A 54,743-nucleotide genomic window follows, 5' to 3' on the forward strand; every position below is an offset into this window, starting at 1 on the left:
CGTGGGAGGTGCGTCGACCGACGTCCGGCCGGGGGAGCGTGGTGCTTGGCACCCGAACGTCGTCCGGACCGCCAGCGGCGGCGCGCTCCTCGTCCAGGGCGTCTCGCCGACCGAGTTCGTCCTGTCCAACTCGTCGGACGGCGTCCGGTCGTGGTCGGCCGCGGTGCCGCTGTTCCGGGACCCGGACAAGTTCAACGCCTACCCGACCGTGGTCGGGACCGGTGCGGACCCAGCAGTCGTCGGCAACGAGTTCTACGTCTATTACCTGCAGTGGAACACCATGAACCAGGACTGGACGACCGCGCAGATGATGCGTCGGCTGGTCAGCTGCACCGGTGGATCGGAGCAGGGCGTCACCGCGCTGGTCCGCTCGGACAACGGCAGCAGGCATCGCGTCACCACCGCGCCGGTGACCGAACGTGGCTTCTACCCGACTCGCACCTGGCTGCTCGAGTCCGGCGCCAAACCCGGCACAGTCCCGGTCTACAGCTGCCGCAGCGGCGCGCAGGATCAGTTCGTCTCCACCAACGCGGACTGCGAAGGTACGAGCTTCCTGGAGACACTCGGCTGGATCTACAGCGCACCGCCGTCCGCGCCTTCGGTCGCTCTGTATCGCTGTCACGTGGCTGGCCTCGACGACCACTACCTCTCGACCGACAGCGGATGTGAGAACAGCAAGGCGATCAACGAGTCCCGGGTCGGTTACGCGCTCAGTACGACGCGGGTCGCGTTCTCGCGGTTCTCCAACGGCTCAGAACGCTGGGTGACCAGTGGAGCGATCACCTCGGCCTATGCGCTGCAGAAACGCTGGTTCATCGAAGGAACTCAGCAGCCCGGCACCGCAGCGCTCTACGGCTGCTCCTACGGCACACCGAACGGCACGAACCACTTCATCTCGGTCGACTCCGGTTGCGAGGGTCAGACCCGGCTGCGGACCGAGGGGTGGATTCAGACCAGTCAGACCGGCGCAGCGACGGCTCCGCTGTACCGGTGCTACCTGCCGGCGGCCTACGACCACTTCCTCGGCGGTGCCGACTGTGACGGAGTCGGTGGTGCTCAGCGTGAAGGGCTGCTGGGATACGTCGTACCGTAGGCGGCATGACCGACCTGTCTGCGGCGATCGACCGCGTTCTGCCCAGTGTTCGTGCCGACCTCGAGGACCTCGTCCGGATTCCATCGGTCAGCTACGAGCCGGCCCGCGCGGCCGACGTCCAGCGGTCCGCCGAGGCGACCGCGGCGCTGTTCGAGGCCGAGGGGTTCGAGGTCAAGATCGTCCGGGCCGGCGAAGGCGCGCCGGCCGTGATCGCGAAGAAGGCGGCGCCGGCGGGTAAGCCGACCGTGCTGCTGTACGCGCACCACGACGTCCAGCCGACCGGCCCGGTCGAGCAGTGGACGTCGGACCCGTTCGAGCCGACCGAGCGCGGTGACCGGCTGTACGGCCGCGGCTCGGCCGACGACAAGGCCGGGATCGCGGCCCACCTGGCCGCCGTCCGGGCCTTCGGCAACGACCTGCCCGTCGGCGTGACGGTGTTCGTCGAGGGCGAGGAGGAGATTGGCTCGCCGACCCTGCTGCAGCTGCTGGACGAGTACTCCGCCGATCTGACCGCCGACGCGATCGTGATCGCCGACTCCGGCAACTGGGATGTCGGCCACCCCGCGTTGACGGTTTCGCTGCGCGGTCTGGTCGAGGCGTACGTCGAGGTCCGGACGCTCGACCACGCCGTCCACTCGGGTCTGTTCGGCGGCCCGATCCCGGACGCGCTGTCCGCGCTGTGCCGGCTGCTGGCGACTCTGCACGACGACAAGGGGGACGTCGCCGTCGACGGACTGCACGCGTCCCGCGCGGCCGATGTGGTCTACCCGGAGGACCGGCTGCGCGCCGAGTCGAGTGTCGTGGACTCCGTCCGGCTGACCGGCTCGGGCTCGCTGGTCGACCGGCTGTGGACGCGCCCGGCGATCGCCGTCCTGGGGATCGACGCGCCGTCGCTCGCCGAGGCCAGCAACACGCTGGTGCCGGTCGCGAAGGCCAAGGTGAGCCTGCGGGTCGCGCCGGGTGACGACGCGGTGAAGGCCAGCGCGGCGCTCAAGGCCCACCTGGAGAACAACGCGCCTTGGGGCGCGCAGGTCACCGTGACCGAGGGCGAGGTCGGCCAGCCGTGCAGCATCAACGCGCGCGGCGCCGGCTACGAGGCCGCGCGGTCGGCCTTCCAGACGGCGTGGGGCGTCGAGCCGATCGACATGGGGATGGGCGGCTCGATCCCGTTCATCGCCGAGTTCCAGCGGGTTTTCCCGGCGGCCTCGATCCTGGTCACCGGCGTCGAGGACCCGGACACCCGGGCGCACGGTATCGACGAAGGCCTGCATCTGGCCGAGTTCCGCAAGGTCTGCCTGGCCGAAGCGCAACTGTTGCAGAACCTCGCAGACAACGCCTGAGACACAACCTGGCGGCCGGACTTTTCGGCGACACACGGTTTGGCATAGGTTTCGGCGAGTGAAGATCGCAGTGGTACGGGAGACCAGGCCCGCCGAGCGCCGGGTCGCGCTGGTGCCGGAACAAGTCGCGAAACTGATCGAGCTCGGGTACGAGGTCGCCGTCGAGCCGGCCGCTGGTGAGCGGGCGCTGTTCTCCGACGACCAGTACCGCGAGGCCGGCGCGGACGTCGCGTGGGGAGCCGACCACGCGGCGACCATCGTGACGTCGGTCCAGCCGCTGGAGCGGGAGCGTCTGCAGCGGCTGCATGCCGGTACGGCGTTGCTGTCGTTCCTGCCGACCAACCCGCCGGACGTCGTCCGGACGGCGATGCGCGCCAAGCTGACGGCGTTCGCGATGGAGCTGATCCCGCGGATCTCCCGGGCCCAGTCGATGGATGCCCTGTCCTCGCAGGCTCTGGTCGCGGGCTACCGGGCCGCGATCGTCGCCGCCGAGCGGCTGCCGCGGTTCTTCCCGCTGAACATGACCGCCGCCGGCACGGTCCCGCCGGCGCAGGTCGTCGTCCTGGGCGCCGGTGTCGCCGGTCTGCAGGCCATCGCGACGGCCAAGCGCCTCGGCGCGGTCGTCAAGGCCTACGACGTCCGGACGGCGGCTGCCGAGGAGATCGCCTCGATGGGCGCCCAGCCGATCGAGCTCGAGCTCGGCACCCTCGACGGGCCCGGCGGTTACGCCCGCGAGATGACCGCCGAACGCGCGCAGTTGCAGCGCGAGCTGCTCACGCCGTACATCGCCGCCGCGGACGCCCTCATCACGACCGCCGCCGTACCGGGCCGGACGGCGCCGATGCTGGTGTCGCGCGCAATGGTCGAGCAGATGAAGCCCGGTTCGGTCGTCGTCGACCTCGCCTCCGAATCCGGCGGCAACGTCGAGGGCTCGGTGGCCGGTACCGAGCTGACGATCGGCAACGCGCTGGTCTGGGGCGGCGCGAACGTGCCCAGCCAGATGGCCGGGCCGGCCAGCCGCCTGTACGGCCAGAACATCGCGAACCTGATCCGCCTGATGACCCGCAACGCCGCCTTCGACCCGGACTTCGACGACGAGATCGTCCGCGGCTGCTGCGTCACCCACGACGGCGCTGTCCTGCACGAGCCCACCCGCGAACTCCTGAACGGACCCCAGTCGTGACCGAATCCATTGCGTTGCTGACGATTTTCGTCCTCGCGGCGTTCGTCGGGGTCGAGGTGATCAGCAAGGTCTCCTCGACCCTGCACACCCCGCTGATGTCCGGCGCGAACGCGATCCACGGCGTCATCCTGGTCGGCGCGATCATCGTCACCGGGCAGGCCGAATCCACGCTGGTGGTGATCGTCGGGCTGCTGGCCGTCGTCCTGGCCACGGTGAACATGGTCGGCGGGTTCGTCGTCACCGACCGGATGCTCGAGATGTTCAAGGGTCCGGCGGCGCGGAAGAAGGAGCTGCACAAGTGATCCCCACCTGGGCCCAGATCGGGTACCTGATCGCCGCGGTCTGCTTCATCGTCGCGCTCAAGGCGCTGTCGTCGCCGAAATCCGCGCGGACCGGCAACCTGCTCGGCGCGGCCGGCGCCGTCCTCGCCGTCATCATCACCTTCGTCGCCTACAAACCGGACCACCTGGCCCCGATCCTGATCGCGCTCGCGATCGGCACCGTCGGCGGCGTGGTCGGCTCGCGCCGCGTGCAGATGACCCAGATGCCGCAGCTGGTCGCGCTGTTCAACGGCGTCGGCGGCGGCGCGGCCGCGCTGGTCGCGCTGATGGAGCTCGGCGAGCTCTCCACGGACGCCGTCGTCCCGGCGATCGCCTCGGCGTTCACGATCCTGGTCGGGGCGATCAGCTTCTCCGGCTCGATCGTCACGTTCGCCAAGCTGCAGGAGCTGATGACGACCCGGCCGGTGACCTTCCCCGGGCTGCCGGTGCTGTTCATCGCCTCGATGCTCGGCGGGCTGGTGCTGGCCGGGTTCCTGGTCAACGAGCCGCGGGTGTGGGTCGGCGTCCTGCTCTGCCTGGTCGGTCTCGCGGTCGGCGTGATGCTGGTGCTGCCGGTCGGCGGCGCCGACGTCCCGATCGTCATCTCGCTGCTGAACGCCTTCACCGGTCTGACCGTGGCGGCCGGCGGTTACGTCCTGAACAACACGCTGCTGCTGGTCGCCGGCACGCTCGTCGGCGCGGCCGGCACGCTGCTGACCAAGATGATGGCCGACGCGATGGGCCGCTCGGTCTTCAACATCCTCTTCGGCGCGGTCAAGGGCGGTTCGACCCTCGGCGGCGGGACGGCGTCCGACCGGCCGGTCATCTCCGGCGGCGCCGAGGACGTCGCGATCCTGCTCGGCTACGCCAACAAGGTGATCATCGTCCCCGGCTACGGCCTCGCCGTCGCCCAGGCCCAGCACACCCTGCGCGACCTGGTCGAGGAGCTGCAGTCCCGCGGCGTCAAGGTCGACTACGCCATCCACCCGGTCGCCGGCCGGATGCCCGGCCACATGAACGTCCTGCTCGCCGAGGCCCAGGTCCCCTACGACCAGCTCCGCGAGATGGACGAGATCAACGGCGACTTCAAGACCACGGACGTCGTCCTGGTCGTCGGCGCCAACGACGTCGTCAACCCGGCCGCCCGGACGACGCCGTCCGCGCCCATCTACGGGATGCCGATCCTGAACGCCGACGAGGCGCAACGCGTCATCTTCCTCAAACGCTCCATGCGCCCCGGCTTCGCCGGCATCGAGAACGAACTCCTCTACGACCCCCGAACCACCCTCCTGTTCGGCGACGCCCGCGACTCCCTCACCAAGCTCCTCGGCGCCCTGAAAACCCTCTGACCCACCCCGATTGGACCACGGCTGCCGCTTAGCGGCAGCCGTCCGTCCGTTGTGCACGAATTCGTGCACAAATTGGTCCAGACCGCCCCTGGCCACCCCCGGCCAACGTCCCACCCCGGCCAGCCGGAACCATTGCCCCTGATTTCTCCGGGCTGTTTAACTTTCCCCACCCAGCACCTCCCCACCGGCCCCGGCGTGACATCTCCCGCCCCCCGGCCCACTCTCCTCAGGAGCCTTGCCTTGGCCTGCCCACCGAACAAAGCGACCCCCGCCCGGGCCTGGGAGTGGGGCTAATCCACCCACCCCCGCTGAGCCGCCCGCACCCCCAACTCGAACCGCCCCGAAGCCCCCACCTCGGCACTCAACTTCGCCGCCATCCGCCGTACCGTCCGCATCGAAACCCCCAACCGCCGCCCCACCTGCTCATCGGTGGCCCCCCGCACCAACAGCCGCAGGAACTCCCCCTCCTGCGCGCTCAACTCCCCCACCTCCGCCACCCGCTCGAACGCCCGGTCCCCACCCCGCCAGTACTGCTCGTACAACTCCACCGCCATCCGCACCACAGCCACACTGTGATGCACCACCGCCCCGGCGGTGTGGTCATCGGGGTCGAGGTTCATGACGGCCGTTTCACCGTCGAAGATGACCAGCTTGAACGGCACCGAGGGGACGATGCGGACCTTTCCGCCGAGATCTTGCATCATGTCGATGTAGTCACGTATTCCCCGGAGCTTGAGCTGCGTCTCAGCCATGAGGTAGCGACATTCGACGCCGCGTTCCAGAATGCGTTTGTCGGCGAAGTGCTCGGTGGGGTGGGTCGGCAATGGTGCGGGGAGCAGCAGACCCCACATCGTCTTTGTCGGGTGAAAATGCTGCATTCGCAGGTTTGCTTTGTCGACGCCTTTCAGGATCTCCACGTCCGGCGTTGAATTCTGAGTGAGAAACTTGTTGTAATCCGCGATGAACTCGCTTGCCTGGAGCCGATCCGAGTCCAGTTGCCGAGTCAGGGCGCCGATCATCGACTGGCGTTTGGCGGCGAGTTGTTCGAATGCGACGGCGGGATCCAGCGGGTACTCGTCGCCGCTGTCGTCCCAACGAAGCATCAGGAGGCCCAGCTCACGCAGCTGTCCGAGCTCTCGCTGCACTTCCTCGGTCGACAGCTCCAGCTCTGAGCTCAGGCGCGACAGGCCCGCCTTGCGGGCCAACTCCGGCTTCTGAAGCAGCAGGCGGTACAGAGCGAGGCTCTCCGGCGTCAGCCCGAGTGACTCGAACACTTAGACCCAGCCGCGTTTAGCTGCTGCGACTCCTAGTTCGAAGCGGCTGGCGGCGTCCAGGCGTTCGGAGAGGTTGGCGGTGATGCGGCGGGCGGTGCGGAGGGAGATGCCGAGGAGGCGGGCGACCTGCTCGTCCTTGGCGCCGCCGGCGAGGAGGCGGAGTACTTCGGCCTCGTGGGGAGTCAGGGGGGATTCGTTCTCGCGGTCGTCGGGCTCGAAGAGCTCGGAGGCGCGCGCCCAGTAGGAGTCGAACAAGGCCTTGGCGACGTTGACGACCGCGGGGCTGCGGTGGATGACGGCGCCGGCGCTCTGGTTGTCCGGATCCATCGGCATGATGGCGATCTCGCCGTCGAAGATGAGCAGTCGCATCGGGAGCGTAGGCGTAGCGCGGACTTCGCCGCCCAGTCGATGGATGCTCCGGGCGTACTCGCTGGCGCCCTTCGACTCCATCATGTGCTGGAGGTAGACGGCCCGCATCTTGATGCCACGCTCCAGCAGCGGCGCGTCCGGTGAGCCCTCGTCCATCGGCCGGACGACGTCTTCCAGGTGGACCGGGATGAGGGCCCAGAAGCTCGTCCGGGTCTTCAGTGCCAGCTCGTCGATTCGGCGGGACGCATTCGCCCGGCCTTTGATCACCTCGACGTCGCCGCTGCTGCGGGCGGTCAGCAGTTCGTTGTACTGCTCGGCGACGACTTCGGCGCTGGCCTCGGCCTCCCGAAGGAGTCCCAACTCCGCATTGAGCTGGGTCCGGCGGCGTTCGGCGAGGTTCGCCAGGCCGACGCGCGGGTGAACAGCGTGTTCACCCTCGGGATTCGCCCAGGTCGGTACCAGCAGCTCGAGCTTGCGGAGCCTGTTCATCAGCTCTTGTACATCGTTTACGGGGCGATCTACTAGCGCGGCAATCTGCTCCGGCGTAGCGTCCGGATGACTGAGGAGGGCGTGATAGACCGCAAAGGTGGCTTCATCCACACCGAGCGGATCGAGCACGAAAATCCTCCTCGTGAACCTGTCGGAACCGACCATATACACAGAGCGTCGACTAAGCGCCCCCAATGCGTGGTCCGGATTATTTCGAAAGGACGAGTCGTGATCAAGAAGATACTCGCAGTGATGGGTGTGAGTGCGTTCGCACTCTCCATCACGCTGACGGCCGCCGCTGCCCCGCCGCCCCCGGGCTCGGACGACCCACCCGCCTGCGGCATCGCCGGCGCGTGCTGGGACTGAGTACTCCGCATTGAACGGCCGACCCCGCCCGGTCGGCCTGAATCGGCTCGTCAGGGGCACGGCTGTCTGTCGCGTAGACTGCGGGTGTGGCTCGTGGCGATGGTCGGCTCACTCATGATCTGGACCCTCAGGACCTGGGACCGCAGGACGCTTGTGGCGTCTTCGGGGTTTGGGCGCCGGGGGAAGAGGTCGCCAAACTTACCTATTTCGGGCTCTATGCTCTGCAGCACCGGGGGCAGGAGTCGGCGGGGATCGCGGTCAGTAACGGGAGTCAGATCCTCGTTTACAAGGACATGGGGCTGGTCAGCCAGGCCTTCGACGAGGCGACGCTGGCGTCGCTGCGGGGGCATATCGCGATCGGCCACTGCCGGTACTCGACCACCGGGTCGAGTGTGTGGGCCAACGCGCAGCCGACGTTCCGGTCGACGGCGACCGGGTCGATCGCGCTCGGCCACAACGGGAACCTGACCAACACCGGTGAGCTGGCCGCCAGCCTGAGCGGCGGCGGCGACCTGGATCTCGGGCTGGACGCCGAGGCCGAGCATGCGAAGGCGAACGCGAAGCACAACGCGTCGTCCGACACCGACATCCTGACGTCGATGCTGGCCGGCTACCCGGATCTGACCGTCGAGCAGGCCGCGGCGAAGGTGCTGCCGAAGGTCAAGGGCGCTTTCAGCCTGATCTTCATGGACGAGAACACCCTGTACGCCGCTCGCGACCCGCAGGGCATTCGCCCGCTGGTGCTGGGCCGGCTGGAGCGCGGCTGGGTGATCGCGAGCGAGACCGCGGCGCTGGACATCGTCGGTGCCAGCTTCATCCGTGAGGTCGAGCCGGGTGAGATGGTCGCGATCGACGCCGAGGGCCTGCGCTCGCAGCGGTTCGCCGAGGCGGACCCGAAGGGCTGCCTGTTCGAGTTCGTCTACCTGGCCCGCCCGGACACCCAGATCTCCGGCCAGCGGATCCACTCCACCCGGGTCGAGATCGGCCGCCGGCTGGCCCGCGAGCATCCGGCGGACGCCGACCTGGTGATCGCGACCCCGGAGTCCGGCGTCCCGGGCGCGATCGGGTACGCCGAGGAGTCCGGCATCCCGTACGGATCGGGCCTGGTCAAGAACGCGTACGTCGGCCGGACGTTCATCCAGCCGAGTCAGACCATCCGCCAGCTCGGGATCCGGCTGAAGCTGAACCCGCTGCGCGAGGTGATCGAGGGGAAGCGGCTGGTCGTCGTCGACGACACGATCGTCCGCGGGAACACCCAGCGCGCGGTGATCCGGATGCTGCGCGAGGCCGGGGCGAAGGAGATCCACGTCCGGATCACCGCCCCGCCGGTGAAATGGCCGTGTTTCTACGGGATCGACTTCGCCAGCCGCGCCGAGCTGATCGCGAACGGGCTGAACACCGAGGAGATCTGCCGCTCGCTGGGCGCCGACTCGCTCGGGTACATCGGCCTGGACACGCTGGTCGCCGCGACCAACGTCCCGAAGGACCGGCTCTGCCGGGCCTGTTTCGACGGCGTGTACCCGGTCGCGCTGCCCGACCCGGAGCAGCTGGGCAAGCATCTGCTCGAGGTCCCGGAGCGCACCGACGCGGACGGCCTGGCCGCGGTCGTCGGTGGCGGCGGCGCCGCGGACGCGCTCAGCCGGCCCTGAACCTGTGACACCCGTCGGCATCGCGATCGACGTCGTACCGAGGAGAAGAACGTGAGCCAAGGCGCGAGCTACGCCGCCGCCGGAGTCGACATCGAGGCCGGTGACCGGGCCGTCGAGCTGATGAAGGAGTGGGTCGCGAAGGCGACCCGGGCCGAGGTGGTCGGCGGTCTCGGCGGGTTCGCCGGGCTGTTCGACGCGTCCGCGCTGACGTCGTACCAGCGGCCGCTGCTGGCGACGTCGACCGACGGGATCGGGACGAAGGTCCAGATCGCGCAGCGGATGGACAAACACGACACGATCGGGTTCGACCTGGTCGGGATGGTCGTCGACGACCTGGTCGTCTGCGGCGCCGAGCCGCTGTTCATGACCGACTACATCTGCACCGGCAAGGTCGTCCCGGAGACGATCGCGCAGATCGTGAAGGGGATCGCGGAGGCGTGTGTCGAGGCCGGTACGGCGCTCGTCGGCGGCGAGACCGCGGAGCACCCGGGCCTGCTCGAGCCGGACGAGTACGACGTCGCCGGCGCTTCGACCGGGGTCGTCGAGGCGGCCGAGGTGCTGGGCGCCGAGCGCGTCCGCGCCGGGGACGTGGTGGTCGCGATGGCGTCGTCCGGTCTGCACTCGAACGGGTACTCGCTCGTCCGGCACGTGTTCTTCGACCGGGCCAAATGGGCTCTGGACCGGGAGGTTCCCGAGCTGGGGACGACGCTGGGGGAGACCCTGCTGACGCCGACCCGGGTCTACGCCAAGCACTGTCTGGAGCTGATCCAGGCGCTCAACGCCGCCGACGACCGGCCGCTGCACGCGATGTCGCACATCACCGGCGGCGGTTTCGCGGCGAACCTGGCCCGCGTCATCCCCGCGGAGCTCTCGGTCCGGATCGACCGCTCCACCTGGACGCCGGATCCGATCTTCGGCCTGGTCGGCCTGCTCGGCGACGTCGAGCTGCTCGAGCTGGAGAAGACGCTGAACATGGGCGCCGGGATGGTCGCCGTCCTCGCTCCCGAGGTCGCCGACCAGGCGATCGCCGAGCTCGCGGCCCGCGACATCCCCGCCTGGATCTGCGGCGAGGTCCTCCCGACCCCCGGCGGCGCCGTCACTCTCGAAGGCTCCTACGCCAAGTAGCCGACAGCGGACGCCGCGCTCGGCCGAACCGAGCGCGGCTGCTGAACAAGCTCGTCAGAAGGCGCCCGGCATGCACCCGCGGGTTTCCGAGCGCGGTGCCGGGGTTTCGGGCGTGCGTGAGCGCTTCAAGGGCCGCGGCGGGCGCGGGGGTGCTTGCGCGCACACATCCACCGAGCGGTCGCATCAGGTGGTGCGGGGTGCTGCTTCGGCCCGCCGGCCTGGGCAGCACGCCTTCACCGCATGGTGCTGGTGTGGTGGAACTACGTCGGACGCACGGAGAACTGCTCAGGCACCCCGCGGGGGCACTGAGCAGCTCAGCCGGGCTAAATACTTACCGACGGGGGTGGTAGTCGTCGGCGTCGCTGTCGTCGCCGTCGTTGTCGCCGTTCGCAGAGTGGTTCCCACCCTGGTCCCCGCCGGACAGCTCTCGCTTGAGCTGGTCCAAGTCGGTGTCCCAGGTGCGGTACTTCAGGTCGCGTGCGACCTTCGTCTGCTTGGCCTTTGCACGGCCGCGCCCCATAGCGTCGACCCCCTCGCACAAGTCAACCGGGTACGCTGCGTGGCGCCCACGGATCAGTCGTCAGTAATCGTGGTTCAAGGATACCCGGAGCTGAGGATCGACACACGCACCGGCCCCCTGGCGGGACCCCGAAGAGGTCCGATCACACGGCAGATGGGGTGAACCGGTCCCCTCAAACCGGTCCACCCCACCGCGTCCGTGGGTGTTACTTGACCTCGCGACGTGAGCTAAGCCACAGTCCGACGATGGTCGGCAGGACCACCCAGACGCCGATCGCGGTCAGCGTCTCGGGCAGCATCCCGTTCAGGTCCCGCTCGGCGATCCGGCCGAAGGCGGAGAAGACGTCCAGGTAGTTCGCGTTGTCCTTGAACAGTGCCGGGCCGGCCAGCGACCAGGCGGTCGGGGCGATGAAGAAGACCAGGATCGCGACCGCGGTCTGGGCGATCACCGCGCCGAAGGCGGCGCCCATCACGACGTTCAGCGCCATCATCAGGTACGAGCTGGCCAGCAGCCCGCCGAGCCCGGCGTACGTCGCGCTGTGGTCGGTGACGGCCCCGGCCAGCGCCGTCCCGAGCAGGGCCAGGACGACGACGCCCGTCATCACGACCGCGCTCAGCACGACCGCCGAGACGAATTTCGCCAGCTGGACCCGGATCCGGCGCGGCGACAGCGTGAACGTGGTCAGCGCCGTCCGCTGCGTCCACTCCGACGTCATCGCCATCACGCCGATCACCGGCAGGATCAGCATCGCGCCGGTCGACCCGGCGCCGATGAAGCCGTCCACCCCGGCCGCGCCCTCGGGCAGGTGGGTGAACTGCCAGGTCATCGCGGCCAGCGCGATCAGCAGGATCGCGCCGATCAGGACCCGGCCGCTGCGGGTGTTGACGGACTTGCGGAGCTCGATCGTGACGAGCTTCAGGAACGACTGCCCGCGCGCCGGCGGCAGGGTGCTGGACACCTCGGCCCGGTGCTTGGCCGTGGTGACGGGGGCGATTTCTTCGGTCAACGTGCTCATGGTGTTCGTCTCCAGGAAAAGGTCGAGGTGATCAGGCGGCCGCGGGGGCTTCGGTCAGCTGGAAGAACAGGTCCTCCAGGCCGGCGCCGTCGCTCTGGCGAAGTTCGAGCAGGACCTGGCCGGCGGCGGCCGCGGCGCGGCCGACCTGCTCGGCCGAGCCGTCGACGCGAAGCGCGCCGTCGTGCAGCGGCTCGAGGCTGAGACCGGCCGCGGTCAGGGCCTGGTTCAGGCCGATCGGGTCGAGACCGCGGACGAACGTGCCGGAGCCGGCGAGCAGCTCTTCGAGCGAGCCGTCGGCGACGATCCGGCCGCCGCCGATCACGACCAGCCGGTCGACGGTCGCCTGGACCTCGCCGAGCAGGTGGCTGGACAGGATCACCGTGCCGCCGCGGGAGGCGAAGTCCTGGAGCAGGCCGCGCATCCAGCGGATGCCCTCGGGGTCCATCCCGTTGGCGGGCTCGTCGAGGATCAGGACGGCGGGGTCGCCGAGCAGCGCGTTCGCGATGCCGAGGCGCTGCCGCATACCGAGCGAGTACTGACCGACGCGGCGCTTGGCGGCGTGCGTGAGGCCGACGGCCGCGAGCATCTCGTCCGCCCGGCTCTTCGGGACGCCGAGCAGGCTCGCGTTCAGCGCCAGCGTCTCCCGGCCGGTCCGGCCCGCGTGCTGGGCGGCGGCGTCCAGCATCACTCCGACGACCCGGCCCGGGTTCGGGAGCTCGGCGTACTTCTTGCCGGTGATGGTGGCCGTGCCGGACGACGGGGGCGTGAGCCCGGTGAGCATCCGCAGCGTCGTGGACTTACCTGCGCCATTCGGGCCGAGAAAGCCGGTGATGCTGCCCGGCTCCACGGTGAACGACACGTCCTGGACAGCCGTGGTGCTGCCGTAGCGCTTGGTCAGGTTCTCGACGGTGATCATGGCAACTACTCAACCGTCCGGACCCCTCCCCGCACATCGGACGACCGGCTGCGGAAACCCCCTACGAAAGTCTGTACTCCGGACGCCGGGCACTACCCGAATGGGGGACGTGTCCGCCTACCGTCCGCCACTACGCTGAACGAATGCAACGTCTGCGCCGGTGGTACGCCTGGTGGCGGACGCATGCCCCGCGGATCCGCGACGTCCTCTACATCGCTTTCAGCCTGCTGGCCGTGGTCGCTCAGGCGAGCACCGGCCCCGGCTGGACGCCGAAGGACTGGGTCGTCCTGGCCACCGGCCTGATCGGCGCCGGCGCGCTCTACTGGCGCCGCCGGTTCCCGGTCCTGGTCACCGTGATCAACGTCGTGATGATGCTGATCGGCGGCATCTTCGTCTCCCTCGGCTTCGCGCTGGTGACGCTGGCGATCCGCCGGCGCGACCTCGTTCTCGCGTTACTGACCTTCCTCGGGTACGTCGCGCTCGTCGTCAACAGCGGGCTGAACGAGGAGGCCTTCTGGGTCTCGGTGTTCACCGGTCCGTTCATGATCGGCACCTGGGTGGCGATCGGCGCGTACGTCGGCGCCCGCCGCGACCTGGTCGCCTCCTGGCAGGACCGGGCCGAGCGCGCCGAGGCCGAGCGGGAGCTGCGCGCCGAGCAGGCGCGGCTGGGCGAGCGCGCGCGGATCGCCCAGGAGATGCACGACGTCCTGGCCCACAAGGTCTCGCTGATCGCGCTGCACGCGGGCGGCCTGGAGGTGAACCCGGCCGTCGGCCCGACCAAGGTCGAGGGCTCGGCCAAGCTGATCCGGGAGACGGCGCGGCAGGCGATGGAGGATCTGCGCGAGGTGCTCGGCGTCCTCCGCTCCGATGTGAGTGTGGACGGCGCGGACCTGGCGCCGATGCCGCAGGCCGCCGACCTCGATCGCCTGGTCGCGGACTCGCGGGCCGCCGGGGTGACCGTGACGAGTGACATCACGCTGCCGGCCGACGTACCGGTCGCGGTCGGGCGGACGGTCTACCGGATCGTCCAGGAGTCGCTGACCAACGTGCACAAGCACGCGCGCGGCGCGTCGACCGAGGTGGTCGTGTCCGGGACGCGCGGCGACGGCGTGGCGGTGCGGGTGACCAACATCCGGCCGGTAGCTGCTGATTCACTGCTCCCAGGCGCCGGCGCGGGTCTGGTTGGGCTGCGCGAGCGGGTCGTCCTGGTCGGCGGCCGGCTCACGACCGGCCCGACCGCGGCCGGCGGCTGGCGGGTCGAGGGCTGGCTGCCCTGGCCCGAGGGGCGCGAGACGGAGAGCGTGGCGCCGGTGAGCGTGGACGAAGGGGAGCGATGACACGGCTGTTGATCGTGGACGACGAGGCGCTGGTCCGGGCCGGACTGCGGATGATCCTGGAGTCCGACGGGGAGCTGGAGGTGGTTGCCGAGGCGGACGACGGCGCGGAGGCCGCCGCGATGGTGACCAGACACCAGCCGGACGTCGTCCTGATGGACATCCGGATGCCGCGGCTGGACGGGCTGGCCGCGACCCGGGCCGTGCAGGCGCTGCCGGATCCGCCGAAGGTCGTCGTCCTGACCACGTTCGACCTGGACGACTACGTGTTCCGCGCGCTGCAGGCCGGCGCGAGCGGCTTCCTGCTGAAGGACACGCCGCCGCGTGAGCTGGTCCAGGCGATCAAGGTCGTCGCGGCCGGGGACGCGATGCTGTCACCGGCGGTGACGAGGCGGCTGATCGGCCACTACGCGAAGGACTCCCGCACCGAGCGCCGCCGGACGGGGCAGGAGCGGGTCAGCAAGCTGACCGAGCGCGAGCGCGAGGTGCTCGTCGAGCTGGGCGGCGGCCTGCCGAACGCCGATATCGGCCGCAAGCTGTTCATGAGCGAGGCGACCGTGAAGGCGCATGTCTCCCGGCTGCTGGTGAAGCTGGATGCCACCAACCGCGTTCAGGCCGCGATCATCGCCTACGAAGCCGGCCTGCTCACCGACGACTGACGACTGACGACAGACGAAACCGGCCGGGGATCGTCGGAGGGGTGGGGGTCGACGATCCCGCGGCCGGTTTCGGGAAGTCAGCGGTTCTGGGGGGTGGAACCGCTGACGGGAGTGGACTGTCAGACGCGCCCGAAGGCGACGCTCTTGGTCCAGATCTTGCCCTTGGAGATGCGCGTCCCCGGCTTCGAGGCGTGCCACAGGGTGTTGTTCCCGGCGTAGACGCCGACGTGGTAAACGCCGCCGCCGCCGTTCTTGAAGAACACCAGGTCACCCGGCTTCGCGGCCGAGCGGCTGATGTGCTTGGTCGCGGCGTACTGCTGACGCGACGTCCGCGGCATCTTCTTGCCGGCCTTCTTGTAGACGAAGCCGGTGTAGCCGGAGCAGTCGAAACCGCGGGCGCTGGTGCCGCCGTAGCGGTACGGCGTGCCCTTCAGCTTCGCGGCCTCCTTCAGCACCTTCTCGCGGAAGATCTGCGCCTTGATGCCGCCCTTGTTGCCGTAAAGCACCTTGTGCTTCGCGGCCCAGGTCAAGCGACCCCAGGTGGCGTGGTCCGGGCTGCCGGTGACCTTGAGGCCCCAGGACGCCTGGAACTTGCGCAGCGCGACGATGGTCGTGTTGCCGTAGTAGCCGTCCGGGCCGAGGCGCAGCGCGCGCTGGACGAACTTCACGGTCGGGCCCTTGTCGCCCTTGCGCAGGGCGGGGCGAGCCTTGACCGGCTGGTAGCCACGGGCCTGGGTGGGCGCTGCGGCCTTGGTCGTGGCGGCCTCGGCGGTGGCCGGGGCGGAGGTCAGGCTGACCAGGGCGCCGCCGCTGACGGCGAGACCCACGGACAGCACGGTGGCCGCGGCCCGCGGAACGGCGGACTTCGACGGCTTGCGGTGCTTGGCAAGACCCCGGATCGCGGAGTCGTTGGTATGACTGACGGCGCGCGAAAGCGACGTCCGTCGGGCGGTGACGGGCATGGTTGTCTCCCGACGCCTACGGAGTTAGCTGTCGGGTTCGGGCTGGGAAATCTCGCCCGGTCCACTCCCGTGGACTTCACCCCAGGGCACCGACCACTCACGGTCGGAACCCAACCTCCTGGGTCCCCCACCTCTGCCATGGTTGTTCGAGGGGAGCGCAGGCGCCTGGCAGAGCTCGGCGTGACACCTGTGCAGTTCGTGTTGTTTACCGAACCGCCGACGACTGTATAACAGAATGATCACGACGCAAACCCTCGAATCCACAGAGACCCTCCGAAAAGGCCCTGAGAGCCTCTCTGACGGATCAGGGAGTCTTGATGAACACCAGGTGTCCTGAGCGTGTTTCCGGGGCGCTCAGGCGGCAAATGACGGCTTCGGAGTGATCTGGGTCACAAGCCATGGTCGCTGACTGTGACAACGGGCACAGCGAGTACTCAGGGCGGCCTTGGTTCAGGCCTTTCCGAGCAGCTCCAGGAAGCGCTCGAGGCCGACGTTTCCGCCGCTCAGGACCACTCCGACCCGCTCCGGCAGCCCCTGGATCCGCCCGGCCAGCAGCGCGGCCAGCGCGCTCGCGCCGCTCGGCTCCAGGACGATCTTCAGCCGCTCGAAGGCGAATGTCATCGCCGCCCGGATCTCGTCGTCGGTGACGAGCTCGATCGCCTCGACCAGCCGCTGGTTGATCGCGAACGTGAGCTCGCCCGGCTGCGAGATCGCCAGCCCGTCGGCGATCGTCCGCGGGACGTCGATCGTCACCCGCTCACCGGCGGCCAGCGACCGGGCGTGGTCGTCACCCGCGGCCGGCTCGACGCCGATCATCCGGATCCCCGGCGACAGTAGCGTCGCGGCGGTCGCGCAACCGGCCATCAGCCCGCCGCCGCCGACCGGCGTGAGCAGCGCGCCGAGGTGGCCGACCTCCTCGATCAGCTCCAGCGCCACCGTCCCCTGACCGGCCATGACGTCGACGTGGTCGTACGGCGGGATCAGCGCGAGCCCGCGATCGGCCGCGAGCTCGGTCGCCAGGGCGGCCCGATCCTGGGTGTAGCGGTCGTAGTTGACGACCTCGGCGCCGTACCCCTTGGTCGCCGCGACCTTGGACGGCGGCGCGTCGGCCGGCATCAGGATCTTCGCGCGCGTCCCCGCCATCCGGGCCGCCAGCGCGAGCGCCTGGGCGTGGTTCCCGGACGAGTACGCCGTGACGCCGCGCGCGAGCTGGTCGGGGGAGAGGCGGCTGACCGCGTTGTACGCGCCGCGGAACTTGAAGGCGCCGATCCGCTGGAAGTTCTCCGCCTTGAGGAAGACCTGGGCGCCGACCCGCTCGTCCAGGGTGCGCGAGGTGAGCACCGGCGTCCGATGGGCGACCCCGGCGATCCGCTCGGCGGCGGCGCGGACATCTGTGAGACTCAAGTCGGCCATGGGCTGACGCTATCGCGATGTCAAAGTCGCGCGGCCGGCTCCGTACTCATGATCGAGAGGCCCCGATTCGAGGGGCCGGTTCCGAGGGAGACACCGTGAAGTACCTGCTGGTCCTGAACATCAACCCCGAGATCCTGTCCGCGCTCTCCGAGGCCGAGCAGCAGGCCGTTTTCGACGGGCACGACAAGTTCATGAAGCTGACCAAGGAGTCGGGCGAGTTCCACAGCACGGTGGCGCTGGCCGAGCCGGCCAAGTCGACCGTCGTGCGGGTCCGCGGCGGCGTCCCGGCGGTCACGGACGGGCCGTTCGTCGAGGCGAAGGAGTTCCTCGGCGGCTACTACCTGCTCGAGGTGGCCTCGCCCGAGCGGGCGGTCGAGCTGGCGGCGCTGATCCCGGACGCCGCGATCGAGGGGCTCGGAGTCGAGCTCCGGCCGGTCGCGTTCTCCGACGGGCTCTGAACGCACAAGGGGGTTGTCGCCGCCGACAACCCCCTTGTTCTACTGGAGTCTCAGTCCGTCTGGTCGTCGACGTTCGCCTCGGCCGCGTTCTTCTTGATCGACTCGATCCCGTTCAGCGCGGCGGCCTTGCTGCCGTAGCTCTCGCTGCTGGTCGCGATCACCTCGCCGTTACCGGCCTTCAGCCGGAAGCGGAACTCGCCGGACTTGTCCTTGTACAGCTCGAACTTCCCCGCCATCGGTATACCTCCACCTGGATTGGTATCACTCCGCCAGCGAGCGTAGCGCCGTCAGCCCGCCGGGACCTCTCGCACCACGCCGGGCGGTCCGTCCCAGCCCGGCCACGGCCCGGGCGGCTGGGCGTCGGCGTCCGGACGCTGTTCTTCTACCGTCTTGTACGGCTTCAGGCCGCGCGCCTGGTAGTTGCCGAGCGCCGCCGGGCCGTCGAGGGTGTTGGTGTTCACCCAGACCCTGGTGACCGGCTGTACGTCGCTGTGGCGCTCGTGCAGGGTCCAGGCCTGCTTCAGGCCGACAGTCAGTAGATGGCCGCCGATTCCGCGGCCGATGAAGTCCTTGAGCAGCCCGAAGTTCTCGATCTCGACCTCGCTGCCCACTCCGCGCAGAGCGACGTACCCGGCGGGGACTCCGCCGACCCAGGGGACGTACGTCTCGAAACCGGGTCGGCTGAGCCACTCCAGCCACTGCTCCCGGTTCCAGCCGAGTTTGCCGATCCAGTGCCAGTGGCCGCCCACTGCGGTGTAGAAGTAGCGAGCGAACTCGGGCGACACCTCCTCGACCGCTCTGACCTCGATGGGCTGTTCTCTCGCCGGAATGAGCTCCTCCGGGCTGTGCTGCTCCAGATAGGTCAGAACGCTGAGGGCCAAGCCACTACTCCTTTGTCAGTACGCCGCGGATGCCCGCCACGACCAGCTCGATGCCGAGACCGTAGTACCGCTCGGTGGACGTCGGACAGACCAGAGTGTCGGCCGCTGCGGTGATCAGTGGGTACTTGCGCGGCGGCAGCCCGCCGAGCGCCGCACGCTTCTTCCGTAGTGAATCCTCGCGCTGCTCGGGGTCGCCGAGCTCGCGGCTGACCGGATCGGTCGTGACGAGCGTGATGAGGGAGCAGATCGACTGGCGGCCGATCTCAGCCGCGTCGTCCACCGAGAAGCCGCCCTCGGTGAGCAGCTCCATCGTCCGCTCGCCGATGTCCAGACCGGGCTCGGCAACGAGCATGCGCATCAGCGTCAGGTCGGCCAGCCGCGGATGCTCGCGGAGCGCGCTGACGAACGCTGTCAGCACCGCATGCAGCTGTTTGTCCCACGGCTCGTCGGTTGGCCTCGGCAGGACGACGTTCTCGAGCAGGCGGTCACCGAGGGCGGCCAGCAGGTCGTCCTTGTCCTTGAAGTGCCGGTAGAGCGCCATCGGCGTCACACCGTGCAGCTGGGCCAGCCGGCGCAGGGTGACCGCGGCCGGGCCCTCCTCGTCGGCGATGGCCAGCGCGCTGTCGACAACCTTCTGCGGATCCAGGCGGCGGGGCATCTCCTTGGTGATCACGTTGACAAGTTTACACCGTAGACCTACGGTTTACGAGGTACGCATACAGCGTATGCATACAGCGTAGACTCTGTGAGGTCGGAATGCGACGCAGTCCCTGGGCCACCCTGGCGGTGCTGGCTCTCGCGCAGTTCATCGTGGTACTCGACGTGACGATCGTGAATGTCGCGCTCCCGGACATCCAGGCGGATCTCGGCTTCTCCGCCGACTCCCTGCAATGGGTGATCAACGCCTACACGCTGCTCTTCGGCGGCTTCCTGCTGCTCGGCGGCCGGATGGCCGACCTGCTCGGCGCCCGCCGGGTCTTCGTCGGCGGCCTCGTCCTGTTCGGCGTCACCTCGCTGGTCGCGGGATTCGCCAACTCACCCGAGTTCCTGATCGCGGCCCGCGCCGTCCAGGGCCTCGGCGGCGCGCTGCTGTCACCGGCCGCGCTCGCCATCCTGACCATGACCTTCGCGCACGGCAGGGACCGCAACATCGCCATGGGCGTCTGGGGCGGCCTCGCTGGTCTCGGCGGCACGCTCGGCGTGGTCGCCGGCGGCGTACTGGTCGATTCACTCAGCTGGCAGTGGGTCTTCTTCGTCAACGTGCCGATTGTGATCGCACTGGTCGCAGTGGTCCCGGTGTTCGTACCGGACCTGCGACACCACATCGGACGGCGCACGTTCGACACCCTGGGCGCACTGCTCGGCACTGCGGGTCTGCTGTCCATCGTGTACGGCGTCGTCCGGTCGGAGCCGCGCGGCTGGGCGTCGTTCGAGGTCCTCGGCGTACTGATCGCCGGAGTCCTGCTGATGGTCGCCTTCATCTTCGTCGAGCGCCGTTCGGCCGCACCGCTCGTACCGCTCGGCCTCTTCCGCTCCCGCGCGCTCAGCATCTCCAGTGTCTCGCTGGCACTGAACGGCGCCTCGTTCCTCTCGATGTTCTTCCTGACTGCCATCTACTTGCAGCAGGTCCGGGGCGACAGCGCACTGGACGCCGGCGTCCACTTCCTACCGATGGGGATCGCCGCGATCGTCGGCGCCGTCCTGTCCGCCCAGCTCGTCCAGCGCCTCGGCACTCGGACCATCCAGCTCACCGGAACCGTCCTGAGCGCCACTGCGCTGCTCTGGCTCTCCCAGGCCCACGCCGCCGGTAGCTACGCCACAGAACTACTGCCCGGCTTCATTCTGCTCGGCTTCGGCATCGTCGCCGTCAGCGTCCCCGGCCAGATCACCGCAGTCTCCGAAGTCCGCCCCGCCGAAGCCGGCGCCGCCTCCGGCGTAGTCAACGCCATGTACCAGGTAGGCAGCGCCCTAGGCCTGGCCGTAGTAACCACCCTCTCCATCAGCCACACCGCCAGCGAGCTCACCCACGGCGCCACCCAACAGCACGCCCTGGAAGCCGGCTTCGAGCGAGGCCTCCTGGTAGCCGCCCTCTTCGCCGTAGCCAACGCAGTACTAACCCTCGCCACTCCCCAACTCCAGCCCACCCCCGACCAACTGACCGAAGCCGCCGCCGCAGCCTGACCCCCGGTGCCCGTCAGTGCCGAACCAACCCACCGACGGGCACCGCCGGCACATGCCCAGTCGCCGGCCGCTCCAACGCCATCCGAATCCCCACATCCACCAACCCCGACCGCTCGAGCCCCGCCACCGCCTCCAGCGGCGTCCACACCGACTCCGCCGTATCCCCATTCGGCTCCGGCCGCAGCACACCCCCAGTAATCCGAACCTCGTAAAACACCCCCACGTTCTGATGCAACACCCCCCGAACCGCCTCACCCGCCGGAATCACCCGCGAATCCACCCCCAACAACCTCTCCACCACCCCACTCAACCCCGTCTCCTCCGCCACCTCCCGCACCACCGCCGCAAACGGATCCTCCCCCTCCTCAACCCCACCCCCCGGCAACGTCCACCAAGACCCACCCACCCCCACAAACCGCCCCAACAAAACCCGCCCCTCCACCAAACAAACCCCATAAGCCGCCAACCGAAAACTCATCCCCCCACCCTCCCACTACCGTGCCTGCTGTGACCCGCCCCTTGCTCTTCCTCGACGTCGACGGCCCCCTCATCCCCTTCGGCGCGACAACGCCGTACCCCACCTACCGAACAGCCGACCGCTCGAACCCGCTCCTCACCCGCATCGACCCAGCCCAAGGCAAGCGCCTCTCGGCCCTCAACTGCGACCTCGTCTGGGCCACAACCTGGATGGACGACGCCAACCACGCCATCTCCCCCCTACTCGGCCTACCCACCCTCCCGGTGGTTGACTGGCCGGACACCCCAGAAATCCCCGGCCTGCACTGGAAAACACCCGCCCTCATAGCCTGGGCCGCCGGCCGCCCATTCATCTGGCTGGACGACGAAATCACCGCCACCGACCAGTCCTGGGTCGCAGCCCACCACCCTGCGCCGGCCCTACTTCATCGCGTAGACCCGACGGTCGGGCTGACTGAAGCTGATTGCAGCAAACTGCAGGAATGGTTGGCCCAGACCGAACGGCTGGCTGACTAGAGTCGCGGCGTAGACGACGAAACGTCGAACGCCGAGATCCCGAGGCTGATCGACCGTCCGCACGACGCGGACGAGGAGACGATCGCGGACGAGGCGCGGCACCTGACCGAGTTGGTCGAGCAGGTCCCAGACGAGCTCGAGCGCCGTCGAGGACTAGCTCGAGCGCCAGCTGGCGGAGCGATGGAACGAGATTAAAGTTGCTTAAGGCAATGACATGCCGCCGGGATACGGATCGCGCCCTCCTGGCGACCGTAACGACATGACGTAGTCATATACATATAGCCGCCCGCACGCGTAGACCGACGAGAACACCACGCGCAAACGCGACTACCTCCTGTCCATAGCGCCGCGCACTCAGCTCAACCGTCACCGGTGGGCGAGCGTTCCTCGCAAGACCTAGGCGATGTCGTCGCACCCCGGCGCAACCCGCTCCACCTAACCCCGATCCGGGCGCCAAGTCATTTAGATGTCGTTAGCAACGATCAGCCATCGCCCGGTCTCGGCCAGACCACACCACTCGACTTCACGCACAAGCCGGCTGGCTCACCGAGCCGCAACTCGCTGTACCGCCAGTCCGCATGCTCACCGCGCAAAGCAGAACCATCCAGCCGCTACGAATACACAGTCGGATGGCGTAGCCGAACACATCCGTCGTCGTGCGCCCCGCGCAACGTCACCTCCAACGAGGTAGGCCGGTTCTGCCAGTGCGCATCCCTACCCCAGGCCGCTCACTACATCCGTTCAGACCCCAGCAAGTACCTAGCCCGACGCCCGGGCTGCCCACTGCCGCACCTGCCCCGCATGAATATCGCGCGTCCACTCCCACCCCTCCGGCGGATCCGTAACCCGCCGATCCCGCGGATCACGCCCATCCCGCAAAGCCTCCACGTACGCCCGATCCCGCTCGATCCGCTCCCGCACCTCACCCCCACGCCCCACCGACCCATGCCCCGGTATGACGACCTCAACGCCGTCCGCCACCCCCTCGAGCACCCGCAATCCAGCCAAATAGTCCTCCACCGGATCCCGCGAGAAATCGAGCATCGGCACAAACACATCCGAAAGCATGTCCCCCGCCACCAACACCCCACTCTCCTCAACCACCAACGCCGCATGCCCCACCGCATGCCCCGGATGCTCAACCACCAGAACCCCCTCCCAAGGCAACACCCCACCAGGAGCCTCGGTAATCACCCCGAACAACTCCAACGACATCTCACCCGCAATCTCCGGCGGCAACCCCTCCACAACCCGCTCCCGCCACCCCACCTCACCCCGCACCTCCCGCATGAACTCCGCACACCCCGCAGTCCCATACCGAGGCACATCCCCCAACCCCTCATGCCACAACACATGATCCCAATCCGGATGCGTAGCAAACCCAGCCACCACCTTTACCCCCACCTCCCGCAAATCCCCCGCCAAACACCCCATCTCCCCATCCGTAACCCCCGCATCAACCACCAACCCCCCACGCACCACCACCGAGTTGTTCCCCAACAACCCACTCCCATGAACCCAAACCCCATCAGCAACCTGCGTGAGCACGACAACCCCTTCCGCTCGCCATCCCTCAGACGCTAGTACGCCGTACTCACCCCGAGAACATCCAAGACCCACAAGCAACCCGCCGGCCACCCCGACGGCGTGACAGCTCAGCCCGTGATCACCCCGAACCATCACCACAGACCAACAAAAGCGCGCCATCGCGCACCTCCTCCAACGGCGTCCCGTTGTACTCCTCGACTTCGACGGTCCCGTATATTCCGTCTTCGCCGGGCACTCCGCCACTCGAACAGCCGACGACCGCCGAGCCCTAACTACCACCCACCTCGGCCACCTACCTCCCGACTTCACAGGAGTACGCAGTCCGCACGAACTCCTCTCGAAGTCCGCGGCCATCTCGCGCGACCGCGCGACCCTCCGAGAGAGCCACCTCCAGAACGCCGAACTGAAGGCCGCCGAGACCGCAACTCTGGCCCAAGGCGCAGCAGACCTCCTCGCTACCTACCATGCGACCGGACACCGTCTCGCGGTAGTAAGCAACAACACGGCGGCCGCCGCGAGAGCAGCGGCGCGTGGTTAGGACGGCAGCCGCAGTTCGTGATTAGGCGAGTTGGATGGTCTGACGGCGGTGGTGGCAATCGCGTGCGCGGGCTTGGTGACGTTTCGCCAGCGTGACCAAAGGATCAGGTGCCGGATGCCGTGTTCGGTGTGGTCGATCAGTCGAGTGAACAGGTGGTGGGTCTCGTTGGCGGTGAGCTCGATGAGCGAACGGGTTTCGGGTCGTGCGGTGGCAGTCATGACGGCGAGGAACGCGTGGGAGGGCATGGTCCAGCGGTGCCATGGGGGCCAGAGGTGGACCGGATGTTCGTCCAGCCCGGGCAATCCCGTGCCAGCTTGGAAAGACTGCCCGATCATCCATCTGTGTCCGGCCACTGCGACAGCCTCGCCAGCAGCACGAGCGTGAGTGCGAGCCGTGCCAGCGGTGACCCTTCGCGCCGATGCCGCGCTGAGCCGGTTCCAGGCCCGCGCATTCATGCGGCAGGCCAGAGTCTTGGCTCGGTGTTCGCCGGTTCGGACGGTGATCTGATGGTCGCAGGCCACCGCTAGCATGTAGCCGATCGCTCGTTGCTGTAAAGCGATCCGCGGCTTGGAGCCTGCGCCGTAGACATCGTCGCCGATCGCCCGCGCCGCCGGATCACCAGCGTCCAGCGCGCGAGCGATCATCTCCCGCGCAAGCGGGGGCTTGGTCGCGAAACTTCACACCGTCGGGGCACCTCGGCGGCATGGCACCTGTCCGCAGCCATGGTTCACGACCTCGGCAGATAAGGGCCTGGCCCATGAACGCATGCCCGCCCGTGACGGCATGTATCAGGCACCCGGACCTGGGCGTTCTCGATAAAGCCCGCGGTGCGGGTGTACTGGCGCTGCGCCCCAATCATGTGAACGCCGTTCTTCAGATCACCGGTCTCGTCAACCACCAGCACCGCACCAGGACCACCCAGGTGTTCCACGACGTAGTCACGCAGGTCATCACGCACCGCCTCGTCGTCCCACGCCGCCAGGTTCTACACAGCGTTCGGAGACCCCTCCCCAACTAGCAACCGGGCGCAGGAATTGTGGTCGGTCGCGTCTTCATGCTTCGGCGGACAGGTACGAGTCGAGATCGGTCATGAGGTGCCGGAGGACGTTGTGTGAGTCCGGGGAGTGGGTGCCCGTGTCGATCGTTCGGGCTGCCGCAGTTATATCGTGATTGACGACGAGGGTGAAGACGTCGGTGTTGGCCTCGACGGTCCGGAGTTCTGTCTGGGCTATCTGGAGTCTTCGCCTCATTGCCGCCGGTACCTCGTTGCTGCCGCCCGGTTGACGGTGCCGGATGCGACGAAGGAGTTCGGTCAGGTCCGGCGGCAGGATGAAAAAGGCATGGAACTTGTCCGGCCCTAGCCGGAGCAGCTCGAGGGCGCCTTGGACGTCGACGTCGGTGACCGCTGTCCGGCCTGAGCCGGCCGACCGGGCCAGCTCGGCGAAGGACGTAGCGTAAAAACTCGTGTCGTACCCCTTCACCTGAATGAATTCTCCGGCGGCGATCATTCCCGACATTTCCTGGGGTGAGACGAACCAGTAGTCGATGCCGTGTCGTTCGAGTACGGATGTGCTTTGCCGTGGGCTCCTGGTGGTGTGCGAGATCAGCTGGCTGTATGTTCCCAGCTCGATCAGCGCCGCCTTGACGGAGTCCTTGCCTGCGCCCGATGGTCCGACCAGCAGGACAACCTTGTCAGTTCCCAGCTCGGCCACTCTCGACAACGGTGGCCGATATTCGGTCACGGCTCGGGTCAATGTCTTCAGTACAGTCAAGCGATCTCCCGACGATGTGATCGTTTGCTTCAGACCAGTGCATGAATCACCTTTATCCCACGTACTTTCAATACGATGCCATCCGAGCCCTTGACTCGCCAGTCGCGCGGCGTGGATGCTGGCGATTCCCGGCAGATAAGGAGAAGATCTGGAGCAGTCTTGGGTAGGAGTTTCGGAACGGAAGGGCGAGCACCATCATGATGCTGAAGGAGAGTATTCGGTACGGTCGATGGCTGGACACAGCGTCCGGGCGCCGCCTGAATCTCCTGAATCCGTCAGAAGATTCGATCTCGGTGCACGACATCGCTGGTGCACTATCCCGGATATGCAGGTTCGGCGGACATGTCACGGAATTCTATTCCGTTGCCCAGCATAGTGTGCTGGTCGCCGACCTGGTGGTCCGGATGGGCCGTCCCGAACTCGGTGCACTTGCTTTGCATCACGATTCTCACGAAGCCTATATCGGTGACATCCCGACACCGTTGAAGAAGGCACTTCGTGATGTCGGCCAGTTCGACGGCCTTAAGCGGTTGGCGGAATCAGTAGACCGGGCCATCGGCCGGGCTCTGGCGATCGAGCTGCCGATTCAGGGCGAGCCGGGCGAGGTGGTGAAGTCAGCCGATCGGATCGCGTTCCAGATCGAGGCCCGGAGGTTGCTCCACGACCACGGGCTGAGTGCGATCCGGGATGACGGTGGTGCGATCCTCGACGATGTTCCGTCCTGTGCTCCGGGTCTTCCTCCCGAGGCGGCCATGGAACTCTTCATGGATCGGCACGAGCAATTATCCTGACAACGGGGTTGGGGGGAGTTTGACCAGTGCTGCTAGTGTGATTCTGTTTTCCGGTGGCCGTGACTCGTCGTTGGCCGCCTGTCTCGAAGCAAACAGTGGTCGTGACCTGACACTGATGACCGCGCGGACCGGGGCCACCATTGACACCGATGTCGTCAGTCTCCGGGTCGACGAGATCCGCCGCGCGTTTCCCGGCGTGACTGTCGAGCATCGGACGACGCACAGCTCGGGTATCTTCCGCCGCATCGCACTAGCCGATATCGAGCGCGACTTCGCCCGATACCGGACGAACCTGATCCTGCTGGGTCACCAGCTGGCGATCCAGAGCGAGTCGATCATTCTTTCGCTTCGGTGCGGGTCCAGCCGGGTGATATCCGGATTCTCTGCATACCAGGCGCACGAGTACATGGAACAAACTCCGCCGGCGGTGGATTTCTCGCGTGCGTTGTTCGCGGCTTTCGGTCTGTCCTTCGAGACGCCGATTCAGCGGTACGGCTCGCTCGACGAGGTGAAGTTCCAGTTGCTGGACTTCGGTGTGACGACGAAATCTCTCGAGGCGGTGTCCTTGTTTGCCGACACATTCTCTCCGGCTGCGCCGGAGGCAATTTCGGAATACTTGAGGAAGAAGCTGCCGGTCTGCCTCGACTATATCGAGCTGAAGAGCGGCGTCCGGCCGTCGGTCGAGCTGCCGGGCTGAGTGCCGACACGGCCTGACCATGCGAAACCGAATCTTTCTGCATTTCACTGACCACGAGATCCTCGCACGCCTGCCCGGTTCGAGCGGCGTCCTGGCCGCCACCTGCGGCGAGCTGGTCCGGCTCGCCATCGTCGCGTCGCCCGACCCTCCGCTCTTTCCGATCTCGGCCCATCACGAAAGGCCGGCCATCACCCGGTTGCTGCATTCCCTGGTTCCCCTGGTGGCCAACGGGCTGCTGGGAATCGCGGGGAGCGGTGCCAGCCCGCAAGTCAACCTCGCCGCCCGGCGCGTGCAGTTCGGGATGGACCGGGGGATCTTCAACTCGCTGTTCCTGCCCGACCAGGATGAGCTGGTGGACCGCTTTCGCTCCGCGTGGGTCGAGAAGACCGGGAACACGACCGTAGGGATCAGGCGGTCCTGGAACCGCGATGTCGTCGATCTCAGGAGTCCGCTGGCCGAGTCCCTGTACGGCGACCGGTTGCCGACCGACAGATTGCTTGACCGGCTGGTGAAGCTACCCGACGCTCTGGATGGCCGGCCGATGCTGGCCGACGTCGTGACTGGCGCGCTTGCCGCGAACGATCTTCGACTTGGTCGCGCGCACCTGCTCCGTGGTGATCTCGGTGCCTATCTGACCCGGCAATGGGCCGCCTCGTACGCGGACAGTCTCGCGGCTACCGTCTTCGGCGATCTCGGCCGTGGCAGGCCGGATATCTCCGCGATGACACCGAACCATTTCCCCACCGTCAAGGCAAGCGTTCTGCAGACGCTCCTCGATGAGCTGGGTATCCTCCGGCCGCTCACCTGCCTGCCGATCGGGCCGCTCGCGGTGGTACTGGCGCGGCAACCGGCTGAACGGTTCTATCTGGCCGCGGACCTGATCAGGCAGTCCGTCAGTGATTTCGAGCGCCTATCGGTGCGTAGGTTCGAAATCCTGAACCGGTACCGAGTTCGGTGTGGACGACGGGTGCTCTGGATCGGCCCGCGCCGCTTCCGTCCTCCCGGGAACCTTGATCGGGTCACCCGTGGGGCGATGGACGAGCTGGCCCGCCGGATCGGCATTTACGCAGAGGTCTACCAGTCCTATGAAGTCGACCTGACCAGAGAGGGAAGAAAGATGGGTAACCGGAAGTTCAAGGTGTCGAAGGTGCAGGGTGATGTGAACATCGCCGAGGACTCTGGGTCGATCACGAGCATCAAAGTCACCTCCGCTGACCTGGCCCAGCGCCTGCGGAGGGCGGCCGAGTCCGACCAGGCTGCCGCTGACTTCTCTGACTGGGTGCTGACGAACGCCGACCAACTGGCTGGAGAGGTCAGTCCGGAGGAGATCGCCGCTCAGGTCGCGTCGAAGGAACTTGCCCCTCGCAACAAAGCGCTCCTGCGGACAGTTGCTGAACGACTGGCGATCAGCGGTACTTCGTCCGGCTTCATCACCGCGGTGGTCGAGGCCATCAAGGCGATCGTCAGCTAGCGGGAAGCAGGCGAGTCAGGTGAGTCGAGGTCAGGGGGTACGAGGTTGGTCCGGCGTGGACCAGTCGACGCGCGAAACCGAGTGGCGCGTTCCGATGCCCTGTGATCCCAGCAGGCCTCGGTCCAAAGGATCGAGCGAGCTGACCGGCTTCGTTCGCGACGTGGTCGATCCGGCACTCTGGTCTGGGTCCGGCTTTGTCGTCGTGTCCGGGTTCCCAGTGCACGGAGAGATCCGGACCATCGAGAATGTCCTGGCCGGCTTCGGGGCGATGGTGGGGGCCCGGGTCTCGCAGACCCCGGCAGGACAACTGGTGACTCGGGTGACACCGGGAGCCGGTCCAACCGCGCGCGGTTTCGACTCTGACCGCCCGTTGCCGTTCCATACCGACCGCGCCGACGTCCTCGCCCTCCTCTGTGTACTTCCTGCGGCGGAAGGTGGGGAGACCTGTCTGGCGTCAGCTGGGTACGTCCATGACGTCCTCGCGCGAGAGGCGCCCGAGGAGCTGCGCTGCCTCTACCGCGTGTTTCCCAATGACCTGCGGGGTGAGGCCTTTCCGGGGTTCGGGGGATGGAGTGCGATACCGGTCTTCGCGCCGTCGCCGGAGGTACCGGTCGTCCGGTACCTCCGGCGATTCATCGAGCTGTCATCGAACTACCCCGATGCGCCGCGGTTGGAAACCGGTCAGGTAAAGGCTCTCGACAAGCTGGACGAGGTGCTGGCCCGCAACGGTACGGCATTGAACATCCGGCTCAACGCCGGAGATTTGCTTTTGGTGAACAATCTCCGCGTTCTTCACGCCCGCAAGCCCTTTCGTTGCCTGCCAGGATCCCCGCGGTTGCTGCTCCGCCTGTGGCTCTCATCCTCCGAGAGCCCGACCCTTCCGCAGAGCTTCATGCCGCTGTTCGGAGCCGTCCGCGGGGGAACCTATCGCGGTGGTGTCTGGCCAGCTGACCAACCACCTGTACACCTGGGCATGCCGGTCGCGCAGCACCCTTGGTACCAAGCTGGCTGAAGTGACACGTTCAGGTGTTCCGTTGCAGGGCCCGCCTGTCGTCTCCGAGGAAGACGACCCGATCCGCAAGGTCACCAGGTTGGATGAGATGCGCTTCCACGATCTGCGGCATTCGTGCGTGACGCTGTTGCTGAGGCTTGGTGTTCCGCCTCACATTGTTCAGGCGATCGTCGGGCACGCGGACGTGCAGGTGACGATGGCGATCTACGCGCATGCATCGCTGGAGGATCAGTGGAAGGCTCTGTCTCAGCTCGCGGAGGCGCTGGCTGCATAGACGTTGCGGTACTGGTTGCGGTACTCGCGGAAGGTTCGGCGGATCTCGGATCGAGATCTACGCTCAATTTGTGGTGGTCAGGGGCGGTCTCGAACCGCCGACCTTCCGCTTTTCAGGCGGACGCTCTACCAGCTGAGCTACCTGACCGGGAGAAAAGGATGGCGGCGGTGTTGTGCACCGCCGCCTTCTCCTGGCGACCCAGACGGGACTCGAACCCGCGACCTCCGCCGTGACAGGGCGGCACGCTAACCAACTGCGCTACTGGGCCAGATGACTCGATGATCTTACAGCATCTTCGAGGTGGTTCTGACATCGGCCTTTCGACCGTATCCCCAACGGGATTCGAACCCGCGTTACCGCCTTGAAAGGGCAGCGTCCTAGGCCACTAGACGATGGGGACTGGGACCGCGGGAGCCGAAGCTCCAGGGACAGCCAGAAGCATAGAGGAGATCGGGCCAAGGTCCAAAACGAGATACCGGACGAGGGCCTGCCTAGGCTGGGGGTGTGATGGAGATGACTCGGGCGGACTTCGAGGTGCTGGTGGCGGAGGCGCTGGATGAGGTGCCGGGGGAGTTGGCGGCGCTGATCGACAATGTGGCGATCTTTGTGGAGGACGAGCCGCCGGCGGGGGATCCGGAGTTGTTGGGGATCTATGAGGGGATTCCGTTGACGGAGCGGGGGCACTACTACGGCGGGGTGCTGCCGGATCGGATCACGATCTACCGGAATCCGACGTTGCGGATCTGCGAGACGGTCGAGGACGTCGTGGATGAGGTGAACATCACGGTGGTGCACGAGATCGCGCATCACTTCGGGATCGACGACGACCGGTTGCACGAGCTCGGGTACGGATAAGAGGCATGCCGAAACCGCCGTACGGTAACGAGTCCGTACGGCGGGGGGACGGCGGGGCTCAGGAGCGGCTGAAGAGCAGCTTCCAGGGCATCAGGGCCGACTCGAGCTGGACGCGGAGGCTCATCTTGGAGACGCCTTCGGTGCGCTCCTCGAAGTGGATCGGCACCTCGGCGATCCGCAGGCCGCGCTTGACCGTGCGGTAGTTCATCTCGACCTGGAACGAGTAGCCGTTGCTCTCGATCGAGGCGATGTCGATCCAGCGCAGGGTGTCGGCCTTCCAGGCCTTGAAGCCGGCGGTGGCGTCCTTCACGTGCAGGCGCAGGATCGCGTTCACGTAGAAGTTCGCGAACGCCGAGAGCGCGCGTCGGTGCCAGCCCCATTCGGCCGCGGCCGAGCCGCCCTCGACGTAGCGGGAGCCGATCACGACGCCGGCGTCGGTGGTGCGCAGCGTCTCGACCATGATCGGGATCACCGACGACGGGTGCGACAGGTCGGCATCCATCTGGATGACGATGTCGGCGCCTTCGTCCAGTGCGCGGGTGATCCCGGCGATGTAGGCGCGGCCGAGGCCGTCCTTGGTGGTGCGGTGCAGGACGCCGACCTTTTCCGGCGACTCCTTCGCGAGTTCGTCGGCCACGTCGCCCGTCCCGTCGGGGGAGTTGTCGTCGACGACGAGCAGCTCCAGCCCGGGCAGGTTCAGGTCGGACAGCAGCCCGGCCAGCACGGGCAGGTTCTCCCGCTCGTTGTAGGTCGGTACGACGATCACGATCTTGGCTAGCTCACCCATGCCATTCCTTCTTCGGGGATACCGGACGCTACCGCATTCAACGGGCGAGACCCCGAACGCGGTACGCCGAAACCCCAACGATCAGGTGACGGTCACAGCCCGGCGAGCGCCTCGCGGGTCGAGGTGAAGATCCGGAACTGGCCGCCCAGACCGGTCACCGACAGCGGCCGGTCGACCGGGCGGCCGACGCCGACCAGGGCCAGGGTGATGTTGTGCCGGCCGGCCAGGTTCCGCGCCTCGACCAGGTTCCCCAGGCCGGCCGAGCTGCAGAACGTGACGGCCGAGACGTCGATCAGCACCAGCCGCGCCGGCGGCGCCACCGCCGCCCGGATCGATTCGGACGCGAAATCGGCCGTGGCGATGTCGATCTCGCCGGACAACCGCACCAGCAGGACTCCGGGCTCCAGCTCCTCGGTCACCGCGTCGAACGTCGTTCTGATCATGTCGCCGTCCCGCGGCTCGCTTGTCACGCCGGTCTCTCCCCCGGGTAGTCCCGCACCGCCGGTCCGTCCTGACGGGTCGAACTGCCCTGATCAAACCGTATGCCCCAGCGCGGACCCGTCACAACGCTTCTGCCACGGATTACTCCGGAGCGTGATCTCCATCCTGTAAGCGCTCCCATGAAACGGGTGAAAGTCAAGCCTTGCAGCGAAGCCGTCGGTCCTGGAGCGAAGGCCGGACGCCGATGGTAGACAAGGGCCCCGACGCGAAGGAGCAGAACCATGGGCGTACTGGACGGCAAAGCGGCACTCGTCACCGGCGGTTCGCGCGGGATCGGCGCGGCGATCGTCCGCCGGCTGGCCGCGGACGGCGCCGTCGTGACGTTCACCTACAACGCGAGCGCGGCGGCCGCGGCCGAGGTGGTTGCCGAGGTCGAGACCGCCGGCGGGACGGCGATCGCCGTCCAGGCCGATCAGGCGGACGTCGCCGCGATCCCCGGGCTGTTCGACCGCGCGGCCGAGCCGACCGGCGTCCTCGACATCTTCGTCTGCAACGCGGCCCAGGCGATGGTGACGCCGATCGCCGCCGTGACCGAGACGTCGTACGACGAGTTGTTCGCGACCAATCTCCGCGGCCCGTTCTTCGCGATCCAGCGGGCCGGCGAGGTGCTGCCGGACGGCGGGCGGGTGATCGCGATCTCGACCCTGAACACCCAGATGCCGGTCCCCGGCGTCGCCCTGTACGCCGGGAGCAAGGCCGCGCTCGAGCAGTTCATGAAGATCGCCGCCCGCGAGTACGGATCGCGCGCGATCACCTTCAACTCGGTCTCCCCGGGCGCCACCTCGACCGACATGTTCCACGACCACAACCCGCCGGAGATCCAGGGCATGCTGGTCGCGGCCACCGCGCTCGGCCGGGTCGGAGAACCGTCGGACGTCGCCGATATCGTCGCTTTCCTGGCCGGTCCCGACAGCCGCTGGCTCACCGGCCAGAACCTGGCCGCCGCGGGCGGTCTGCTGATCTGAGGGCGCCGGAGGTCACGACATGCAGTTGCTCGACGAGATCGACGCCGCCGGCGATCCGGCGGTCGCCGCCGCGCTGACGAAGTACTTCAAGGTCGCACCCGGCAGTTACGGGTACGGCGACCGGTTCGTCGGCGTCAAGCTGTCGACGATCCGCGGCCTGCTCAAGCCCTACCTGCGAGCCGCGATCCCGCTCGCCGAGCTCGAGCAGGCCCTGACCAGCCCGATCCACGAGCACCGGCTGGCGATCCTCTGCCTGCTCGCCGATCGTGCGAGCCGCAGCCCGGGCGAGCGCCCCGAGATCTACGAGCGCTACCTGCGCAGTACGGCGTACATCAACAACTGGGATCTGGTCGACTGCAGCGCCGCCGAGATCGTCGGCGGCCATCTGCTCGACAGACCGCGTGACATGCTCGGCACGCTGGTGCGGTCGGAGAGCCTCTGGGAGCGCCGGATCGCGCTCGTCTCGACGCACTGGTTCATCCGCCGCGGCCAGAGCGCGGATATCTACGCCCTGGCCGTGCAGGTGCTCGACGATCGCGAGGACCTGATCCACAAGGCCGCCGGCTGGATGTTGCGGGAGGCAGGTAAACGCGTCTCGGAGCCGGAGCTCGTCGCGTTCCTCGACCAGTACGCCGCCGCGATGCCGCGGACCATGCTGCGGTACTCCATCGAACGCCTGACACCCGAGCAGCGCAAGCATTATCGCGATCGTCGATGAGCCATTCGGCCCAGCTCGAATGGACTGCCGAGCCCGGCGCACAGACCTACGCTGAGCGAACCCGAGTCGTGAAAGGCCCGTCCCATGAAGCTGATCCGCCTGGCCATGCTGGCGACCCTGGCCGCCGCCGGTCTGTACGCCGCTCCGTCGTCGGCCTCGGCCGCCGCCGAACCGATCTTCCAGATGCCTGTCCCGTGTGGTGAAACCTGGACGATGGCAACGCACAGCGGGCACACGCCGCCGGAGAAGCTCGACCTGATCAACACCAACGGCCGGACGCGCGGCGCGCCCGCGCTGGCCTCGGCCGCCGGGACGGTCACGGTCTCCGGCTTCGCCTCGGATGCCGGCAACATGGTGGTGATCGACCACGGCGACGGCTGGCAGACCCGCTACCTGCATCTCGACACCCGCACCGTCGCAGTCGGCAATGCAGTTGCCCTGGGCACCCAAATCGGGACGGTCGGGAACACCGGCAGCAACACCAGCGGCGCGCACCTGCATTACGAGCAGAAGCTGAACGGAACGGTCAAGCAGCCCAAGTTCCGCGGCGTCGAGGTACCGCGGAAGTGGGCGTACTTCCAGTACTCCGAGACCAGCGAGAACTGCAGCGGCCCGGTCGAGACCAAGTTCTGGGTCGACACCTTCCAGGACGCGCCCGGCTACGCCGCTCCCGGCGTCAACCCGTCGACCGGCACGCTCAAGAAGGGCACCAGCTACGTCTACTGCCGCGTCGAGGGCCCGGTGGTGCGGGTCGGCAACAGCTTCAACAAGTGGTGGCTGAAGACCGACCTGGACGCCGGCCCGCGGAACCAGTTCGTCTCGGCGTACTACTTGTCGCGCTGGGGCAACGACGAGGCCAAGGACAACGCGGGCCGCGACATCAAGGACTGTCCCGCCCAGTAGACGAGGGCCGCGAGGATCAGGTACGCCGGGATCAGCAGCAGGACGTCCTGGTTGACCACGGACGCCGACCACCCGGCGTCCCGATCCGCGCCCTGGACGCTCAGCCGGTTCACGGTGAGGAAGGTCAGATGTGTCCCGACACTGGCCCACAGTGAACCGGTTGCGGCGCGCGCCGCGACCAGCGTGAAGCCGAAGACGGTCAACAGGACCAGGTAGGCGACCGGGTCCTCACCCGGCGGGACGAGGCTCAGCTCCTGGCTGTCGAGATCCAGGATCCCGCCCAGAATGAGCTGGACGGCGGACGCGATCCCCGGCACCAGCAGGAACAGCCCAGTCGTCCCGACCGCGGCGACGAACCCGCCGTGCCGCGAGCGGAGCGCCGACCAGGCATGGCCGCGCAGGCTCAGCTCCTCCGGCAGGGCCTCGAGCAGGACGGCGATGATCGTGTTCGTCAGCAGGAACAGCAGCACGGTGCGGACGTCGAACCGGCCCCAGCTGATCCAGCCGGCGAGCGTGCCCGCGCCGAAGACCACGGCCGCGCTGCCGCCGGTGACCAGGACGCCGGTCAGCAGGCCGCGCAGCGGCGCGATCAGCCCGAGCTCCTTGCGGCGCCGGAACGGCCGGATCAGCAGTACGGCGACCAGCGCGCAGACCACCGCCGGCAGGTACTTGTTGTCCACGGCCGCCGAGACCGTGATCGAGCTTCCGAGCGCGATTCCCATCGCGGCAGCGCCGTACGCCGCCCGCCACCACACGTTCACCCCGTACCTCCCCAGTCGTCTGTCCGGCGAGCATATAACACGACCGTGTCAAAACAACGGGGATTTTGTCGACAAGTCCACCAAGCTGAGCTGTCAGGGAGTCGGATCGCTGTACGGCGGCGCTTCGAGCGCGCAGTGCCGGTGATGCCGGACGGCGACCTGCCGGCGCCGCGAGCCGTCGCCGAGGGTGACCCAGGCGATCACCGATCCGGACGCCGCCAGTACCGCCGAGATGATCAGCGCCCGGTGGAACCCCGCGCTGAAGGCCGGCGGATCCCGGTACATCGCGCCGGTGATCCCGGCCGCCATCGGGATCGCGGCCACCGCCATCAGCTGCGCCGAGCGCGCGACCGCGTTGTTCACCCCGGAGGCGATCCCGGCGTGGTGATCCTCGACCGACGACAGCACGGTCGCGGTCAGCGGCGCGACGGTCGACACCAGCCCCAGGCCCAGGACGACGACCGCGGGCAGTACGGCCGTCACGTAACCCGCTCCCGGTGAGATCCGCAGCATCAGCAGGAACCCGAGCGCCATCAGCACCGGCCCGACCGTCATCGGGATCCGGGCGCCGATCTTCTCCGACAGGCCGCCCGCGTACCCCGACAGGCCGAGCATCAGCGCGGTCATCGGCAACAAGGCCGCCCCGGCCCACAAGGCGGCGTACCCGAGCGCGGTCTGCAGGAAGACGACCACCAGGAACGTCGCCGTCCCCAGGCCGCCGTAGACCACGACGGTCACCAGGTTCGCCCCGGTGAAGCGCCGGTTCGCGAAGATGCCCGGCGGCAGCATCGGATGCGAGCTCCGCCGCTCGACGACCAGGAAGCTGACGAACGCGAGCATGCCGATGACGAGACTGGTCAGGACGCCGGCGTCCGAGAACCCTCGATCACCCGCCTGGATCAGCCCGAACGTGAACCCGCCGAGGCCGATCGTGGCCAGCGCCGCGCCGCTCACGTCGACCTTGCCGGCCGAGGTCTCGTCCCGCGTCTCCGGGACGTGCCGCAGGGTGACCAGCACGGTCACCAGCGCGATCGGCGCGTTGATCAGGAAGATCAGCCGCCAGGAGCCGCTGTCGACGAGCGTGCCGCCGACGAACGGGCCGATCGCGGCCGCGACCGACGTCAGCCCGGACCAGGCGCCGACCGCCTTGCCGCGGTCCGCGGGCGCGAAGCTGGTCTGCAGAATCGCCAGGCTGCCCGGCGTCAGCAGCGCGCCGCCGATGCCCTGCAGGACCCGGCCCGCGATCATCACCTCGAGGGTCGGCGCGATCGTGCAGATCACCGAGGCGACCGCGAACCAGATCACGCCCGTGACGTACATCCGGCGCCGTCCGAGCCGGTCGCCGAGGGAGCCGCTGAGCAGGATCAGCGACGCCAGCATCAACATGTAGCCGTTGACGATCCACTGCAGGCCGGCCATGTCCGCTTCGAGTTCTTCGCCCATCGCGGGCAGCGCGACATTGACCACCGTGCCGTCGAGGAAGGCCATCCCCGACCCGAGCGCGGTCGCCGCCAGTACCCATCGGGCCCGCGCCGTCCCGAATGCGATCCGATCCTCCGCCATGAACTCACAGTAAGCGTGCCCCCGGACAAACCGATTTCAGGGCAGGTCGAGCTGCACCACGACCAGCGCCTGGGCCGCCGGCAGATCCGGCTGGATCGCCAGCGCGGGCGGGTTTCCCCTCGCGCAGCGGGGTTCGGGAAGCAGCGGACAGACCGCGTTCAGCAGGCCGCCCGCGACGGTGATCGTGGTCGGCAACGCGCCCTCCGCGGCCGCGCTCAGCGGGCGCAGCGCCGCGTTGGCCCGGCGCGGTTTCTGCTCCGTACGCCGAACCGCCGAGCCGGACAGCCGATAGGTCAACCGGAGCTTCGTGGCCGGTGCGGCCAACTGCACTTCGCGAGTGGTGTCCACGGACGGCGTCTCGATAGCGACCGGCTGCTCGTCGGCCAGCACCTGCAGATCGGTCGCGCGCGGCGTCGTCCGGGTCATCATCCCGGGCAGCAACTCACCGGACGTCGGCACCTGCAGCAGCAGCAGATCAGTAGCCGTGGGCAACAAAATGTCCTCGACCATGTCGAAGGACCCGTCCGGCCGTGGGACGGCGGTCAGTCGGATCCCGGTCTCGGTCGTCCCCGGGCCGGCCGGTGTGGACGGCGCCTCGCTCGGTACGCCGGTCGTCTCGCCGACCCCCGGGCTCGGGGCGACCGGCGGCACCGCCGCTCCCGAACAGCCGACCAGCCCCCAGGTCAGCACGGCAGCAGCGAGTATCCGGGCGGGGTTTCGCATCTTTCCTCTGCCCTCCGAGAGATCCGGCCGCTTCCTCTGGCGGCCGGATCGAAGTTGCGCTTACGATACGCCGGAATTCACCGGATCCGTCCAATACCCGGTGAATTGGCAACGCAAACCCAGGGGGCCGCAATGCAGAAACAGAGGGTGTTCGACCGGCTTCGACCGGTATTTTCGAGAATTCCAGGTCCGGTAATTGCCCGGGTCGTTCTCGTAACCCTGGTCGGGTTCGTTCCGCTACTGCTCGCGACCCCTTCGCAAGCAGCCGCCGGGGCCACGCTGTACCTCGTACAGGGGCTGCCCGGGCAGGCCCTCGATCTCAGTGTCGACGGTCGTCAGGTGGCTGCCAAGGCCCCTTCCGCGAAGGTCGTCGGGCCGATCGCCGTCGCGGCCGGTCAGCGCACGATTACTGCCAAACAAGGCGGAAAGGTCGTCATCGAACGTCGGGTAACGGTCGGCTCCGGAGGCAGTCTCGACGTCGTGATCCACCAGCCGGCCGCTCCGACCGGCGCGCCGATGATCACGTCGTACAACAACAAGCTGGCCGCGGTGCCGGCCGACAAAGCCGCGCTGCGGGTCGCCCACACCGCGGCCGTCGGCCCGGCCGATATCCGGGTGAACGGAAAGGTGCTGTTCGCGAACGTAGCGAACGGAGAATCACTCGATGTAGTCGTTCCGGCCGCTACTTACCGTGTCGAAATCGTTCCGGCCGGTGCTTCTTCACCTGTTGTTCTCGGTCCGTTGGCTTTACCCGCGAAGGCCGGATATCTGACCCGGGTTTTCGCGGTCGGCGCCCCGACTTCGAAGACGATGACAGTCGCCGTCGGCACGATCAAACTCGCGGCGGCCGGATCGCAGAAGCCGGATCTGGTGAACACCGGCACCGGCGGCCAGGCTGCGGCGGCCGACCGTAGTCCGCTCGCCGTCCTGGCGCTGCTGGCCGCGTTGGCCGGAGCGGTCGCCGTCCGCAGGGTGGTGCGTCACTGAGGGCATTGCTGCTCGGACTGCTGTTGTGCTGCTGCGTGGGCCTGGAGGGGTGCACCGCGCAGCTGGACGGAGCTGTGCCGGGCACCGGGGTGGATGGCGGCCTCTCGACGCCGACGCCGCCGTCCACCCCAACTGGCGGTGACCCGTCGGCAGCCCGCAGCGGGACGCCGGCGGCCAGCCAGCGCATCCGCTTCGTGCCGACCCAGGTCGTGTTACCCGGTGGCGCCCAGGCGCCCGTAGTCCCCGCGGAAACCGCGGACGGCCAGCTGCAGGTCCCGTCCGCCGCGCAGCGCGTCGGCTGGTGGGACGGCGGCGCCCAGGCCGGTGACCCGTTCGGCTCGATCGTTCTGGCCGGTCACGTCGATACCAAGACGGAAGGGCTTGGCTTCTTCGCCCGGCTCCGGAAGGTCGAACCAGGGGAGCGCATCGCGCTCAAGGCCGGGAATCGCAGTGCGACGTACCGCATCACCACCATCCGGTCGGTGCCGAAAGACGCGCTCGCGACCCGCAGCGGCGCGTTCGATCAGACCGGCGACCATCGCCTCGTGCTGATCACCTGTACCGGTCCGTACGACGCGGCCGCCGGCGGTTACGCCGACAACCTGGTCGTCACCGCCACGGCCGAAGGGTTGGCGGAGTAGGCTCGGCGGTCATGGCCAGGTATTTCGATGTGCATCCGGAGAACCCCCAGAAGCGTGCCGTCGGCCAGGTGGTCGACCTCGTCCGCGGGGGCGGCCTGATCGCCTACCCGACGGACTCGTGTTTCGCACTCGGCTGCGCGCTCGGCAACCGGGACGGGATCGACCGGATCAAGCAGATCCGGCAGCTCGACGACCGGCACCACTTCACGCTGATGTGCCAGGACTTCGCGCAGCTCGGGCAGTTCGTGCACATCAGCAACGCGGTCTTCCGGGCGGTCAAGGCGACGACGCCGGGTAGCTACACGTTCATCCTGCCGGCCACCAAAGAGGTGCCGAAGCGGTTGCTGCACCCGAAGAAGAAGACGGTCGGCGTCCGGATCCCCGACCATGTGGTCACCCAGGCGCTGCTCGAGGAGCTCGGCGAGCCGATGCTGTCCAGCACGCTGCTGCTGCCCGGTCACGAGGAGCCGATGACACAGGGCTGGGAGATCAAGGAGGAGCTCGACAACCAGGTGGACGCCGTCATCGACGGTGAGACCGGCGTCGAGCCGACCACGGTGATCGACTTCTCCGACGACGTCCCCGAGGTGGTCCGGGTCGGCGCCGGCGACCCGAGCCCGTTCGAGTGAGGGCTTGCGCGCGGGGCAATTGATGCCGGATTGTGGCGAGGGACCGTAAATTAGTTCCCTCTCCCGCCCCGGAGGACTCCGATGCGACGTCTCCTCGTTGCGCTCCTTGCCTTGACCCTGGCGCTGGTCCCGACCACCGCCAACGCCTACGCGAACGCCTTCTTCCCGACTCAGAGCAGCGGCAACCGCGGTGCCGACGTCCTCGCGATCCAGTACCTGCTGCAGCACCACGGGCAGAGCACTCCGGCCGATGGCGTCTTCGGCGCCTCGACAGTGACCGCGGCCAAGGCCTTCCAGACCGCGAAGGGTCTCGGGGCGGACGGCATCGTCGGTCCGAACACCTGGGCCGCGCTGGTCCCGACTGTGCGCTCCGGCGACAACAGCGCGGCCGTGAAGGCACTCCAGGTCGAGCTGAACGCCAAGCGGCGCCTGAGCCTCCCGGTCGACGGCATCTTCGGTACGGCGGTCCGCGACGCGGTCGTCGCCTTCCAGTCGCACGCCGGCATCGGCGCGGACGGCATCGTCGGTCCGATCACCTGGCGCAACCTCACCTGGCACTACGACTACCCGGACTTCGCCGCGAACCTCTGCGACCAGGACCCGGACGGCAACGGTACGGCGGCCAACTGGGCCACCGCCGCCGCAGTAGCCCAGCTGGAGCAGGCGGGCCGCGCCTTCGCGAGCACTGGCCAGGGCAAGATCCCGTACGGCGACGCCGGGTTCGAGCACGGCGGTGACATCCCCGGCCACGGCAGCCACGAGGTCGGGCTGGACATCGACATCTGGCCGATCCGCACCGACAACAACCAATGCACCGCAGGTCGGATCACCTGGCAGTCCGCGACGTACGACCGAGCTGCCACGCGTCAGCTGGTCCAGGCGATCCGCGCTGCCGCGCCCGGCCACGTCCGGCTCATCTTCTTCAACGACCCGACGCTGATCAGCGAGGGCCTGACCACCGAGTGGCCCGCCCACGACAACCACTTGCATGTCCGTTTCTGCGAGAAGGTCCACCCGAACTCGCTCTACACCTGCTGACACACTGGCGACATGACGCTGACGCCCGACGAACTGCTGACCACCACCCGGACCGTCCGCAAGCGCCTGGACCTGGAGCGGCCCGTGCCGCTGGAGCTGGTCCGGGAGTGCATCGAGCTCGCCGTCCAGGCGCCGTCGGGCAGCAACCGGCAGACGTGGCACTGGATGGTCGTCACGGACGCCGAGAAGCGCGCTGCGATCGGTGAGTACTACCGGCGTGCGGTCGAGCAGTACCTGGCCGGCCCAGGCGCGGCCGGCAAGCTGCACGCTGACGATCCGGACCGTGCGCCGGTCCAGCGTCGCGTCGGCGACAGCGTCGCCTACCTGGGTGAGCGGATGGGGCAGGTCCCGGTTCTGGTCATTCCGTGCCTGCAGGTCAGCAAGCTGCCGGCCGGGAACCAGTCCGGCACGTGGGGGTCGATTCTCCCCGCTGCGTGGAGCTATTGCCTGGCCGCGCGATCCCGTGGGCTCGGCACGGCCTGGACGACGCTGCACATGGTCTACGAGCAGGAGATCCAGGAGCTGCTCGGACTGCCGGAGGAGATCCGGCAGTCCGTGCTGCTCCCGACTGCCTACTACACGGGTGACACCTTCAAGCCCGCCGCTCGGCAGTCACTTGACGACGTCATCCACTTCGATACCTTCTGACCGGGGTGGTGGGGCGGGGAAGGAATCAGTTCAGCACTTCCAGTTCGGCCAGCTGCATCCGGTAGACCCCCGGGCTCTCCGCGCGCAGCTCGGTGCCGCGGACCTGCACGTACCGGGCGGTCGTCGTCGCGAAGGTGTGTGACACGGCTGCCGCGCCCGGCTGCGGTACGTCGTTCGCCGTCGCGACCGGGGTGAAATTGACCCCGTCCGTCGACGTCTCGATCACGTAGTCGATCGGGAAGAAGCCGCCGGTGCTCCCGCCGTCCGAGCGGGCGTAGAGGTCGACCTTGCTGATCCGGCTCGGCCCGCCGAGGTCCACCCGCGCCCACTGATCCGAGGCCGGGACGGCGGCGCTCGTCCAACCCATCGAGTTCCACAGCCGGGACTGCCGGGCGCCGTCGGTCAGGTTCGCCCGCAGCCAGCCTTCGTTCGCGAACTCCGAGGAGGACGACGAGCTGACCGGCCGTCCGGCAGCCAAGTTGCCCCCGGCCACTTCCACCTCGGCGAGCTGCATCCGGTAGGTGCCGAACGGGTCCTGGCCGAGTTTCGTCCCGACCACCTGCACGTAGCGGACGTCGCGAGCCGCGAAGCTGATCGATTGCGGGCCGCTCGGCCGCGGCTGGTTCGTCCGCGTCTCGACCGTCGTCCAATTCGTGTTGTCGGTCGACACCTGGACGGCGTAGTCGATCGGGAAACCGATCCCGGTGTTGTTCCCGTCGGTCCGCGGGTAGAGGTCGACCCGGCTGATCGAGCGAGTGGCGCCGAAGTCCAGCTTGACCGACTGCTGATCGGTCGCGCTCGCCGCGGCCGCCGACGTCCAGCCCATCGAGCTCGGGTCCGACGTACGCCGTCCGTCCGCGACGGCCGAGGAGCGCCAGCCGTCGCTGTCGTACGACGAGGAGACGGTGACGGCGGATCCTTCGGCCGGGTTGACGTCCGGGTTCAGCCGGACGTTGTCGAAGGACACGTTCACCCCGCCGCTGGCCAGGCCGACGCCGCCGGCCTTGAAGGCCGCGTCGGTTACGGTCAGCACCGGGGCCGACCCGGTCCCGGCGTATACGATGATCTTGTTGCCCCGGGCAATGACGCGCAGCCGGTTGACGGCGCCGGGGGTGTAGCCGGGCGCCTGCGCCCTGGCGAGGGTCGCGCCGGCCTTGAAGACGAAGACCTCGCCGTTGTTGCGCTGGGCCACCAGGTAGCCGCTCTCGAGGTCGGTCGGGTTGAGGTTCCGGACGACGAGCCCGGCCCAGTTCGTGTTGCCGCCGTTCGGGTTGACGCCCTTGATCTGCAGGTCGACGCTCGCGGCGACATCGCCGTACGCACGTCCTTCCAGACCCGCGACGTAGTTCCAGCCGTCGGTGGCGGTCTGGTTCAGCGTGCCGCCGGAGGCGGACCATGAGCCGGAGGTCGCCTGCCAGGACTGCGAACCGGCGGCGAAGTCGTCGGCGTACGGGTAGACCTGGTCCGGCCCGCCGGAGGTGAGCGCGTCCAGCACCTGCCGGTGGACGGCGTCGGCCGCGGCGCCCGACCGGTCCATCGTGTAGGAGTTCGTCAGCAGCGAGTTGGCGAGTGCCTTCGCCAGCACCGGCTTGGTCTTGGCCAGTTGGGTGAACAGCTCGAAGTCCTCGACGCCGTCCAGCTGGGCTTCGCTGCGGACGCTGTCGTAGACGTCGTACGCCGCGCGGTTCGGGCGGACGATGAAGTTGTCACCGTTCTGCGCGCCGTCGAAAGTGTCGAACCGCTCGTGGAGATCGCCGCCGTACCAGTAGTTCCAGCCCCAGTGCAGGTAACCGACCGACTCGGTCTTCCAGGCCATCAACGGCGTCAGCCGGGTTTTCGCCAGGTGCGACATGATGAAGCGGTTGAGGTACGCGCCCCGCGGGCTGATGCAGTTGTAGATCCAGAGCTCGTTCCCGTTCAGCCGCTTGGTCTGGAAGTGGCCGATGTTGTTCTCGTAGAGGTCCAGGATCGGCGTGTTCGCGGTGACGTTGGCGGTCGGGTTCAGGACGGCCAGCTCGGCCTCGTTGAGCTTCGGGTTCGGGAAGTACTTGCGGTAGATGTCGTACATCCAGTTCGCGCCGTCGGTGTCGGCCCGCTGCGTCGTCTCGTCGTTCGCGCTCATGTAGAAGATGTCGGTCAAACCCTTGGCGTCCAGGTGCTGCTTGAGCGCCGGGAACAGCTTGTTCAGGTACGCCGTCCCCTCGGCCGAGCCGGACGGCACCGGGACCATCTCCGTCGAGCCGTTGGCCGCCCGCTTGAGCATCTCGAGCCGGCTGGGTTGGCCGCCGCCGCTGCTCATCAGCAGGTGTGGCGTGTGGATCCACTGCAGGGCGCCGGCGTCGCGGTAGATCTGGATGAACCGGTCGAAGGTCTCCCAGCCGAACGTGTAGTTGCCGGCCGCATCGATCGTGGTGTTCGGGATCAGCAGCGCCTGGAAGTCCGCGAAAACCACGTTGTTCCGGTGCCGGGCGTGGTTGCGGGCCATCGCCTCCACCACCTTCCACCAGTTCGCGTCGTACATCTGGACGCCGTACTGGAGCGGGATCGCGCGGATCGTGCCTTGGTAGTCCCAGCCGGCGGACGTCGTCCAGTTGTTCAGCTTGAACGTCGACTGGTTGGTCGGCGGCAGCGTCGCGTTGTAAACGGTCAGCCGGACCGGTACGACGACGTCCCCGGCGCTGCTCTTGACCGTCGCCGTCCCCGTGTACAGGCCGGGCGTCGCGCCGGTGGGCACGCGCACGCTGTAGTGATACGGCTGGGTGACGTTGGCGTCCAAGGTCCGCGGCGTGTTCTCGACGAGGGCGTCGTAGTACCTCGACCCGGTGCCCTCACGCTCGGCGGCGGAGCCCCAGAAATCGGCCAGCGTGATATTCGGGTGCAGGTATTCACGCCGGACGGTGATGTCGGAGATGGTCGAGCCGCCCGGTCCGGTCAAGTTGCTGACAGCAACCGACACGTTCCCCGTCGACGCGGTCGGCCGGACGGCGATCTGCGCCGCCTCGGTCTCGTTCCGCGCGGCGTACAGGTCGATCGTGGAGGGCGCGCCCGCGGGGCGGGCGGTATCGGCGAAGAGCCGGTCGGCGGCGTTGTGCGTCCAGACCGGTGGCGGCGCCGCCTGAGCCGGCAGCGGTAGCAGCGCGGTCAGGACGACGGTGGACAGGGCTATAGCGAGAGCCGGCTTGCGCATTCACGTCCTCCGAACGGAGAGGAGAGGCAGAACAACGCAAGCAGTCTGAGCAGCGCGCTCAGAACAGGTCAAGACAAGTGACCTGACCAGAATCGGTCAGGTCTCTTGACGATCCGCCGCCGAGGCGGCCATTTCCCCGATCGTTAGACCACTCAGCACCGATTGAGGTTCGACGCTGGTGATATCCACTGCTGGATCGGCATCGTCGTCGCGGACCTTCACCAGCAGCCAGTCGGCCCCGGTGCGAGTGAAGGCCCAGGCTCCGGCCAGCTTCACGCCGTGCAACTGGAACTTGAAATGGCCGCGCTCGATCGCCGTCGCGGGATCGACCAACTGCTGTCGATCGTCCCGCGTGAGGTTCGTGTAGACCCCGGCGTCCCAGACGATCACCGCGCCACTGCCGTACTGGGCGCCGGCATGCACACCTTCGTACGACGCGTACTCGAGATCGTGGTCGGTGGTGAACACGGCCAGCCGCTTGACCGAAGGGTCCAGCGACGGGCCGCGTGGCACCGCCCACGACTTCAGGACGCCGTGCACCTCCAGCCGGACGTCGTAGTGCAGTCGCCTGGCGTCGTGCAACTGCACTACGAAGATCGGCCGGTGGCTCAAGCGGCAGCTGCCGCAGGCGGTTCGAGTTGATCGCGGAGCCGGTCCAGGATGCCGCGCAGCAGGCGGGAGACCTGCATCTGGCTGACGCCGATCTCGGCGCCGATATCGGCCTGCGTCTGCCCTTCGACGAACCGCAGCTCGAGGATCCGCCGTTCGCGGGGTTTCAGCTGGGTCAGCACCGGCTCGAGGACGGCGACCGCCTCGGTCCGCTCGAACGGGCTGTCCTCGTCGTCGGCGATCGTGTCACCCAGCCGGGTGGCGGCGTCGCCGTCCAGCGGACGGTCCAGCGAGAGCACGGTGAAACAGCCGTCCGCGGCCACCGCGTCCTCAACTTCGTTGACCTCGGCCCCTATTTCGTCGGCGATCTCCTGCTGGGTGGGCTCGCGGTGCAGGTCCTGCACCAGTTGCGGCCGGACGGACGCGATCGAGCCCTGCAGTTCCTGCAGGCGGCGCGGGATCCGGACCGTCCAGGAGCAGTCCCGGAAGTACCGTTTCACCTCGCCGCGGATGGTCGGCACGGCGTACGCCAGGAACGGCGTCCCGCTGCCCGGGTCGAAACCGCGGGCGGCCTTGACCAGGCCCAGGTACGCGACCTGGTCCAGATCATCGGTCTCCACACCGCGGCCCCGGAACCGGGACGCGATGCTGTGGGCGACTCCGAGATGCAACTCGATCGCTCGATCGAGGAGCTCCGCCCGGAGGCTCTCGTCGGTGCTGGCGGCTCGCCGGGCCAGGAGATCCTGGGTCTCGGCGTCTCGCTGCTGGTCGGCGCGCTGGGCGCCGGTGCTGACAGTTGCAGTGCTGTTCATGTTCTGACCTCGCGACGTGAGTCACGGCGCGGCACATGTCTGGACCGCGGTCAGGACCTCTCAAGGTCATTCCTACCCCACCCCGAGGGGTTTATACATCTCGGGTCCGTCTAAGGCTCCGTGATCAATTCGAGTTACCGCTAACGCCGCGTCACAATGCGGTTGTAGTCTTGTCGCTGCCACCCCCTCGTCTCCGCCCCTGTTCCGAAGTCAGGTGCCATGCCTCTCGCCTCTTTCCCGGCCAAAGGTGCCCCGTCCGCTACCGACACCCCCACGTCCGGTGACGTCCAGATCCGCGTCGGCGGCCGCTGGATCGCCGGTCACGAGCTCGGCCGCCGGCCGGGCGAGGTCCTGGTCAGCCATCACGGTCACCTGGTCTGGGTCGACAACGCCTCCGTGCGTCCGACCGGCTCCTGAGTGACAGACTGCCGCTGTGGAACTGCGGCAGCTGGAGTACTTCGTAGCAGTGGCGCACGAGCGCAGCTTCACGCTGGCCGCGCGCCGGTTGCACGTCGTCCAGAGTGCGGTGAGTGCCGCGATCGCTGCCCTGGAACGTGATCTGAAGGTCACGCTCTTCGAGCGGAACGCGCAGCGCGTCGTCCTGACCGAGGCCGGTACGGCGTTGTTACCCGAGGCGCTCGCGGTGATGGACGCCGTCCAGGGCGCCCGCGATGTCGTCGACGAGCTCGGCACCGGCATGCGCGGTACGGTCCGCGTCGGGCTGCTGCCCGGCCTCGGTCTGATCGATCTGCCGGCCGCGGCCGGTGACTTCCGGCGCCGCTATCCGAATGTCGAGTTGCAGCTGCGCGTGGACGCCGAGGGTTCGGCCGGCATCATGGTCGCGCTGCGTAACGGCGACATCGATGTCGGCTTCCTCGGGGTTGCGCAGGGTAGCGTCCCGCGTGAGCTGACCACCTGGGAGTTGCTGCGCGTTCCCCAAGTGTTGGCCGTCCCGGTCGGGCATCGGCTGGCGCGGCGGCGGTCGGTCACGCTGGCCGATCTCGCCGACGAGGCGTTCGTCGACTTCCCGCCCGGGTTCGGCACCCGGACGCTGATCGATCAGACCTTCGAGGCCGCCGGGATCGAGCGCCAGGTCGTCGTCGAGGCGCTCGGCATCGAGAACGGCGTCCAGTTCCTCGCGCACGGGGTCGGTCTCGGGATCCTGCCGGCGTACGCCGTCGCCGAGCTGGAGTCGGTCCGCGTCGTCCCGATCGTGGACGAGACCTTCGAGTGGTCGCTCTACATGGCGACGCTGCGCAAGCGGAAGCCGACCGCCGCCCTGCGTGCGCTGCTCGGGCTGGTCGGTACGCATCTGAAACAACCGCCAGGGACCGAGCTGGGCGAGCAGATGCATCAACAGAACTGATTCATTCATCGACTTGAGTCGTTGGACTTGATCCATTGTCCGGAGCACGATCGAGGTGTCAGCAGGAACGACACCAAGATCAGGAGTACGGACGATGACAGAGAACAACACCGGCGGGCGGGTCGCGATCGTGACCGGCGCCTCGAGCGGGATCGGCCGGGCGGCTGCCGTCCGGCTCGCTCATGACGGTTTCGCGGTGGTGATCGGCTACTCCGGCAGCAAGGAGCGCGCCGCGGAGGCCGTCCAGGAGGTCGTCGCCGGCGGCGGCCGGGCGATCGCCGTCCAGGCCGATGTCGCCGACGAGACCGCGGTGAGCGCCCTCTTCGACACCGCCGAGCAGGAGTTCGGTGGGGTCGACGTGGTGGTCAACTCGGCCGGGATCATGCCGCTCGCGCCGCTGGCCGAGCTCGACCTGGAGGTCTTCGACCAGATCGTCCGGACGAATCTGCGCGGCTCGTTCGTGGTCGACCAGCAGGCCGCCCGCCGGGTCCGCAGCGGCGGCGCGATCGTGAACATCTCCAGCTCGCTGACGTTGCTCGCACGCCCCGGCTACTCGGCGTACGCCGCGAGCAAGGGCGGCGTCGAGGCGATGACGCTGATCCTGGCCCGCGAGCTGCGCGGCCGCGACATCACCGTGAACGCCGTCGCCCCCGGCCCGACCGCGACCCCGCTGTTCCTGGACGGCAAGCCGCAGGAGCTGATCGACCGGATCGCCGCCGAGCCGCCGCTGGAACGCCTCGGGCAGCCGTCCGACATTGCCGAGGTCATCGCCTTCCTGGCCGGTCCCGCGCGCTGGATCAACGGCCAGGTCATCTACGCCAACGGAGGTTCCGCAGCATGAGCACCCACACCGTTCTGATCAGCGGCGCGTCGAGCGGTTTCGGCGCCCTGACCGCCCGCGCCCTCGTCGACGCCGGCCACCTCGTGTACGCCGGGATGCGCGACCTCGCCGGTCGGAACGCCGCCGCCGCGGCCGATGCCCAGGCCTACTCACCCAATCTGCGAGCCATCGAACTCGACGTCAGCTCGGAGGCCTCCGTCCAGCAGGCCGTCGACACGATCGTGCGTGAGCAAGGCCGGATCGACGTCCTGATCCACAACGCCGGGCACATGGTCACCGGGCCGTCCGAGGCGTTCACCCCCGAGCAGATCCTGGACATCTACGACACGAACGTCGTCGGCGCGCAGCGGCTGAACCGCGCGGCGCTGCCGGTGCTGCGCGGGCAGCAGGACGGGCTGGTCATCTGGGTCGGCAGCTCGAGCACCCGCGGCGGTACCCCGCCGTACCTTGGCCCGTACTTCGCGGCGAAGGCCGGGATGGACGCGCTGGCGGCGTCGTACGCGCTGGAGCTGGCCCGGTTCGGGATCGAGACGACCATCGTCGTCCCGGGGGCCTTCACCCACGGCACGAACCACTTCCTGCACAGCGGATCGCCGGCCGATCTGGACGTCGTCGCGGCGTACGAGACGAAGTACGCCGGGCTGATGGATCAGGTCGGGCAGCGGCTGGCCGACCTGGAGCCGGAGTGGTCGGACGTCGGCGAGGTCGCGAAGCTGATCGTGTCGGTCGTCGAGACCGAGAAGGGTAAGCGGCCGTTCCGCGCCAGCTACGACCCGTCGGACGACGGCGCGATCGTGGTCAACGCGGTCGCGGACCGGGTCCGCTCCGAGTTCCTGCACCGCATCGGACTGGAAGACCTTCTCCACCCGACCGCATGACTGTCCACCAGCACTTCCTCCCGCCCGAATACGTCGTGGCGGCCGAGCGAGCCGGGCATCTCCGTCCTGACGGGCTGCCCGGCTGGCCGGTCGTCCAGCCGCCGGCCGCGGACGCCGTCCTCTCCCTGCTATCGCCGGGCGTGCACTTCGGCGACGACTTCCGCGCGCGGATCCTGGCCCGGCGCGTCAACGAGTACGCCGCCGGGCTGCCGGCGAGCTTCTTGGCCAGCCTCCCGCTACCGGACGTCGAGGGCTCGCTAGTCGAGCTCGACTACGCCTTCGACGCCCTGCGCGCGGACGGCGTCGTCCTCCTCAGTAATGCCTCCGGGCAGTACCCGGGGGAGCCGGCCTGGGAACCGCTCTGGCGCGCACTGAACGAGCGCCGGGCCTTGGTGCTCCTGCATCCCACCTCGCCACCCCAGTGGCGACAGGTCGCCCTCGATCGGCCGCGACAGCTGATCGAGTTCCCGTTCGAGACGGCCCGCGCGGTCACCGATCTGACCTTGACCGGCGTCCTCGCCCGGCACCCCGACATCCGCTTCGCGATCGCCGCCGGCGAGCTCTTACCGGCCCTCTCCGACCGCGTGCAGGCGGCCGGTGGCGACGTGGTGGCGTGGAAGACCTTCGACTTCGTCGACTGCTGTCCGCGTTAGGTACCCCGGCGGGCCCTGACAGCTCCGCCGGGGTGGCTCTGTTGATCACTCAACAAGCACCGGATCGTATGCGGTAAACCCTCTCCCGGGGAGGGGGTGTCTCAGAAAAGCTGACGGCGCGGGCTTATCGTTGGTAGTTGCAACCAAATCTGTTGTTGGCTGGGTGAGGACCTGCCGGCCGCTTCCGCCCCGGAGCAGCGACTTCGCGCTGCCCCGGCCGTAGCGATCCGCGTCCGAAACGGAACCCGATGTCAGCCACCGCCACCTCGCGGCCCCCGCAGTACCAGTCGATGTACGCCGCCGCCGTCCCCGCGCCGGCCGATCCAGAACTCTCGCATCGGCAGATCCTGGAGATCCTGTCCGGGTTGCTGGCGGCGCTGTTCACCGCGGTGCTGAGCTCGACGATCGTCAGCAACGCGCTGCCGACGATCATCGCGGACCTCGAGGGCAGCCAGACGCAGTACACCTGGGTCGTCACCGCCAGCCTGCTCGCGATGACCGTGTCGACGCCGGTCTGGGGCAAGCTCTCCGATCTGATGAGCAAGAAGCTGCTCGTCCAGCTCGCGACCGTCCTGTTCGTGATCGGCTCCGCGCTGGCCGGGATGGCGCACAACGTGCCGTTCCTGATCGGCGCGCGGGTGTTGCAGGGCCTCGCGATGGGCGGGCTGATGGCGCTCGCGCAGGCGATCATCGGCGCCGCGATCCCGCCGCGCGATCGCGGCCGGTACTCCGGCTACATGGGTGCGGTGATGGCCGTCGCGACGGTCTCCGGGCCGCTCGTCGGCGGGGTCATCGTGGACACGTCGTGGCTCGGGTGGCGCTGGTGCTTCTACGTCTGCGTGCCGCTGGCCGTGGTCGCGATGATCATCCTGCAGCGGTATCTGCAGCTGCCGGTGATCAAGCGGCCGATCAAACTCGACTACCTCGGCGCGGTGCTGATCGCGGGTGCGGCCAGCCTGCCGCTGATCTGGGTCTCGTTCGCCGGGCAGCACTTCCCGTGGTGGTCCTGGGAGACCGGCGCCTACTTGGGCGGTACGGCGGTGCTCGCGCTGCTGGCCGTCGTCGTCGAGACCCGCGCGCGGGATCCGCTCGTCCCGGTCGCCGTCGTCCGGGAGCGGACGACGGCGCTGGCGATCCTGGCCAGCCTCGCGGTCGGGATCGCGATGTTCGGCAGCGCGGTCTTCCTCGGGCAGTACTTCCAGGTCGCGCGCGGGTACAGCCCGACCGAGGCCGGGTTGTTGACGATCCCGATGATGTTCGGCTCGTTCCTCGGCTCGGTCGGCTCCGGTCAGCTGATCACCCGGACCGGGAAGTGGAAGCGCTACCTGGTGCTCGGCGGGCTCTTCCTGACCGCCGGCCTCGGCGTCCTCGGCACCATCGACCACGAGAGCGCCTACTGGTACGTCGGCCTCGGCATGCTCGGGATGGGCGTCGGCATGGGCATGATGATGCAGAACCTGGTGCTCGCCGTCCAGAACACCGTCGACGTCACGCAGGTCGGGGCGTCGAGTGCGACGGTCACCTTCTTCCGCAGCCTGGGCGGCGCGGTCGGTGTGTCGGTGCTGGGCGCGGTGCTCGCGAGCCGGGTCACCGAGCTGATCGCGTCGAACCTGCGGGCCCAGGGCATCGCGCCGCCGAGTGGCGCGAGCGGTTCGGTACTCGACGTGAACGCGTTGCCGGCGCCGGTCGCCGAGGTCGTTCGGCACGCGTACGGCGATGCGACCGGGCGGATCTTCGTCATCGCGGCGGCGTCCGCGGTGGTCAGTCTGCTGGCTGTCCTCTTCATCCGCGAGGTGCCGCTTCGGCGTACCGTCGCGCTGATCGACGAACTGGAGGCCGACGTGGCCGTCGAACCGACTCCCGCCGACCCGGCCGAACGGGCGGCGATCGTCGCCCTCGACGTCATCACCGCGGCCGAGCGGACCGCCCGCGAACGCGAGCGCGAAGCCGGCGAACGCGTCCAGGCCGCCGCCAACACCATCCGCCAGATGCGCACCGACGTCGCCGACCTCTTCAGCCGCGTCGACCAGCAGATCGCCGCTCTCGAGGACACCCTCCCGGACGCCGTCCCACAGCCCGCCGCCGCCCTCCTCGAAGCGCACCGCACCGACACCGACCTGGCCGCCGAACTCCGCCGCTACGAACTCAGCGTTCTCAGCGCCAGCCAGCGCACCGCCGACCACCTCCGCGAAACCGCTCGATCCGAAGCCGACCACCTCCTCGCCGAAGCCCGCGCCGAAGAACAAGAAATCCGCACCCGCATCACCGAACTCCAAGCCGTAGAACACCGCCTCCTCACCCAAATCCGCGAAGGCCTCACCCCCACCCCGCCCGCCCCGAGCCAGTCGCCCCCGCCAGCACCTCCCGCCCCCACACCACCAGCCGCCGTCCCCACCCCGGCGTCCGAGCACCGGGTGCTTCCCCCCGCCCACCTGCACTACACCGGCAACGGCTACCCCGAACCCGATCCGGCCCACCGCCAGCCGTTCGGGTGAGGAGGCGGCTTCAAGGACAGGAGGTGGGCGGGGATTAGGGCCGCTGGCGCGGGTTGTGCGGCGGGAGGGGGGAGGTACTACCTGTCCTTCGTGTCGGCGGGGGATGGTGGAATGTGGGCGTGACGGCTTGGGACGTGGAGCGGGTGCTGGGGTTGGCGCCTGATGCTGCGTCGGCGAAGGCCGGGCAGGGGTTGGCCAAGGCGGGGAAGTGGTCGGGGGTGGGCGCCTCCGATCGGGCGGTGTGGGGGTTGTGCCAGGGGAGTGGGAAGGCGCCGTACCAGACCGCGGTGGATGTGAGTGGTCCGGCGTACAAGTGCTCGTGCCCGAGCCGGAAGTTTCCTTGTAAGCATGCGCTGGGTTTGTTGCTGTTGTGGGCGGGTGGCGAGGTCGGACCTGGGGAGGAGCCGGAGTGGGTGGCTTCGTGGGTGGGGAAGCGGGCTGAGCGACCGGAGCGGAAGCCTGGTGAGGTGGCTGATCCGATCGCGGCGCAGGAGCGGGCTTCGCGCCGGGCGGATCGGGTGTCAGCCGGGATGGCGGAGCTGGCGAGCTGGCTGGACGATCAGGTCCGGCAGGGATTGGGCGGGTTCGACCAGCGGGCGTACACCGAGCTGAACCGGTTGGCGGCGCGCATGGTCGACGCGCAAGCGCCGGGGGTCGCCAATGCCGTACGACGTGCGGCCGCGGTCGTCGGCCGTGGTCACGGCTGGCCCGGCGAGCTCCTCGAAGAGCTTTCGCTGATCCACCTGATCGTCGCCGCCCACGGTCGCCTCGACGAACTACCACCGGCCCTGGCCGACACCGTCCAGGCCCGCATCGGCTGGACGATCGAGTCCGCTCGCGTCCTCGCCGACGGCGAGCAGGTCAGTGACGACTGGCTCATCCTCGGTCGCGTGATCGAACCCGACGACCGCCTCACCACCCGGCGCGTTTGGTTGCGGGGGGCAACGACTGGACGGATCGCTCTGCTGCTCTCCTTCGCCGCCGCGGGCCGTCCCCTCGATCCGCTCCCGGCTCGCCCCGGTGAGTACGTCCCCGGCACACTGTCCTTCTACCCCGGCGCCCTGCCCCTCCGTGCCCTCCTCACCCAATCCGCCCCGCGCCTCCCCGCGCCTACCCCCACCGGATCCACCGCCCACCAAGCCCTGGCCTCGTACGTCGAATCCGTCTCCGCCGACCCCTGGAACGAACGCTGGCCTCTCGTCCTTCAAGACGTCCGCCCAGCTCCCCACGGCGCCGGCTGGGCCCTCGTCGACCCCACCGGCGAAGCCCTGGAACTCCTCCCGAACACCGACCCCTGGAAGCTCCTCGCCCTCTCCGCCGGCGCCCCGCTGACCGTCGCCGGCGAATGGAACCGAGCCGGCCTCCGCCCCCTCACCTGCTGGCACAACAACCGCCCGGTGGTCCTGTGAAGGGCTGGGACGGGCTGGTGAGTTCCGCGCTGCTCGGGACGGATCGGCGGCCTGCACACTTTGAAGAGTTGCCGGACGACGTGCGGGAGCGGCTCGGTGACGGCGGGTTGCTGGATGCTGCCGCGCTTGCGACGGTCTATCGGCGGGCCGGACGACGGCCGTTGGTCGGAGTCGAGCCGCTGGCGGCGGCGGATGGAGCGGATCGGCCGTTGCCGCGGCCGGCCGCGGTGCGGCGGTTGGCGGCGATGCTCGGCGGGTTCCAGACGACCGCGCTGGGTGAGTGGTTGCGCGCGGCGGAGGCGCAAGGCTGGGGCGTGCCACCGGAGTACTTGCCGGAGTTGGCCGATCATGCCCGGCATCGGGCCGAGTACCGGCCGTTGGTGATTGCAGCGGCGGGGCGCCGCGCGAGTTGGTTGGCCGATCTGAACCCGGAGTGGCGGTTCCTGCACGCTGTGGTTGCTAAGGGCAACAACATTGAATTGTGGACGCACGGGGACGGCGTCCAGCGGCGAAGCTGGTTGCGGGATCGGCGGCGGACGGATCCGGCTGACGCGTTGGAGGCGTTGCGCGAGGTCTGGCCGACCGAGTCGGCGGCCACGAGAGCTGATTTCCTGACGCTGCTCACCGATGGGCTCGACCTTCGCGACGAGGAGTTCCTCGAGTCAGCGCTCGACGACCGTTCCCGTGAGGTACGCCGAGCTGCAGCGCGCCTGCTCACTCGACTGCCCGGTAGTCGCCTCCAGCAACGAATGACCGAGCGCCTGCACGCGCATCTCCTCGGA

The 54,743-nt window shown here is 68.3% G+C and carries 58 protein-coding genes, 3 tRNA genes and 1 riboswitch (2 of these 62 cut by a window edge); of the genes, 35 read left to right on the forward strand and 26 right to left on the reverse strand.

Going from position 1 to position 54,743, the window contains the following annotated elements:
• The 5 genes in view from ACZ6ZD_RS11380 to ACZ6ZD_RS11400 are tightly spaced (at most 58 nt apart) and all read left to right on the forward strand, a layout consistent with a single transcriptional unit that may run on beyond the window.
• Window positions 1-1,093: the 3' portion of a hypothetical protein gene (locus ACZ6ZD_RS11380; protein WP_465670796.1), read on the forward strand. It extends 758 nt beyond the left edge of the window; only the last 1,093 of its 1,851 coding nucleotides appear in the window; its start codon lies off the left edge, out of view; its stop codon occupies window positions 1,091-1,093.
• Window positions 1,094-1,098: 5 nt separating this feature from the next.
• Window positions 1,099-2,433 carry a M20/M25/M40 family metallo-hydrolase gene (locus ACZ6ZD_RS11385; protein ID WP_465670798.1) on the forward strand — a complete coding sequence of 445 codons (1,335 nt, stop codon included), beginning with the start codon at window positions 1,099-1,101 and terminating at the stop codon, window positions 2,431-2,433.
• A 58-nt stretch (window positions 2,434-2,491) separates the two neighbouring features.
• Window positions 2,492-3,616, forward strand: coding sequence for an NAD(P) transhydrogenase subunit alpha (locus tag ACZ6ZD_RS11390; protein ID WP_465670800.1), 1,125 nt, complete (start codon window positions 2,492-2,494; stop codon window positions 3,614-3,616).
• Entirely contained in the window at window positions 3,613-3,918 is a 306-nt protein-coding gene (locus tag ACZ6ZD_RS11395) for a proton-translocating transhydrogenase family protein (protein ID WP_171678375.1), read from the forward strand. The genes ACZ6ZD_RS11390 and ACZ6ZD_RS11395 overlap by 4 nt, the downstream gene beginning before the upstream one ends.
• Window positions 3,915-5,285, forward strand: a complete 1,371-nt coding sequence (locus ACZ6ZD_RS11400) for an NAD(P)(+) transhydrogenase (Re/Si-specific) subunit beta (RefSeq protein WP_465670803.1) — start codon at window positions 3,915-3,917, stop codon at window positions 5,283-5,285. Before ACZ6ZD_RS11395 ends, ACZ6ZD_RS11400 begins: the two co-directional genes overlap by 4 nt.
• Before the next feature lie 290 nt (window positions 5,286-5,575).
• Here the strand turns inward: ACZ6ZD_RS11400 and ACZ6ZD_RS11405 are convergent, their stop codons facing one another.
• The gene (locus tag ACZ6ZD_RS11405) at window positions 5,576-6,559 is read right to left on the reverse strand and encodes a helix-turn-helix transcriptional regulator (RefSeq protein WP_465670805.1); all 984 of its coding nucleotides are present in this window, start codon (window positions 6,557-6,559) and stop codon (window positions 5,576-5,578) included.
• Window positions 6,560-7,417, reverse strand: a complete 858-nt coding sequence (locus tag ACZ6ZD_RS11410; protein WP_465670807.1) for a helix-turn-helix transcriptional regulator — start codon at window positions 7,415-7,417, stop codon at window positions 6,560-6,562. It lies immediately after the preceding gene.
• Between the two features lie 228 nt (window positions 7,418-7,645).
• On the opposite strand from ACZ6ZD_RS11410, the gene ACZ6ZD_RS11415 reads away from it, so the two are divergent.
• The 3 genes from ACZ6ZD_RS11415 to purM all read left to right on the forward strand — a co-directional run bounded on the left by ACZ6ZD_RS11415 (window position 7,646) and on the right by purM (window position 10,557).
• Window positions 7,646-7,783, forward strand: coding sequence for a hypothetical protein (locus ACZ6ZD_RS11415; protein WP_465670809.1), 138 nt, complete (start codon window positions 7,646-7,648; stop codon window positions 7,781-7,783).
• A gap of 86 nt (window positions 7,784-7,869) precedes the next feature.
• Window positions 7,870-9,432: an amidophosphoribosyltransferase gene (gene purF, locus ACZ6ZD_RS11420; protein WP_465670811.1), complete on the forward strand. Its 1,563-nt coding sequence runs from the start codon at window positions 7,870-7,872 to the stop codon at window positions 9,430-9,432.
• 51 nt (window positions 9,433-9,483) lie between these two features.
• On the forward strand, window positions 9,484-10,557 hold the full coding sequence (purM, locus tag ACZ6ZD_RS11425; protein WP_465670813.1) for a phosphoribosylformylglycinamidine cyclo-ligase: 1,074 nt from the start codon (window positions 9,484-9,486) through the stop codon (window positions 10,555-10,557).
• Window positions 10,558-10,888: 331 nt separating this feature from the next.
• Here the strand turns inward: purM and ACZ6ZD_RS11430 are convergent, their stop codons facing one another.
• From ACZ6ZD_RS11430 to ACZ6ZD_RS11440, 3 genes are all read right to left on the reverse strand, one after another.
• Window positions 10,889-11,077, reverse strand: a complete 189-nt coding sequence (locus ACZ6ZD_RS11430) for a DUF3073 domain-containing protein (protein ID WP_171678380.1) — start codon at window positions 11,075-11,077, stop codon at window positions 10,889-10,891.
• A gap of 205 nt (window positions 11,078-11,282) precedes the next feature.
• Window positions 11,283-12,092 (reverse strand): ABC transporter permease, encoded by an 810-nt coding sequence (locus tag ACZ6ZD_RS11435; RefSeq protein WP_465670815.1) that lies wholly within the window; start codon window positions 12,090-12,092, stop codon window positions 11,283-11,285.
• A gap of 31 nt (window positions 12,093-12,123) precedes the next feature.
• Entirely contained in the window at window positions 12,124-13,008 is an 885-nt protein-coding gene (locus ACZ6ZD_RS11440) for an ABC transporter ATP-binding protein (protein WP_465670817.1), read from the reverse strand.
• A 143-nt stretch (window positions 13,009-13,151) separates the two neighbouring features.
• Between ACZ6ZD_RS11440 and ACZ6ZD_RS11445 the strand changes: the two genes are divergently transcribed.
• Window positions 13,152-14,345, forward strand: a complete 1,194-nt coding sequence (locus ACZ6ZD_RS11445) for a sensor histidine kinase (protein WP_465670819.1) — start codon at window positions 13,152-13,154, stop codon at window positions 14,343-14,345.
• Entirely contained in the window at window positions 14,342-15,001 is a 660-nt protein-coding gene (locus ACZ6ZD_RS11450) for a response regulator (protein ID WP_465670821.1), read from the forward strand. Before ACZ6ZD_RS11445 ends, ACZ6ZD_RS11450 begins: the two co-directional genes overlap by 4 nt.
• Before the next feature lie 119 nt (window positions 15,002-15,120).
• Here the strand turns inward: ACZ6ZD_RS11450 and ACZ6ZD_RS11455 are convergent, their stop codons facing one another.
• Both ACZ6ZD_RS11455 and ACZ6ZD_RS11460 read right to left on the reverse strand, forming a co-directional pair.
• Complete coding sequence (locus tag ACZ6ZD_RS11455; RefSeq protein ID WP_465670823.1) at window positions 15,121-15,963, reverse strand: C40 family peptidase; 843 nt, start codon at window positions 15,961-15,963, stop codon at window positions 15,121-15,123.
• A riboswitch (cyclic di-AMP (ydaO/yuaA leader) is annotated at window positions 15,963-16,131 on the reverse strand. It overlaps the preceding gene by 1 nt.
• Before the next feature lie 282 nt (window positions 16,132-16,413).
• Window positions 16,414-17,376 carry a pyridoxal-phosphate dependent enzyme gene (locus ACZ6ZD_RS11460; RefSeq protein ID WP_465670825.1) on the reverse strand — a complete coding sequence of 321 codons (963 nt, stop codon included), beginning with the start codon at window positions 17,374-17,376 and terminating at the stop codon, window positions 16,414-16,416.
• Between the two features lie 95 nt (window positions 17,377-17,471).
• Here ACZ6ZD_RS11460 and ACZ6ZD_RS11465 point away from each other — a divergent pair, with 95 nt between their 5' ends.
• Complete coding sequence (locus tag ACZ6ZD_RS11465) at window positions 17,472-17,834, forward strand: YciI family protein (protein ID WP_465670827.1); 363 nt, start codon at window positions 17,472-17,474, stop codon at window positions 17,832-17,834.
• A 50-nt stretch (window positions 17,835-17,884) separates the two neighbouring features.
• Here ACZ6ZD_RS11465 and ACZ6ZD_RS11470 read toward each other — a convergent pair whose 3' ends face one another.
• Genes ACZ6ZD_RS11470 through ACZ6ZD_RS11480 form a run of 3 tightly spaced genes read right to left on the reverse strand, consistent with a single transcriptional unit; the run spans window position 17,885 to window position 19,388 of the window.
• The gene (locus ACZ6ZD_RS11470; protein WP_171678388.1) at window positions 17,885-18,070 is read right to left on the reverse strand and encodes a YegP family protein; all 186 of its coding nucleotides are present in this window, start codon (window positions 18,068-18,070) and stop codon (window positions 17,885-17,887) included.
• Between the two features lie 51 nt (window positions 18,071-18,121).
• Window positions 18,122-18,715 carry a GNAT family N-acetyltransferase gene (locus tag ACZ6ZD_RS11475; protein ID WP_465670830.1) on the reverse strand — a complete coding sequence of 198 codons (594 nt, stop codon included), beginning with the start codon at window positions 18,713-18,715 and terminating at the stop codon, window positions 18,122-18,124.
• A 4-nt stretch (window positions 18,716-18,719) separates the two neighbouring features.
• Window positions 18,720-19,388, reverse strand: a complete 669-nt coding sequence (locus ACZ6ZD_RS11480; protein WP_465670832.1) for a TetR/AcrR family transcriptional regulator — start codon at window positions 19,386-19,388, stop codon at window positions 18,720-18,722.
• Between the two features lie 83 nt (window positions 19,389-19,471).
• Between ACZ6ZD_RS11480 and ACZ6ZD_RS11485 the strand changes: the two genes are divergently transcribed.
• Window positions 19,472-20,896, forward strand: a complete 1,425-nt coding sequence (locus ACZ6ZD_RS11485) for a DHA2 family efflux MFS transporter permease subunit (protein ID WP_465670834.1) — start codon at window positions 19,472-19,474, stop codon at window positions 20,894-20,896.
• A gap of 13 nt (window positions 20,897-20,909) precedes the next feature.
• Here the strand turns inward: ACZ6ZD_RS11485 and ACZ6ZD_RS11490 are convergent, their stop codons facing one another.
• Window positions 20,910-21,374 (reverse strand): NUDIX hydrolase, encoded by a 465-nt coding sequence (locus ACZ6ZD_RS11490; protein WP_465670836.1) that lies wholly within the window; start codon window positions 21,372-21,374, stop codon window positions 20,910-20,912.
• A gap of 29 nt (window positions 21,375-21,403) precedes the next feature.
• Here ACZ6ZD_RS11490 and ACZ6ZD_RS11495 point away from each other — a divergent pair, with 29 nt between their 5' ends.
• On the forward strand, window positions 21,404-21,889 hold the full coding sequence (locus ACZ6ZD_RS11495; RefSeq protein ID WP_465670838.1) for an HAD domain-containing protein: 486 nt from the start codon (window positions 21,404-21,406) through the stop codon (window positions 21,887-21,889).
• A gap of 759 nt (window positions 21,890-22,648) precedes the next feature.
• Here the strand turns inward: ACZ6ZD_RS11495 and ACZ6ZD_RS11500 are convergent.
• From ACZ6ZD_RS11500 to ACZ6ZD_RS11515, 4 genes are all read right to left on the reverse strand, one after another.
• Window positions 22,649-23,437, reverse strand: coding sequence for an MBL fold metallo-hydrolase (locus tag ACZ6ZD_RS11500; protein ID WP_465670840.1), 789 nt, complete (start codon window positions 23,435-23,437; stop codon window positions 22,649-22,651).
• A 534-nt stretch (window positions 23,438-23,971) separates the two neighbouring features.
• Window positions 23,972-24,619: a transposase family protein gene (locus ACZ6ZD_RS11505; protein ID WP_465670842.1), complete on the reverse strand. Its 648-nt coding sequence runs from the start codon at window positions 24,617-24,619 to the stop codon at window positions 23,972-23,974.
• 83 nt (window positions 24,620-24,702) lie between these two features.
• Entirely contained in the window at window positions 24,703-24,957 is a 255-nt protein-coding gene (locus tag ACZ6ZD_RS11510) for a transposase (protein ID WP_465672680.1), read from the reverse strand.
• Between the two features lie 70 nt (window positions 24,958-25,027).
• Window positions 25,028-25,747, reverse strand: coding sequence for a guanylate kinase (locus ACZ6ZD_RS11515; protein WP_465670843.1), 720 nt, complete (start codon window positions 25,745-25,747; stop codon window positions 25,028-25,030).
• Window positions 25,748-25,944: 197 nt separating this feature from the next.
• On the opposite strand from ACZ6ZD_RS11515, the gene ACZ6ZD_RS11520 reads away from it, so the two are divergent.
• From ACZ6ZD_RS11520 to ACZ6ZD_RS11540, 5 genes are read left to right on the forward strand one after another with little or no spacing between them, the layout of a single operon-like run.
• Entirely contained in the window at window positions 25,945-26,538 is a 594-nt protein-coding gene (locus ACZ6ZD_RS11520) for an HD domain-containing protein (protein WP_465670845.1), read from the forward strand.
• A 37-nt stretch (window positions 26,539-26,575) separates the two neighbouring features.
• Window positions 26,576-27,235 (forward strand): hypothetical protein, encoded by a 660-nt coding sequence (locus ACZ6ZD_RS11525; RefSeq protein WP_465670846.1) that lies wholly within the window; start codon window positions 26,576-26,578, stop codon window positions 27,233-27,235.
• A 19-nt stretch (window positions 27,236-27,254) separates the two neighbouring features.
• The gene (locus ACZ6ZD_RS11530) at window positions 27,255-28,706 is read left to right on the forward strand and encodes a hypothetical protein (protein ID WP_465670848.1); all 1,452 of its coding nucleotides are present in this window, start codon (window positions 27,255-27,257) and stop codon (window positions 28,704-28,706) included.
• Between the two features lie 55 nt (window positions 28,707-28,761).
• Complete coding sequence (locus ACZ6ZD_RS11535; RefSeq protein WP_465670850.1) at window positions 28,762-29,718, forward strand: TauD/TfdA family dioxygenase; 957 nt, start codon at window positions 28,762-28,764, stop codon at window positions 29,716-29,718.
• A gap of 1 nt (window position 29,719) precedes the next feature.
• Window positions 29,720-29,992: a tyrosine-type recombinase/integrase gene (locus tag ACZ6ZD_RS11540; RefSeq protein WP_465670852.1), complete on the forward strand. Its 273-nt coding sequence runs from the start codon at window positions 29,720-29,722 to the stop codon at window positions 29,990-29,992.
• A 71-nt stretch (window positions 29,993-30,063) separates the two neighbouring features.
• Here ACZ6ZD_RS11540 and ACZ6ZD_RS11545 read toward each other — a convergent pair.
• The 3 genes from ACZ6ZD_RS11545 to ACZ6ZD_RS11555 form a co-directional block, all read right to left on the reverse strand.
• Window positions 30,064-30,139: transfer RNA gene (locus ACZ6ZD_RS11545), tRNA-Phe, on the reverse strand.
• Between the two features lie 44 nt (window positions 30,140-30,183).
• A tRNA-Asp gene (locus tag ACZ6ZD_RS11550) sits at window positions 30,184-30,260 on the reverse strand.
• Window positions 30,261-30,319: 59 nt separating this feature from the next.
• Window positions 30,320-30,392: transfer RNA gene (locus tag ACZ6ZD_RS11555), tRNA-Glu, on the reverse strand.
• Between the two features lie 104 nt (window positions 30,393-30,496).
• Between ACZ6ZD_RS11555 and ACZ6ZD_RS11560 the strand changes: the two genes are divergently transcribed.
• Window positions 30,497-30,847, forward strand: a complete 351-nt coding sequence (locus ACZ6ZD_RS11560) for a metallopeptidase family protein (RefSeq protein ID WP_184999602.1) — start codon at window positions 30,497-30,499, stop codon at window positions 30,845-30,847.
• A gap of 58 nt (window positions 30,848-30,905) precedes the next feature.
• On the opposite strand, the gene ACZ6ZD_RS11565 is transcribed toward ACZ6ZD_RS11560, so the two are convergent.
• Window positions 30,906-31,634, reverse strand: coding sequence for a polyprenol monophosphomannose synthase (locus tag ACZ6ZD_RS11565; protein WP_465670855.1), 729 nt, complete (start codon window positions 31,632-31,634; stop codon window positions 30,906-30,908).
• Between the two features lie 92 nt (window positions 31,635-31,726).
• Window positions 31,727-32,104 (reverse strand): STAS domain-containing protein, encoded by a 378-nt coding sequence (locus ACZ6ZD_RS11570; RefSeq protein ID WP_465670857.1) that lies wholly within the window; start codon window positions 32,102-32,104, stop codon window positions 31,727-31,729.
• 252 nt (window positions 32,105-32,356) lie between these two features.
• Here ACZ6ZD_RS11570 and ACZ6ZD_RS11575 point away from each other — a divergent pair, with 252 nt between their 5' ends.
• The 3 genes from ACZ6ZD_RS11575 to ACZ6ZD_RS11585 all read left to right on the forward strand — a co-directional run bounded on the left by ACZ6ZD_RS11575 (window position 32,357) and on the right by ACZ6ZD_RS11585 (window position 34,721).
• Window positions 32,357-33,100 (forward strand): SDR family oxidoreductase, encoded by a 744-nt coding sequence (locus ACZ6ZD_RS11575; protein ID WP_465670859.1) that lies wholly within the window; start codon window positions 32,357-32,359, stop codon window positions 33,098-33,100.
• A gap of 19 nt (window positions 33,101-33,119) precedes the next feature.
• Window positions 33,120-33,818, forward strand: a complete 699-nt coding sequence (locus ACZ6ZD_RS11580) for a DNA alkylation repair protein (RefSeq protein ID WP_465670861.1) — start codon at window positions 33,120-33,122, stop codon at window positions 33,816-33,818.
• Window positions 33,819-33,902: 84 nt separating this feature from the next.
• A complete protein-coding gene (locus ACZ6ZD_RS11585; protein WP_465670863.1) occupies window positions 33,903-34,721 on the forward strand; it encodes a M23 family metallopeptidase in 819 nt (272 codons plus the stop codon).
• On the opposite strand, the gene ACZ6ZD_RS11590 is transcribed toward ACZ6ZD_RS11585, so the two are convergent.
• From ACZ6ZD_RS11590 to ACZ6ZD_RS11600, 3 genes are all read right to left on the reverse strand, one after another.
• Window positions 34,646-35,482, reverse strand: coding sequence for a CPBP family glutamic-type intramembrane protease (locus tag ACZ6ZD_RS11590; RefSeq protein WP_465670865.1), 837 nt, complete (start codon window positions 35,480-35,482; stop codon window positions 34,646-34,648). The two genes, ACZ6ZD_RS11585 and ACZ6ZD_RS11590, sit on opposite strands and share 76 nt — an antisense overlap.
• A gap of 93 nt (window positions 35,483-35,575) precedes the next feature.
• Window positions 35,576-37,045: an MFS transporter gene (locus tag ACZ6ZD_RS11595; RefSeq protein WP_465670867.1), complete on the reverse strand. Its 1,470-nt coding sequence runs from the start codon at window positions 37,043-37,045 to the stop codon at window positions 35,576-35,578.
• A 36-nt stretch (window positions 37,046-37,081) separates the two neighbouring features.
• Window positions 37,082-37,768 carry a hypothetical protein gene (locus tag ACZ6ZD_RS11600; RefSeq protein ID WP_465670869.1) on the reverse strand — a complete coding sequence of 229 codons (687 nt, stop codon included), beginning with the start codon at window positions 37,766-37,768 and terminating at the stop codon, window positions 37,082-37,084.
• Between the two features lie 147 nt (window positions 37,769-37,915).
• Here ACZ6ZD_RS11600 and ACZ6ZD_RS11605 point away from each other — a divergent pair, with 147 nt between their 5' ends.
• From ACZ6ZD_RS11605 to ACZ6ZD_RS11625, 5 genes are all read left to right on the forward strand, one after another.
• The gene (locus ACZ6ZD_RS11605) at window positions 37,916-38,755 is read left to right on the forward strand and encodes a DUF4397 domain-containing protein (protein ID WP_465672681.1); all 840 of its coding nucleotides are present in this window, start codon (window positions 37,916-37,918) and stop codon (window positions 38,753-38,755) included.
• 5 nt (window positions 38,756-38,760) lie between these two features.
• Complete coding sequence (locus tag ACZ6ZD_RS11610) at window positions 38,761-39,396, forward strand: class F sortase (RefSeq protein WP_465670871.1); 636 nt, start codon at window positions 38,761-38,763, stop codon at window positions 39,394-39,396.
• Between the two features lie 11 nt (window positions 39,397-39,407).
• The gene (locus tag ACZ6ZD_RS11615; protein WP_465670873.1) at window positions 39,408-40,025 is read left to right on the forward strand and encodes an L-threonylcarbamoyladenylate synthase; all 618 of its coding nucleotides are present in this window, start codon (window positions 39,408-39,410) and stop codon (window positions 40,023-40,025) included.
• An 81-nt stretch (window positions 40,026-40,106) separates the two neighbouring features.
• Window positions 40,107-41,063, forward strand: a complete 957-nt coding sequence (locus tag ACZ6ZD_RS11620) for a penicillin-insensitive murein endopeptidase (protein ID WP_465670875.1) — start codon at window positions 40,107-40,109, stop codon at window positions 41,061-41,063.
• Window positions 41,064-41,075: 12 nt separating this feature from the next.
• The gene (locus ACZ6ZD_RS11625; RefSeq protein WP_465670877.1) at window positions 41,076-41,711 is read left to right on the forward strand and encodes a nitroreductase family protein; all 636 of its coding nucleotides are present in this window, start codon (window positions 41,076-41,078) and stop codon (window positions 41,709-41,711) included.
• A gap of 25 nt (window positions 41,712-41,736) precedes the next feature.
• Here the strand turns inward: ACZ6ZD_RS11625 and ACZ6ZD_RS11630 are convergent, their stop codons facing one another.
• From ACZ6ZD_RS11630 to ACZ6ZD_RS11640, 3 genes are all read right to left on the reverse strand, one after another.
• A complete protein-coding gene (locus tag ACZ6ZD_RS11630; protein WP_465670879.1) occupies window positions 41,737-44,898 on the reverse strand; it encodes a glycoside hydrolase domain-containing protein in 3,162 nt (1,053 codons plus the stop codon).
• 96 nt (window positions 44,899-44,994) lie between these two features.
• On the reverse strand, window positions 44,995-45,510 hold the full coding sequence (locus ACZ6ZD_RS11635) for a DNA polymerase ligase N-terminal domain-containing protein (RefSeq protein ID WP_465670881.1): 516 nt from the start codon (window positions 45,508-45,510) through the stop codon (window positions 44,995-44,997).
• The gene (locus ACZ6ZD_RS11640) at window positions 45,507-46,319 is read right to left on the reverse strand and encodes a SigB/SigF/SigG family RNA polymerase sigma factor (RefSeq protein ID WP_465670883.1); all 813 of its coding nucleotides are present in this window, start codon (window positions 46,317-46,319) and stop codon (window positions 45,507-45,509) included. The genes ACZ6ZD_RS11635 and ACZ6ZD_RS11640 overlap by 4 nt, the downstream gene beginning before the upstream one ends.
• A gap of 219 nt (window positions 46,320-46,538) precedes the next feature.
• Between ACZ6ZD_RS11640 and ACZ6ZD_RS11645 the strand changes: the two genes are divergently transcribed.
• From ACZ6ZD_RS11645 to ACZ6ZD_RS11680, 8 genes are all read left to right on the forward strand, one after another.
• A complete protein-coding gene (locus ACZ6ZD_RS11645; RefSeq protein WP_465670885.1) occupies window positions 46,539-46,736 on the forward strand; it encodes a hypothetical protein in 198 nt (65 codons plus the stop codon).
• A gap of 16 nt (window positions 46,737-46,752) precedes the next feature.
• Complete coding sequence (locus ACZ6ZD_RS11650; protein ID WP_465670887.1) at window positions 46,753-47,685, forward strand: LysR family transcriptional regulator; 933 nt, start codon at window positions 46,753-46,755, stop codon at window positions 47,683-47,685.
• Between the two features lie 94 nt (window positions 47,686-47,779).
• Window positions 47,780-48,526, forward strand: a complete 747-nt coding sequence (locus ACZ6ZD_RS11655) for an SDR family oxidoreductase (protein ID WP_465670889.1) — start codon at window positions 47,780-47,782, stop codon at window positions 48,524-48,526.
• Window positions 48,523-49,404 carry an SDR family oxidoreductase gene (locus ACZ6ZD_RS11660; protein WP_465670891.1) on the forward strand — a complete coding sequence of 294 codons (882 nt, stop codon included), beginning with the start codon at window positions 48,523-48,525 and terminating at the stop codon, window positions 49,402-49,404. The genes ACZ6ZD_RS11655 and ACZ6ZD_RS11660 overlap by 4 nt, the downstream gene beginning before the upstream one ends.
• Entirely contained in the window at window positions 49,401-50,057 is a 657-nt protein-coding gene (locus ACZ6ZD_RS11665) for an amidohydrolase family protein (protein WP_465670893.1), read from the forward strand. The genes ACZ6ZD_RS11660 and ACZ6ZD_RS11665 overlap by 4 nt, the downstream gene beginning before the upstream one ends.
• A gap of 248 nt (window positions 50,058-50,305) precedes the next feature.
• On the forward strand, window positions 50,306-52,552 hold the full coding sequence (locus ACZ6ZD_RS11670; protein WP_465670895.1) for an MFS transporter: 2,247 nt from the start codon (window positions 50,306-50,308) through the stop codon (window positions 52,550-52,552).
• A gap of 119 nt (window positions 52,553-52,671) precedes the next feature.
• Complete coding sequence (locus ACZ6ZD_RS11675; RefSeq protein WP_465670897.1) at window positions 52,672-53,961, forward strand: SWIM zinc finger family protein; 1,290 nt, start codon at window positions 52,672-52,674, stop codon at window positions 53,959-53,961.
• Between the two features lie 17 nt (window positions 53,962-53,978).
• Window positions 53,979-54,743, forward strand: partial view of a DUF5691 domain-containing protein gene (locus ACZ6ZD_RS11680; RefSeq protein WP_465670899.1) — the 5' portion only. It continues 642 nt past the right edge of the window; the window shows 765 of its 1,407 coding nt (coding positions 1-765); it begins with the start codon at window positions 53,979-53,981; its stop codon lies off the right edge, out of view.

It is taken from the genome of Kribbella sp. NPDC104218, from assembly GCF_055584105.1.

Bases quoted from the DNA above. Each gene is read 5' to 3' on its own strand.
- ACZ6ZD_RS11385 (WP_465670798.1), top strand. From the start codon at position 1,099: ATGACCGACCTGTCTGCGGCGATCGACCGCGTTCTGCCCAGTGTTCGT.
- ACZ6ZD_RS11410 (WP_465670807.1), bottom strand. From the start codon at position 7,417: ATGAACAGGCTCCGCAAGCTCGAGCTGCTGGTACCGACCTGGGCGAAT.
- ACZ6ZD_RS11430 (WP_171678380.1), bottom strand. From the start codon at position 11,077: ATGGGGCGCGGCCGTGCAAAGGCCAAGCAGACGAAGGTCGCACGCGAC.
- ACZ6ZD_RS11435 (WP_465670815.1), bottom strand. From the start codon at position 12,092: ATGAGCACGTTGACCGAAGAAATCGCCCCCGTCACCACGGCCAAGCAC.
- ACZ6ZD_RS11440 (WP_465670817.1), bottom strand. From the start codon at position 13,008: ATGATCACCGTCGAGAACCTGACCAAGCGCTACGGCAGCACCACGGCT.
- ACZ6ZD_RS11445 (WP_465670819.1), top strand. From the start codon at position 13,152: ATGCAACGTCTGCGCCGGTGGTACGCCTGGTGGCGGACGCATGCCCCG.
- ACZ6ZD_RS11450 (WP_465670821.1), top strand. From the start codon at position 14,342: ATGACACGGCTGTTGATCGTGGACGACGAGGCGCTGGTCCGGGCCGGA.
- ACZ6ZD_RS11455 (WP_465670823.1), bottom strand. From the start codon at position 15,963: ATGCCCGTCACCGCCCGACGGACGTCGCTTTCGCGCGCCGTCAGTCAT.
- ACZ6ZD_RS11460 (WP_465670825.1), bottom strand. From the start codon at position 17,376: ATGGCCGACTTGAGTCTCACAGATGTCCGCGCCGCCGCCGAGCGGATC.
- ACZ6ZD_RS11470 (WP_171678388.1), bottom strand. From the start codon at position 18,070: ATGGCGGGGAAGTTCGAGCTGTACAAGGACAAGTCCGGCGAGTTCCGC.
- ACZ6ZD_RS11485 (WP_465670834.1), top strand. From the start codon at position 19,472: ATGCGACGCAGTCCCTGGGCCACCCTGGCGGTGCTGGCTCTCGCGCAG.
- ACZ6ZD_RS11490 (WP_465670836.1), bottom strand. From the start codon at position 21,374: ATGAGTTTTCGGTTGGCGGCTTATGGGGTTTGTTTGGTGGAGGGGCGG.
- ACZ6ZD_RS11505 (WP_465670842.1), bottom strand. From the start codon at position 24,619: ATGATCGCTCGCGCGCTGGACGCTGGTGATCCGGCGGCGCGGGCGATC.
- ACZ6ZD_RS11520 (WP_465670845.1), top strand. From the start codon at position 25,945: ATGATGCTGAAGGAGAGTATTCGGTACGGTCGATGGCTGGACACAGCG.
- ACZ6ZD_RS11530 (WP_465670848.1), top strand. From the start codon at position 27,255: ATGCGAAACCGAATCTTTCTGCATTTCACTGACCACGAGATCCTCGCA.
- ACZ6ZD_RS11565 (WP_465670855.1), bottom strand. From the start codon at position 31,634: ATGGGTGAGCTAGCCAAGATCGTGATCGTCGTACCGACCTACAACGAG.
- ACZ6ZD_RS11575 (WP_465670859.1), top strand. From the start codon at position 32,357: ATGGGCGTACTGGACGGCAAAGCGGCACTCGTCACCGGCGGTTCGCGC.
- ACZ6ZD_RS11580 (WP_465670861.1), top strand. From the start codon at position 33,120: ATGCAGTTGCTCGACGAGATCGACGCCGCCGGCGATCCGGCGGTCGCC.
- ACZ6ZD_RS11585 (WP_465670863.1), top strand. From the start codon at position 33,903: ATGAAGCTGATCCGCCTGGCCATGCTGGCGACCCTGGCCGCCGCCGGT.
- ACZ6ZD_RS11595 (WP_465670867.1), bottom strand. From the start codon at position 37,045: ATGGCGGAGGATCGGATCGCATTCGGGACGGCGCGGGCCCGATGGGTA.
- ACZ6ZD_RS11600 (WP_465670869.1), bottom strand. From the start codon at position 37,768: ATGCGAAACCCCGCCCGGATACTCGCTGCTGCCGTGCTGACCTGGGGG.
- ACZ6ZD_RS11615 (WP_465670873.1), top strand. From the start codon at position 39,408: ATGGCCAGGTATTTCGATGTGCATCCGGAGAACCCCCAGAAGCGTGCC.
- ACZ6ZD_RS11620 (WP_465670875.1), top strand. From the start codon at position 40,107: ATGCGACGTCTCCTCGTTGCGCTCCTTGCCTTGACCCTGGCGCTGGTC.
- ACZ6ZD_RS11625 (WP_465670877.1), top strand. From the start codon at position 41,076: ATGACGCTGACGCCCGACGAACTGCTGACCACCACCCGGACCGTCCGC.
- ACZ6ZD_RS11630 (WP_465670879.1), bottom strand. From the start codon at position 44,898: ATGCGCAAGCCGGCTCTCGCTATAGCCCTGTCCACCGTCGTCCTGACC.
- ACZ6ZD_RS11640 (WP_465670883.1), bottom strand. From the start codon at position 46,319: ATGAACAGCACTGCAACTGTCAGCACCGGCGCCCAGCGCGCCGACCAG.
- ACZ6ZD_RS11645 (WP_465670885.1), top strand. From the start codon at position 46,539: ATGCCTCTCGCCTCTTTCCCGGCCAAAGGTGCCCCGTCCGCTACCGAC.
- ACZ6ZD_RS11655 (WP_465670889.1), top strand. From the start codon at position 47,780: ATGACAGAGAACAACACCGGCGGGCGGGTCGCGATCGTGACCGGCGCC.
- ACZ6ZD_RS11660 (WP_465670891.1), top strand. From the start codon at position 48,523: ATGAGCACCCACACCGTTCTGATCAGCGGCGCGTCGAGCGGTTTCGGC.
- ACZ6ZD_RS11665 (WP_465670893.1), top strand. From the start codon at position 49,401: ATGACTGTCCACCAGCACTTCCTCCCGCCCGAATACGTCGTGGCGGCC.
- ACZ6ZD_RS11670 (WP_465670895.1), top strand. From the start codon at position 50,306: ATGTCAGCCACCGCCACCTCGCGGCCCCCGCAGTACCAGTCGATGTAC.